The organism is Actinokineospora spheciospongiae (assembly GCF_003182415.1).
In the GTDB taxonomy this organism is placed as follows: domain Bacteria; phylum Actinomycetota; class Actinomycetes; order Mycobacteriales; family Pseudonocardiaceae; genus Actinokineospora; species Actinokineospora spheciospongiae.
On record NZ_QHCP01000005.1, the window covers coordinates 570,947 to 626,967 of the forward strand.

Annotated in this window: 58 protein-coding genes (2 of these 58 running past the window's edge); 37 read left to right on the plus strand and 21 right to left on the minus strand. The window is 73.9% G+C overall.

The genetic code is table 11. The features are described from left to right. Positions 1-2,508: the 5' portion of a SpoIIE family protein phosphatase gene (locus tag DFQ13_RS16800; protein WP_110080437.1), read on the minus strand. The gene continues 1,242 nt to the left of window position 1, outside the view; only the first 2,508 of its 3,750 coding nucleotides appear in the window; the start codon lies at positions 2,506-2,508; its stop codon lies off the left edge, out of view. 141 nt (positions 2,509-2,649) lie between these two features. Between DFQ13_RS16800 and DFQ13_RS16805 the strand changes: the two genes are divergently transcribed. The 3 genes from DFQ13_RS16805 to DFQ13_RS16815 all read left to right on the plus strand — a co-directional run bounded on the left by DFQ13_RS16805 (position 2,650) and on the right by DFQ13_RS16815 (position 4,575). Continuing rightward, positions 2,650-3,603: a sensor histidine kinase gene (locus DFQ13_RS16805; protein WP_233438444.1), complete on the plus strand. Its 954-nt coding sequence runs from the start codon at positions 2,650-2,652 to the stop codon at positions 3,601-3,603. Positions 3,604-3,674: 71 nt separating this feature from the next. Further along, entirely contained in the window at positions 3,675-4,142 is a 468-nt protein-coding gene (locus DFQ13_RS16810) for a hypothetical protein (RefSeq protein ID WP_110080438.1), read from the plus strand. A gap of 28 nt (positions 4,143-4,170) precedes the next feature. Next, positions 4,171-4,575 (plus strand): SRPBCC family protein, encoded by a 405-nt coding sequence (locus DFQ13_RS16815; protein WP_110080439.1) that lies wholly within the window; start codon positions 4,171-4,173, stop codon positions 4,573-4,575. A gap of 100 nt (positions 4,576-4,675) precedes the next feature. Here DFQ13_RS16815 and DFQ13_RS16820 read toward each other — a convergent pair whose 3' ends face one another. The 6 genes from DFQ13_RS16820 to ligD form a co-directional block, all read right to left on the minus strand. Beyond that, a complete protein-coding gene (locus DFQ13_RS16820) occupies positions 4,676-5,065 on the minus strand; it encodes a VOC family protein (RefSeq protein WP_035285872.1) in 390 nt (129 codons plus the stop codon). After that, on the minus strand, positions 5,062-5,358 hold the full coding sequence (locus DFQ13_RS16825) for an ArsR/SmtB family transcription factor (RefSeq protein WP_035285945.1): 297 nt from the start codon (positions 5,356-5,358) through the stop codon (positions 5,062-5,064). The genes DFQ13_RS16820 and DFQ13_RS16825 overlap by 4 nt, the downstream gene beginning before the upstream one ends. Before the next feature lie 85 nt (positions 5,359-5,443). Then, positions 5,444-6,181 carry a MerR family transcriptional regulator gene (locus tag DFQ13_RS16830; protein ID WP_110080570.1) on the minus strand — a complete coding sequence of 246 codons (738 nt, stop codon included), beginning with the start codon at positions 6,179-6,181 and terminating at the stop codon, positions 5,444-5,446. 91 nt (positions 6,182-6,272) lie between these two features. Next, complete coding sequence (gene recQ / locus DFQ13_RS16835; RefSeq protein ID WP_035285947.1) at positions 6,273-8,114, minus strand: DNA helicase RecQ; 1,842 nt, start codon at positions 8,112-8,114, stop codon at positions 6,273-6,275. Between the two features lie 292 nt (positions 8,115-8,406). Beyond that, the gene (locus DFQ13_RS16840; RefSeq protein WP_407643173.1) at positions 8,407-9,666 is read right to left on the minus strand and encodes a family 16 glycosylhydrolase; all 1,260 of its coding nucleotides are present in this window, start codon (positions 9,664-9,666) and stop codon (positions 8,407-8,409) included. A 173-nt stretch (positions 9,667-9,839) separates the two neighbouring features. Then, positions 9,840-10,820 (minus strand): non-homologous end-joining DNA ligase, encoded by a 981-nt coding sequence (gene ligD / locus DFQ13_RS16845; protein ID WP_110080440.1) that lies wholly within the window; start codon positions 10,818-10,820, stop codon positions 9,840-9,842. A 362-nt stretch (positions 10,821-11,182) separates the two neighbouring features. On the opposite strand from ligD, the gene DFQ13_RS16850 reads away from it, so the two are divergent. After that, a complete protein-coding gene (locus DFQ13_RS16850; protein ID WP_233427792.1) occupies positions 11,183-12,088 on the plus strand; it encodes an alpha/beta hydrolase family protein in 906 nt (301 codons plus the stop codon). Here the strand turns inward: DFQ13_RS16850 and DFQ13_RS16855 are convergent. After that, the gene (locus DFQ13_RS16855; RefSeq protein ID WP_146241253.1) at positions 12,085-12,594 is read right to left on the minus strand and encodes a hypothetical protein; all 510 of its coding nucleotides are present in this window, start codon (positions 12,592-12,594) and stop codon (positions 12,085-12,087) included. The genes DFQ13_RS16850 and DFQ13_RS16855 overlap by 4 nt on opposite strands. 327 nt (positions 12,595-12,921) lie before the next feature. Between DFQ13_RS16855 and DFQ13_RS33885 the strand changes: the two genes are divergently transcribed. After that, positions 12,922-13,326, plus strand: a complete 405-nt coding sequence (locus DFQ13_RS33885; protein ID WP_181400008.1) for a helix-turn-helix domain-containing protein — start codon at positions 12,922-12,924, stop codon at positions 13,324-13,326. 12 nt (positions 13,327-13,338) lie between these two features. Here the strand turns inward: DFQ13_RS33885 and DFQ13_RS16865 are convergent, their stop codons facing one another. Genes DFQ13_RS16865 through DFQ13_RS16880 form a run of 4 tightly spaced genes read right to left on the minus strand, consistent with a single transcriptional unit; the run spans position 13,339 to position 18,164 of the window. Beyond that, a complete protein-coding gene (locus tag DFQ13_RS16865; protein WP_110080444.1) occupies positions 13,339-14,271 on the minus strand; it encodes an anti-sigma factor RsbA family regulatory protein in 933 nt (310 codons plus the stop codon). After that, on the minus strand, positions 14,268-15,119 hold the full coding sequence (locus DFQ13_RS16870; protein ID WP_110080445.1) for an MEDS domain-containing protein: 852 nt from the start codon (positions 15,117-15,119) through the stop codon (positions 14,268-14,270). The genes DFQ13_RS16865 and DFQ13_RS16870 overlap by 4 nt, the downstream gene beginning before the upstream one ends. A gap of 49 nt (positions 15,120-15,168) precedes the next feature. Then, positions 15,169-16,410: a helix-turn-helix domain-containing protein gene (locus DFQ13_RS16875; protein WP_110080446.1), complete on the minus strand. Its 1,242-nt coding sequence runs from the start codon at positions 16,408-16,410 to the stop codon at positions 15,169-15,171. A gap of 59 nt (positions 16,411-16,469) precedes the next feature. Then, positions 16,470-18,164: a fatty acyl-AMP ligase gene (locus DFQ13_RS16880; RefSeq protein WP_110080447.1), complete on the minus strand. Its 1,695-nt coding sequence runs from the start codon at positions 18,162-18,164 to the stop codon at positions 16,470-16,472. A 194-nt stretch (positions 18,165-18,358) separates the two neighbouring features. Here DFQ13_RS16880 and DFQ13_RS16885 point away from each other — a divergent pair, with 194 nt between their 5' ends. The 5 genes from DFQ13_RS16885 to DFQ13_RS16905 all read left to right on the plus strand — a co-directional run bounded on the left by DFQ13_RS16885 (position 18,359) and on the right by DFQ13_RS16905 (position 22,476). Next, positions 18,359-18,739, plus strand: a complete 381-nt coding sequence (locus tag DFQ13_RS16885; RefSeq protein WP_035285952.1) for a YchJ family protein — start codon at positions 18,359-18,361, stop codon at positions 18,737-18,739. A gap of 126 nt (positions 18,740-18,865) precedes the next feature. Continuing rightward, positions 18,866-20,236: an MFS transporter gene (locus DFQ13_RS16890; protein ID WP_110080448.1), complete on the plus strand. Its 1,371-nt coding sequence runs from the start codon at positions 18,866-18,868 to the stop codon at positions 20,234-20,236. Between the two features lie 13 nt (positions 20,237-20,249). Next, complete coding sequence (gene rpmE, locus DFQ13_RS16895) at positions 20,250-20,462, plus strand: 50S ribosomal protein L31 (protein WP_035285903.1); 213 nt, start codon at positions 20,250-20,252, stop codon at positions 20,460-20,462. Positions 20,463-20,596: 134 nt separating this feature from the next. Then, the gene (locus DFQ13_RS16900) at positions 20,597-21,217 is read left to right on the plus strand and encodes a TetR/AcrR family transcriptional regulator (protein ID WP_146241255.1); all 621 of its coding nucleotides are present in this window, start codon (positions 20,597-20,599) and stop codon (positions 21,215-21,217) included. Between the two features lie 146 nt (positions 21,218-21,363). Continuing rightward, positions 21,364-22,476, plus strand: coding sequence for a DNA alkylation repair protein (locus DFQ13_RS16905; RefSeq protein ID WP_110080449.1), 1,113 nt, complete (start codon positions 21,364-21,366; stop codon positions 22,474-22,476). 10 nt (positions 22,477-22,486) lie between these two features. Here DFQ13_RS16905 and DFQ13_RS16910 read toward each other — a convergent pair whose 3' ends face one another. Next, positions 22,487-23,095 (minus strand): DUF4291 domain-containing protein, encoded by a 609-nt coding sequence (locus tag DFQ13_RS16910; protein ID WP_035285911.1) that lies wholly within the window; start codon positions 23,093-23,095, stop codon positions 22,487-22,489. Positions 23,096-23,218: 123 nt separating this feature from the next. Between DFQ13_RS16910 and DFQ13_RS16915 the strand changes: the two genes are divergently transcribed. The 9 genes from DFQ13_RS16915 to DFQ13_RS33145 all read left to right on the plus strand — a co-directional run bounded on the left by DFQ13_RS16915 (position 23,219) and on the right by DFQ13_RS33145 (position 31,936). After that, on the plus strand, positions 23,219-24,235 hold the full coding sequence (locus tag DFQ13_RS16915; protein ID WP_181400009.1) for an isopenicillin N synthase family dioxygenase: 1,017 nt from the start codon (positions 23,219-23,221) through the stop codon (positions 24,233-24,235). Then, positions 24,205-25,506, plus strand: a complete 1,302-nt coding sequence (locus DFQ13_RS16920) for an O-acetylhomoserine aminocarboxypropyltransferase/cysteine synthase family protein (protein ID WP_084176109.1) — start codon at positions 24,205-24,207, stop codon at positions 25,504-25,506. The genes DFQ13_RS16915 and DFQ13_RS16920 overlap by 31 nt, the downstream gene beginning before the upstream one ends. 14 nt (positions 25,507-25,520) lie before the next feature. Beyond that, positions 25,521-27,068 (plus strand): ABC transporter substrate-binding protein, encoded by a 1,548-nt coding sequence (locus tag DFQ13_RS16925; RefSeq protein WP_110080450.1) that lies wholly within the window; start codon positions 25,521-25,523, stop codon positions 27,066-27,068. Beyond that, positions 27,065-28,015, plus strand: a complete 951-nt coding sequence (locus DFQ13_RS16930; protein ID WP_035285920.1) for an ABC transporter permease — start codon at positions 27,065-27,067, stop codon at positions 28,013-28,015. The genes DFQ13_RS16925 and DFQ13_RS16930 overlap by 4 nt, the downstream gene beginning before the upstream one ends. Then, the gene (locus DFQ13_RS16935; protein WP_233438445.1) at positions 28,012-28,857 is read left to right on the plus strand and encodes an ABC transporter permease; all 846 of its coding nucleotides are present in this window, start codon (positions 28,012-28,014) and stop codon (positions 28,855-28,857) included. Before DFQ13_RS16930 ends, DFQ13_RS16935 begins: the two co-directional genes overlap by 4 nt. Beyond that, positions 28,854-29,639: an ATP-binding cassette domain-containing protein gene (locus DFQ13_RS16940; RefSeq protein ID WP_110080451.1), complete on the plus strand. Its 786-nt coding sequence runs from the start codon at positions 28,854-28,856 to the stop codon at positions 29,637-29,639. The genes DFQ13_RS16935 and DFQ13_RS16940 overlap by 4 nt, the downstream gene beginning before the upstream one ends. Next, entirely contained in the window at positions 29,639-30,412 is a 774-nt protein-coding gene (locus tag DFQ13_RS16945; protein ID WP_110080452.1) for an ABC transporter ATP-binding protein, read from the plus strand. Before DFQ13_RS16940 ends, DFQ13_RS16945 begins: the two co-directional genes overlap by 1 nt. Positions 30,413-30,416: 4 nt before the next feature. Then, positions 30,417-31,406 carry a P1 family peptidase gene (locus DFQ13_RS16950; RefSeq protein ID WP_110080453.1) on the plus strand — a complete coding sequence of 330 codons (990 nt, stop codon included), beginning with the start codon at positions 30,417-30,419 and terminating at the stop codon, positions 31,404-31,406. Positions 31,407-31,756: 350 nt separating this feature from the next. Beyond that, a complete protein-coding gene (locus DFQ13_RS33145) occupies positions 31,757-31,936 on the plus strand; it encodes a DUF5302 family protein (RefSeq protein ID WP_146241256.1) in 180 nt (59 codons plus the stop codon). A 55-nt stretch (positions 31,937-31,991) separates the two neighbouring features. Here the strand turns inward: DFQ13_RS33145 and yidC are convergent, their stop codons facing one another. Together yidC and DFQ13_RS16960 are read right to left on the minus strand one after the other, a co-directional pair. Then, on the minus strand, positions 31,992-32,843 hold the full coding sequence (gene yidC, locus DFQ13_RS16955; RefSeq protein ID WP_110080454.1) for a membrane protein insertase YidC: 852 nt from the start codon (positions 32,841-32,843) through the stop codon (positions 31,992-31,994). Positions 32,844-32,913: 70 nt separating this feature from the next. Beyond that, positions 32,914-33,219 (minus strand): DUF6412 domain-containing protein, encoded by a 306-nt coding sequence (locus DFQ13_RS16960; RefSeq protein ID WP_035285961.1) that lies wholly within the window; start codon positions 33,217-33,219, stop codon positions 32,914-32,916. Between the two features lie 372 nt (positions 33,220-33,591). On the opposite strand from DFQ13_RS16960, the gene DFQ13_RS16965 reads away from it, so the two are divergent. The 8 genes from DFQ13_RS16965 to DFQ13_RS17000 all read left to right on the plus strand — a co-directional run bounded on the left by DFQ13_RS16965 (position 33,592) and on the right by DFQ13_RS17000 (position 41,560). Then, a complete protein-coding gene (locus tag DFQ13_RS16965) occupies positions 33,592-33,915 on the plus strand; it encodes a putative quinol monooxygenase (protein WP_035285935.1) in 324 nt (107 codons plus the stop codon). Positions 33,916-34,119: 204 nt separating this feature from the next. Beyond that, on the plus strand, positions 34,120-34,776 hold the full coding sequence (locus tag DFQ13_RS16970) for a response regulator transcription factor (RefSeq protein WP_110080455.1): 657 nt from the start codon (positions 34,120-34,122) through the stop codon (positions 34,774-34,776). A gap of 776 nt (positions 34,777-35,552) precedes the next feature. Further along, the gene (locus DFQ13_RS16975) at positions 35,553-36,884 is read left to right on the plus strand and encodes an Nramp family divalent metal transporter (RefSeq protein WP_110080456.1); all 1,332 of its coding nucleotides are present in this window, start codon (positions 35,553-35,555) and stop codon (positions 36,882-36,884) included. A 75-nt stretch (positions 36,885-36,959) separates the two neighbouring features. After that, positions 36,960-38,357, plus strand: coding sequence for a sensor histidine kinase (locus DFQ13_RS16980; RefSeq protein ID WP_110080457.1), 1,398 nt, complete (start codon positions 36,960-36,962; stop codon positions 38,355-38,357). Further along, the gene (locus DFQ13_RS16985) at positions 38,354-39,316 is read left to right on the plus strand and encodes a TAXI family TRAP transporter solute-binding subunit (RefSeq protein WP_110080458.1); all 963 of its coding nucleotides are present in this window, start codon (positions 38,354-38,356) and stop codon (positions 39,314-39,316) included. The genes DFQ13_RS16980 and DFQ13_RS16985 overlap by 4 nt, the downstream gene beginning before the upstream one ends. Positions 39,317-39,427: 111 nt before the next feature. Beyond that, the gene (locus tag DFQ13_RS16990; RefSeq protein ID WP_110080459.1) at positions 39,428-40,312 is read left to right on the plus strand and encodes an alpha/beta fold hydrolase; all 885 of its coding nucleotides are present in this window, start codon (positions 39,428-39,430) and stop codon (positions 40,310-40,312) included. Between the two features lie 592 nt (positions 40,313-40,904). Beyond that, on the plus strand, positions 40,905-41,249 hold the full coding sequence (locus tag DFQ13_RS16995; protein WP_035278266.1) for a MerR family transcriptional regulator: 345 nt from the start codon (positions 40,905-40,907) through the stop codon (positions 41,247-41,249). Positions 41,250-41,377: 128 nt separating this feature from the next. Beyond that, positions 41,378-41,560 (plus strand): hypothetical protein, encoded by a 183-nt coding sequence (locus DFQ13_RS17000; RefSeq protein WP_110080460.1) that lies wholly within the window; start codon positions 41,378-41,380, stop codon positions 41,558-41,560. Between the two features lie 51 nt (positions 41,561-41,611). Here DFQ13_RS17000 and DFQ13_RS17005 read toward each other — a convergent pair whose 3' ends face one another. Continuing rightward, a complete protein-coding gene (locus DFQ13_RS17005) occupies positions 41,612-42,220 on the minus strand; it encodes an HSP18 transcriptional regulator (RefSeq protein ID WP_110080461.1) in 609 nt (202 codons plus the stop codon). Positions 42,221-42,562: 342 nt separating this feature from the next. Between DFQ13_RS17005 and DFQ13_RS17010 the strand changes: the two genes are divergently transcribed. After that, positions 42,563-44,659, plus strand: a complete 2,097-nt coding sequence (locus tag DFQ13_RS17010; protein ID WP_110080462.1) for a catalase — start codon at positions 42,563-42,565, stop codon at positions 44,657-44,659. Between the two features lie 263 nt (positions 44,660-44,922). Here DFQ13_RS17010 and DFQ13_RS17015 read toward each other — a convergent pair whose 3' ends face one another. The 4 genes from DFQ13_RS17015 to DFQ13_RS17030 all read right to left on the minus strand — a co-directional run bounded on the left by DFQ13_RS17015 (position 44,923) and on the right by DFQ13_RS17030 (position 46,985). After that, positions 44,923-45,336 carry a hypothetical protein gene (locus DFQ13_RS17015; RefSeq protein WP_181400011.1) on the minus strand — a complete coding sequence of 138 codons (414 nt, stop codon included), beginning with the start codon at positions 45,334-45,336 and terminating at the stop codon, positions 44,923-44,925. 4 nt (positions 45,337-45,340) lie between these two features. Further along, on the minus strand, positions 45,341-45,646 hold the full coding sequence (locus tag DFQ13_RS17020) for a GNAT family N-acetyltransferase (protein WP_110080463.1): 306 nt from the start codon (positions 45,644-45,646) through the stop codon (positions 45,341-45,343). Continuing rightward, the gene (locus DFQ13_RS17025; RefSeq protein ID WP_219994475.1) at positions 45,639-45,833 is read right to left on the minus strand and encodes an MFS transporter; all 195 of its coding nucleotides are present in this window, start codon (positions 45,831-45,833) and stop codon (positions 45,639-45,641) included. Before DFQ13_RS17025 ends, DFQ13_RS17020 begins: the two co-directional genes overlap by 8 nt. Before the next feature lie 264 nt (positions 45,834-46,097). After that, positions 46,098-46,985, minus strand: a complete 888-nt coding sequence (locus tag DFQ13_RS17030; protein WP_110080464.1) for a helix-turn-helix domain-containing protein — start codon at positions 46,983-46,985, stop codon at positions 46,098-46,100. Between the two features lie 157 nt (positions 46,986-47,142). Between DFQ13_RS17030 and DFQ13_RS17035 the strand changes: the two genes are divergently transcribed. After that, positions 47,143-47,766 (plus strand): short chain dehydrogenase, encoded by a 624-nt coding sequence (locus tag DFQ13_RS17035; protein WP_110080465.1) that lies wholly within the window; start codon positions 47,143-47,145, stop codon positions 47,764-47,766. Between the two features lie 123 nt (positions 47,767-47,889). Next, complete coding sequence (locus DFQ13_RS17040; RefSeq protein WP_110080466.1) at positions 47,890-48,630, plus strand: dienelactone hydrolase family protein; 741 nt, start codon at positions 47,890-47,892, stop codon at positions 48,628-48,630. Between the two features lie 17 nt (positions 48,631-48,647). Here DFQ13_RS17040 and DFQ13_RS17045 read toward each other — a convergent pair whose 3' ends face one another. Then, on the minus strand, positions 48,648-49,547 hold the full coding sequence (locus DFQ13_RS17045) for a dienelactone hydrolase family protein (RefSeq protein ID WP_233438446.1): 900 nt from the start codon (positions 49,545-49,547) through the stop codon (positions 48,648-48,650). Positions 49,548-49,730: 183 nt separating this feature from the next. Here DFQ13_RS17045 and DFQ13_RS17050 point away from each other — a divergent pair, with 183 nt between their 5' ends. The 7 genes from DFQ13_RS17050 to DFQ13_RS17080 form a co-directional block, all read left to right on the plus strand. Beyond that, positions 49,731-51,956 (plus strand): helix-turn-helix domain-containing protein, encoded by a 2,226-nt coding sequence (locus DFQ13_RS17050; protein WP_110080468.1) that lies wholly within the window; start codon positions 49,731-49,733, stop codon positions 51,954-51,956. An 81-nt stretch (positions 51,957-52,037) separates the two neighbouring features. Beyond that, positions 52,038-53,174 carry a WXG100 family type VII secretion target gene (locus DFQ13_RS17055; RefSeq protein ID WP_181400012.1) on the plus strand — a complete coding sequence of 379 codons (1,137 nt, stop codon included), beginning with the start codon at positions 52,038-52,040 and terminating at the stop codon, positions 53,172-53,174. Then, positions 53,164-53,508, plus strand: a complete 345-nt coding sequence (locus DFQ13_RS17060) for a hypothetical protein (protein ID WP_035278284.1) — start codon at positions 53,164-53,166, stop codon at positions 53,506-53,508. The genes DFQ13_RS17055 and DFQ13_RS17060 overlap by 11 nt, the downstream gene beginning before the upstream one ends. Then, positions 53,505-54,251, plus strand: coding sequence for an ESX secretion-associated protein EspG (locus DFQ13_RS17065; RefSeq protein ID WP_181400013.1), 747 nt, complete (start codon positions 53,505-53,507; stop codon positions 54,249-54,251). The genes DFQ13_RS17060 and DFQ13_RS17065 overlap by 4 nt, the downstream gene beginning before the upstream one ends. Continuing rightward, a complete protein-coding gene (locus DFQ13_RS17070; protein ID WP_110080470.1) occupies positions 54,241-54,642 on the plus strand; it encodes a YbaB/EbfC family nucleoid-associated protein in 402 nt (133 codons plus the stop codon). Before DFQ13_RS17065 ends, DFQ13_RS17070 begins: the two co-directional genes overlap by 11 nt. After that, complete coding sequence (locus DFQ13_RS17075; protein ID WP_110080471.1) at positions 54,639-54,956, plus strand: type VII secretion target; 318 nt, start codon at positions 54,639-54,641, stop codon at positions 54,954-54,956. Before DFQ13_RS17070 ends, DFQ13_RS17075 begins: the two co-directional genes overlap by 4 nt. Continuing rightward, positions 54,956-56,021: the 5' portion of a WXG100 family type VII secretion target gene (locus DFQ13_RS17080; protein ID WP_110080472.1), read on the plus strand. 356 nt of this gene lie beyond the right edge of the window; the window shows 1,066 of its 1,422 coding nt (coding positions 1-1,066); its start codon is at positions 54,956-54,958; its stop codon lies beyond the right edge, outside the window. Before DFQ13_RS17075 ends, DFQ13_RS17080 begins: the two co-directional genes overlap by 1 nt.

The window sequence follows — 56,021 nt, forward strand, 5'->3', positions numbered from 1 at the left end:
CAGCGGCGGCACCTCGTTGACGCTCACCGCCAGCCACACCCGGCGCCCGGTGTCGCGCCGGGCGGGCACCTCGAACCGGCCGCCGCCCCCGGCCAGCGCCTGGTCCAGGGCCTCCTCCAGCCGCTGCGCGGCGCGCGGGTCGACCTCGCTGACCGGCCACCACGGGTAGGGGCGCGGGTAGGGCAGGCCGCGGGCGTCGAAGCCGAGGATCTGCCCGCAGGCGGCGTTCATCTCCAGGATCGTGCCCGCCGCGTCCATCATGAAGAACCCGTCGTCCAGCGACTCCACCAGCGCCGCCCGCCAGGCCGCCTGGTGGCTGCGCAGCCGGGCCAGCTCCAGGTTCGACCGCACCCTGGCCACCAGCTCTTGGGCGGAGAACGGCTTCGACAGGTAGTCGTCCGCGCCCGCGGCCAAGCCCTCGATCGCGGCCTCCTCACCCGCCCGCGCCGACAGCAGGATCACCGGGATGTGCTCGGTGCTGGGGTTGCCGCGCAGCGCGGCCAGCAGCCCGTACCCGTCCAGGCCGGGCATCAGCACGTCGGTCAGCACCAGGTCCGGCCTGCCCCGGCGGACCGCGGTCAGGGCCTCGTCGCCGTTCGCCGCGACCGCCACCTCCCAGTGCCTGCTCAGCAGCCGCACCAGGAACCCGCGCAGGTCGGCGTTGTCCTCCACCACCAGCACCCGGGAGCCGCCGGTGGCGCGCGGGTCGGCCCGCGGCAGCGCCTCCACCCAGGACGTGCCCCCGCTCCAACCCAGCGCCTCGTCCAGGTACGCCTCGGCGACCGCGCCGCGCGCCGGGGTGGCGGTGCCCGGGGAAGCCTCGCCGTAGGGCAGGGTCACGGTGAACGTGGTGCCCACCCCCAGCTCGCTCGCCGCGTGGATGTCGCCGGAGTGCAGGTGCACCAGCTCCGCTGCCAGGGCCAGCCCGATGCCGGTGCCCTCGCGGGAGCGGGCGGCGGGCTCGCGGACCCGGTGGAACCGGTCGAACAGCCGGGGCAGCTCGTGGGCCGGGATGCCCAGGCCGGTGTCGGTCACGGTCAGCACGGCCCGGCCGCCGCGGTCGGCGACGGCCACCTCGATCGAGCCGGTGAGGGTGAACTTCAGCGCGTTCGACAGCAGGTTCAGCACCACCCGCTGCCACATGTCGCGGTCGACCGCCACCTCCCTGGGCAGCGGCGGGGCGTCCACCCGCAGCTCCAGGCCCGCCCGCTCGACCGCCGGGCGGAACGAGTCGGCGATCGCGGCGGTGAACACCGACAGGTCGGTGGCGCCGGGCTCGGCCCGCAGCGAACCGCTCTCGATCCGGGTGAAGTCGAGGATGTTCTCCACCATCCGCACCAGCCGGGCGGCGTTGCGGCGGATCACCTCCACCCGCTCGCGCTGCGCGGGCGGCAGCGGCTCGACCACGTCGACCAGCGCGTCCTCGGCGGGACCGGCGATGAGCGTCAGCGGGGTGCGCAGCTCGTGGCTGACGTTGGCGAACAGCTCGGTCTTGGCCCGGTCCAGCTCGGCCAACGACTCGATCCGCCCGCGCTCGGCGTCGTGCGTGGCCGCGTTCGCCAGGGCAGCGGACACCGCCGCTGCCACCAGGTCGAGGAATTCGCGGTACCCCGACGACAGGTCCAGCATCGGGTTCGGCACCGCGACGAGCACCCCGCCCACCCCCGTCAGCGAGGTCAGCGGCAGCGCCAGCGCGCGCGCCCCGCCGCCGGGCGGTTCCGGCAGCCACGCCGCCTCCCCGTCGGCGAACACCGTGCGCAGCACCTCGACCACCGGGTCGGGCCCCACCAGGTTGATCGTCAGCGGCGCGGACTCGCGGTGGACCGCGCCCGCCAGGACGAGCTGCTCGCCGTCGAGCAGGTAGAGCAGCGCCCGGGGCACGTCCTCGGGGTCGTCGGCGAGCGCGGTGGCGGTGACCCGGCCGATCCGCTCGGTGTCCGACAACCCGGTCAGCAGCGTGCCGAGCCTGCCCAGCGCGCGCATCCGCCGCTCGCCCAGCACCCGGCCGGTGGTCTCGGTGACCAGGCACAGCACCCCGCCGACGTACACCGCGCCGTCCCCGCCCCCGGGGTCGTCGACGAACACCGGGTCGTAGGAGACGTCGAAGTAGGTCTGCTCCAGGAAGCCGTGGCGCTCGATCGAGAACGGGTGGTCCTGCGCCCAGAACGGGGTGCCGGTGCGGTGGACGCGGTCCAGCAGCGGCGCCAGCACCTCCCACAGCTCGCCCCAGTTCTCCTCGGCGGGCCGCCCCAGCGCGCGGGGGTGCTTGTCGCCGATGGTCGGGGCATAGGCGTCGTTGTAGACGGCGATCCGCTCCGGCCCCCAGAACAGCACCATCTGCTGGCGGGAGGAGATCATGGTGCGCACCACCGACCGAAGCTGCGGGTGCCAGCCCTCGGCGGGCCCGAGCGGGGTGCGCGCCCAGTCGACCGCGGCCAGCAGTCCGGTCACCGGGTCCGACCCGGTGAACGGCGGGCCGGACCGCCCGCTCTCGTGCTCGACCGCCAACCCAGCCGCCTTCCCGTCGTCGCCGGGGACAGTATCCGGGCAGAACCCGGGTGCCCGCACGACGCGGTGTCCGGCCGGGGTGGGCGGGGCGGGCTAGATTGAGCGCACTCAACCCGTGATGGCCGAGAGGGGCGTGGAAGGTTGACGGCACCACTGGCCCGCGCGCACCCGGTGCCCACCGCGCGCGACCACACCGCGCTGTTCTACCGGGACCACGACGAGTACCTCGACTGCGTCGCCGCCTTCGTGCGCGAGGGCGTCCTCGGCGGCGAGTCGGTGACCGTGGCCGTGCCCGCCCCGAACCTCGGACCGCTGCGCGACCGCTGCGCCGACGACGGCGTCGGCGACCGGGTGCGCTGGCTCGACATCGCCGACGTCGGCGGCAATCCCGGCAGGCTCGTCCCCGCCGTGCTGCACCCGGTGCTGCACCTGGGCGCCCGGGTCGTCACCGAGGTGGTCTGGCCGGGGCGCGCGCCGATGGCCTACCCGTCCTGCGTGCGGTACGAGGCGCTGACGAACTCCCTGCTCGACGGTCGGGCCGTGCGGGTGCTCTGCCCCTACGACGCCCGGCGGCTGCACCCGAGGGAGCTGGCCGACGCGCTGGCGACCCACCCCGGGGTGCTGGAGCACGGCGCCCGGCGACCCAGCCCCGGTTACGCCCCGCAGGTCGCGCTGGAGACCTACAACCAGCCCTTCCCCGACACGACCGAGGCCGCGGTCGAGCTGGAGGTCGACAGCGGACGGTTGGCGAACGCGCGCGGCCTCGCGGGCGAGCGCGCCCGCGCCGTGGGCCTCGACGAGGAGCAGGCGGGTGACGTGGCGCTGGTGGTCACCGAACTGCTCACCAACAGCGTCGAGCACGGCGGCGGCGCGGCCGTGCTGCGGCTGTGGGCCGACGCGGGCGGCCTGGTGTGCGAGGTGCGCGACCGGGGCAGGCTGGTCGACCAGCTCGCGGGCCTGCGCCCGGCCCCGCACGACCAGCCCAACGGCCGCGGTCTGCTGCTGGTGAACACCCTCGCCGACCTCGTCGCGGTGCACACCGGTGCGGGCGGGACGACGATCCGCGCGCACTTCGCCCGCAGAACGGGTGCTTGACCCGGCGGAAGACCGGGTACGTCCCCAGGCAGTGACAGTCAGATCCTGATTGCGACCTGGAGGACGAGGAGATGACCGAGCACCCCCGCGGCATGGCCCGCAGGCTCGTCGCCGTCACCCGCGGTGGCGGTGCCGACCCGCGTGGCACCGACGGTGCGCTCGACGTGCTGACCGGTCCCGACCGCCACGAGCGCCTGACCGCCGTGCTGCACGAACTGGTGGTCGCCACCGCCGACATGATGCTGCTGCGCGCCGACACCCCGGTGGCGGAGAAGGCCTTCGTGCTCGACCTGCGCGACGAGGACGGTCAGCCCGTCGTCGTCGACCAACTCGACCCGCCGGTCCGCGCGCTGGTGCGCGCCCTGCTCGCCGAGCTGAACGGCAGGCCGGAGGACACCGACTTCCAGCTTTCCCTGGCGCTGCGCGAGGACGAGCGCTACGACCCGGTCGACGTGCTGGTCCTGGCTCTGCTGTGGACGGTCGGCTCCATCGAGTGGTGCGAGGAGAACGACGCACCCACCCCGGGCTGGCTCGTGTAACCGGTGTGGACGTGGGTACTCGGTCCCCATGTGCCACTACAGCCACACCGCCACCGCGGCCGTTCCAGCGGACGAGGTCTTCGCCTACCTCGCCGACGTCCGCCACCTGCCCGAGTTCTTCCCCAGAATGGTCAGCGCGGAACCCGTGGGGGAACAACCATCCGGGAACCGGGAGGTGGCGATCGAGACCGATGTGGACGGTGAACGGGTCGCCGCCAAGGCCTGGGTGCTGGTCGACCCGGAGACCCGCTCCCTGCGCTGGGGCGCGGACGGCCCCAACGACTACCACGGCTGCCTCCAGGTGACCGACATCGGTGCCGGGGAGTGCTCGATCGAGGTCTCCCTGCACACCGCGCGCACCGACGACCCGGACATCCAGTCGGGGATCGAGATGACCGTGGCCCAGCTCACCCAGGCCGTCGCCGCCGCCTGACCCCCCTCGAAGGCCCCGTCGTGGAACGTGTTCGGCCCGAACCGGGCACGCGGAACCGCCAGGTGTCGGTGAGCGGGTGGCATGAGCGGGTGGCAGTGGACTACTTCATGGCGGCGAGCTGGATCAGGTTGCCGCAGGTGTCGTCGAAGACGGCGACGACCACCGGCCCCAGGTCCGTCGCGTCCTGGGTGAACCGCACACCCAGCCCCTTGAGGCGCTCGACCTCGGCGGGCACGTCGTCCACGGCGAACTGGGTGAACGGGATGCCGTCGGCGACCAGCGCCTCCTTGAACGGGCCCGCCGCCGGGTGGCCGTCCGGCTCCAGCAGCAGTTCGACACCGTCCGGGTCGGCGGGGGAGACCACGGTGAGCCAGCGGGCCTCACCGGTGGGCACGTCGGTCTTCTTGGTGAATCCCAGCTTCTCGGTGTAGAAGGCCAGCGCTTTGGCCTGGTCGTCGACGAACACGCTGGTGATGTTGACGCGGATCACGGGTTCGGTTCTCCTGGGGTGGGGGGCCACCGCTCCACTATGGAGCGCAGCGGGCCCGTGTCGATGTGGTGGAACTTGTACCGGCCTTCCCGCCGGGTGCGCACCAGGCCCGCCTGTTCGAGCACCGCGAGGTGTTGCGAGATGGCCTGGCGCGAGGAGCCCAGGCCGTGCTTCATCGTCAACCTGCCGCAGATCTCGAACAGCGTCTGACCGTCCTTGTCGGTCAACTCGTCCAGGATGGTGCGCCGCGTCGCGTCGCCGAGGGCCTTGAACAGCTCGGGGTCCGCGTCCACGAGCACAGTTATACGCAAGCCGTCACTTGCCTGTCAAGGCGGGGCGGGCCGGGGGAGCGCCCCCCGACCCACCCGGGGTCGCACCTCAGCCGGTCGTGTTGGCGCGGGTGATGAAGTCGATCAGCTCCTGGTCGGGGCCGCAGAACTCCTGCTCGATCCGCGCCGCGTTCTCCTCGTACATCCGGTACAGGGAGTCGCGCAGCCCGCTGTCGCCGCCGTGGAACTGCTCCAGCAGGCCCATCCACTCGCGGGCCAGCTCGCGGGCCTCCGGCGTGCCGGGGTCCATGCCCGCCGCGACCGCCGCCCGAACGCGGGGGATGAGCACCTGCCAGGCCTGCTCGGCACCCGCGATGGTGTCCTCGCCCAATCGTTCCCGGCGCTCGGCCAGTTCGGCGAGCTGGGTCTGGTCGAAGTACCTCTGCATCGTCTCGTCCACTGTGGTCACCTTCCGGATCAGGTCCAGGAAGTCGGTGACGTCGGCGCGCCGGTCCCCCCGGACCGCCGTCAGCACGGTGCCCAGTTGCGCGCGCAGTGTGCGCAGGGCCGTGATCCGGTCGTCGAGGTGTTCGCGGTGCCGGGCGAGCAGCGGCTCCAGGGGAGCGTCGCCCGCCAGGACCCGACCGATGGCCTCCAGGGACAGTCCGATCTGGCGCAGGGCCAGGACCCGGTAGAGGCGGACCACGTCCGCCTCCCCGTACAGGCGGTGGCCCGCCTCGGTCCGCGCCGACGGGCTGACCAGGCCCAGGCGGTCGTAGTGGTGCAGGGTGCGCACCGTGAGACCCGCCGCCTCGGCGAGCTGCCCGATCTTGTGGAGTTGCCCCATCGCGCCGTTCACCTCCTCCCACCGGCCCGTTCGCGCCGGCACGGACGACGCTAAGTCCTGACGTCGCGTCAGGTGCAAGGCCGATTTCCGGTCAGCCCTCCGCGAGGGTGTCGAGGATCTGCTGACCGTACTTGGCCAGCTTGTTCTCCCCGACGCCGCTGATGGTGCCCAGCGCCGCCAGGTCGGCGGGGTGCTGCGCGGCTATGGTGCGCAGGGTGGCGTCGTGGAAGATCACGTAGGCGGGGACGCCCTGCTCCTTGGCGGTGGCGGCCCGCCAGGCGCGCAGGCGCTCGAAGACCGGGGCGGCCTCGGTGGACAGCGCCACGGCCGGGGTGGCGGCCCGCTTCGACCGGGTGCCGCCGCCGCTGCCCGCCGGGCGCTCGGGTTCGCGGCGGAGCATGACCTGGCGGGACCGGCCCAGGACCTCGGTGCTGGCCCCGGTCAGGTGCAGCGTGCCGTAGTCGCCCTGCACCGCGAGCAGTCCCTGGGCCAGGAGCTGGCGGACGACCCCGCGCCACTCCTGGTCCCTGAGCTCGGTGCCCTTGCCGAAGGTGGCGAGCTGGTCGTGCCGGTGCTGGGTGATCTTGTCGGTCTGCTTGCCCAGCAGGATGTCGATGATCTGACCCGCGCCGAAGTGCTGGTTGCGCTCCTTGTCCAGGCGCCAGACCGCGGACAGCAGCTTCTGCGCGGCGACCGTGCCGTCCCAGGACTCCGGCGGGGTCAGGCAGGTGTCGCAGTTGTCGCACTTGCCCTCGGCGGTCTGGCCGAAGTAGTTCAGGAGCTGGCCGCGGCGGCACTCGACCGTCTCGCACAGGGCCAGCATCGCGTCGAGGTGCGCGCTGAGCCTGCGGCGGTGGGCCAGGTCGCCCTCGGACTGGTCGATCATCTTGCGCTGCTGCACCACGTCGGCGAGGCCGTAGGCCAGCCAGGCGGTGGACGGCAGCCCGTCGCGGCCCGCGCGACCGGTCTCCTGGTAGTAGCCCTCGACCGACTTGGGCAGGTCGAGGTGCGCCACGAACCGGACGTCCGGCTTGTCGATGCCCATGCCGAAGGCGATGGTCGCGACCACGACCAGCCCGTCCTCGCGCAGGAACCGCGACTGGTTGCGCGCCCGCGTCCCGGCGTCGAGGCCCGCGTGGTACGGCACAGCCGGAACCCCGTTCTGCGACAGGAATTCCGCGGTCTTCTCCACCGTGGCGCGCGAGAGGCAGTAGACGATGCCCGCGTCGCCCGCGTGCTCGGTGCGGATGAGGTCGAGGACCTGCTTCTGCGGGCCGGCCTTGGGCACGATCCGGTACTGGATGTTCGGCCGGTCGAAGCTGGCCACGAAGTGCCGGGCCTGACCCAGGTCGAGGCGTTCGGCGATCTCGGTGTGCGTGGCCTCGGTGGCGGTCGCGGTCAGCGCGATGCGCGGCACGTCCGGCCACCGCTGGTGCAGCTCCGACAGCGCCAGGTAGTCCGGGCGGAAGTCGTGGCCCCACTGCGACACGCAGTGCGCCTCGTCGATGGCGAACAGCGCCACCTTCCCCCGGCCCAGCAGGTCCACGGTGGAATCCAGCCGCAGCCGTTCCGGCGCCAGGTAGAGCATGTCCAGCTCACCGGAGAGGAAGTCGCGCTCGACCTCGCGGCGCTGGTTGTGGTCCTGGGTCGAGTTGAGGAACCCGGCGCGCACACCGACGTTGCGCAGCGCGTCGACCTGGTCCTGCATCAGCGCGATCAGCGGGGAGATCACCACGCCCACGCCGTCGCGGACCAGCGACGGGATCTGGTAGCACAGCGACTTGCCGCCGCCGGTGGGCATCAGCACCAGCGCGTCGCCGCCGCCGACCACGGTGTCGATGATCTCGGCCTGCTCGCCGCGGAAGGCCTCGTAGCCGAAGACCCGCCGCAGCACCTCCAGCGGCGACTCCGGTTCGCGCGGGCGCGCGGGCACCGCGACCTCGGCCGCGAACTCGGCGGCCTCGGCGGTCGTCGCGGGCCGGGTGGTCCCCGCGGTCGGGGCCGGGTCGAAGTACTCGGGCTCGTCGAACTCGTCGGGCTCCGGTGGCAGCGGGAGGTCCGCGTAGTCGGTGGCGAAGTCGGCGACGCTGTACTCGGTGTGGTGGGCGGACACGCGGCGATACTACGGCGATCGGCCGACACGGCGGCGACCGCCGCGTCCCGCCTGTGGACAACTCGGGGTCGCCCCAGGTCAGGATGCGGCGGTCAGCTCGGGACGGGTCGGCTCAGGGAGTGGTCCACTTCTGCTGCGCGGCGCCGGTGCACGCCCAGATCTGGGTCCGGGCACCGTCGTTCGAGCTGCCGTCGACCACGTCCAGGCACTTGTTCGCGGTGACGTTGACGATGTCGCGCGCCCCGCTGACCGCCCACCTCTGCGCGCCGGTGCCGTTGCACGTCCACAACTGGACCCGGGCGCCGTTCGCGGTGGACCCCGAGGTGACGTCGAGGCACTTGCCGAACGCCCTGATCGTGCCGTCGGTGCCGAAGGTCCAGCTCTGCGCGGGGTTCGACGAGCAGTTCGCGATCTGCACCGGGGTGCCGTCCGCGGTGGCGGCCCCGGCCACGTCCAGGCACTTGCCCGCGATGCCGGTGACCCGGCCGGTGCGCGGGGCGGTGCCGCCGTCCCCGCTGGTCACGTGCACGTAGTCGACCACGAGCTGGTTCGGGAACGGGGTCGAGCCGTTGGGGTCGCCCGGCCAGTAGCCGCCGACGGCGAGGTTGAGGATCATGTAGAAGGGGTGGTCGAAGACCCAGCGGTTGCCGCCGACGTCGGCGGTGGTCTTGGTGCTGTAGGCGTTGCCGTCCACCGACCAGACGATCCGGCCGGGGGTCCAGTCGACGGCGAAGGTGTGGAAGCCGTCGGCGAAGGTGGGGCCGCTGTAGCCCGCGCCGATGCCGCCGGAGCCGGAGTAGCCGGGGCCGTGGATGGTGCCGTGCACGGTGTTGGGCTCGAAGCCGACGTTCTCCATGATGTCGATCTCGCCGGAGTTGGGCCAGCCGACGCTGCCGATGTCGCTGCCCAGCATCCAGAACGCGGGCCACATGCCCTGCCCGCGCGACATCTTGATCCTGGCCTCGTAGTGGCCGTAGGTCTGGGTGAAGGTCTGCGCGGTGGACAGCCGCGCCGAGGTGTACTCGCAGCGGCCGTACCAGCACTGGTGGTTGCCGGGGTTCTCCCGCTTGGCGGTGATGACCAGGTTGCCGTTGCCGTCGAGGGCGGCGTTGTTGGTGCCGCTGGTGTACCACTGGCGCTCGTGGTTGTTGACGTTGTCGCCGGTCTCGAAGCGCCACTTCGAGCCGTCGACCGGCGCCCCGGCGGGGCCGTTGAAGTCGTCGGTGAAGGTGGCCGCCGCGGCGCTGACGTCGGCGGCGGGCGCCGCCTGGGCGTCGGTGCCGGGGGAGAGCGGGACCACCAGGGCGGCCACGGCCACGGCGGCCAGGGAGAACGCGCCGCGGAGACGGGATCTGGTCGACTGCACTGTCACCGGTGTCACCTCTTTTGCGGACGCCACGGAGCACGCCTGCCCGGTCGGGGCCGGTGGGGCGCGTCGTGGGTGTTTGTGCGGGGTGACAACAAACTATGCCTGGTCCAGACCACTGCGAGCAAGGGGAACTTTTTCCCGAACGTCCCGGTGGTGCGGGATCGGTGCACGGGTGCTCACTTCGCGGGGGCGTCGCCACCGGCCCGCTCGGCCGCCCGCTTGCGGCGCTTGCCCTCGTGCATGGCCTGCACCCTGGCCACCGGGATGGTGTGCCCCTCGGCGACGAGGTCCCCGGGCAGCGCCACCGGCCGGGGCATCAGGTCGGCCCACGGGTCCCGGCCGCCGAGCAGCGCGGGCGCGGTGGTGATGGTGAAGTCGCCGGGGCGCGCGTCGTCGAGGTCGGACCAGGGCAGGGGGAAGGAGACCGGGAGGCCGGGGCGCCTGCGCGGGCTGTAGGCGGCGGCGACGGTCGCGCCGTGCGCGCGGGTGGAGTCCAGGAACACCCTGCCGTGCCGGTCGTCGCGGATGAACGCCGTCGTCGCCAGGTCGGGGTCGAGCCGCTCGGCGCGGGCGGCCAGCGCGCGCATCGCCGCGGCCATGTCGTCGGCGCTCTCCTCCTCCGTCACCGGGACGAAGATGTGCAACCCCTTGGCGCCGCTGGTCTTCACCACGCCCGCCAACCCGCAGTCCTCCAGCGCCCGGCGCACCAGGTGCGCCGCGCGGACGGCAACGGCGAAGTCGCCGCCCTCGGGCGGGTCGATGTCGAGGACCAGGTGCGTCGGCCTGCCCGGCCGGGCGGCGGTGGCCAGCGTCGGGTGGTACTCGATCGCCCGCTGGTTGCCGAACCACAGCAGCGTGCGGCGGTCGTCGCACAGCGCGTAGGAGATCTCCCGCTTCGACGACTCCGCCCACACCGGCACCGTCCTGACGAACGACGGGGTGTACTTGGGGACGTTCTTCTGCATGAACGCGTCCTGCCCGCGCAGCACCCGCACCACGGACAGCGGCCTGCCCGACAGCACGGGCAGGAACCGGTCGGCCACGGCGTCGAGGTAGTCGACCAGGTCGCGCTTCGTCGCGCCCGCGCCGTCGAACAACTCCTGGTCCAGGTTGGTGAGGCTCACGCCGTCCCTGGTCTCGCCCTTGTCGCCGCTCATCGCCCCACCCTGCCCACCCCGGGCACCCCCGGCAACCTCGCCACCGGCGCGGGAACGCGCGGGGCCGGTCCGCCGCGGGGTTTGTGCGGGATGCGCAATGCAGTGGCGGAAAGGGATGGTTGTCCGCTGGTGACAATGTCGGAAGAAATTGTGCGCACACCCGGACGTTCACCGTTTGGGTGCCTTCCACCAGGGGTAATCGACACAGGCGGGGATTGCCGCGCAAGACACTCACGTCTATGAGTGGTCGGGTCGGCAATCCACGGACATTTGTGCACTCTTTGCCCGCACCCGTTTTCCTCGCCGTAATGCTGCCTTAGCGTACGAACTCCGGAACCGCCCAAACGTCGAGGAGTTCGATCGTGCGTCGTAACATCGTGAAGAGGTCGGCGGTGCTGGCCGCCGCCGCGGCGGTGGGCGCCGCGGCATTCCTCGGCCCCCAGGCGTTCGCCGGGCAGCCCGACACCACCACCTCGGCGGCGCTCCAGGTCAGCGCCTTCGCCAAGGGACCGGACCCGACCGACCAGTCCATCCGGGCGCAGAAGGGCCCGTTCGCCGTCCAGCAGCAGTCCGTCGCCGCCCAGTCCGGCCGCGCGTTCAACCGGGGCACGGTCTACTACCCGACCGACACCTCCCAGGGCACCTACGGCGCCGTCGCGGTGATCCCCGGGTTCCTGGAGCCGGAGTTCACCACCTCCTGGTACGGCCCCACCCTGGCCTCCTACGGGTTCGTGGTCATCACCCTGGAGCCCAACTCCATCACCGACTTCCCGGAGCCGCGCAGCAACCAGCTCCTGGCCGCGGTGGACTGGCTGGCCAACGAGTCCCCGGTCAAGGACCGGGTCGACCCGAACCGCCTCGCGGTCATGGGCCACTCCATGGGCGGCGGCGGCACCCTGCTCGCCGCGAGCAAGAACCCGGCGCTGAAGGCCGCGATCCCGCTGGCCCCGTGGAACATGTCCTCCAACTTCAGCGACGTCACCGTCCCCACCCTGATCATCGGCGCGGACAACGACGTGATCGCCCCGACGTTCATGCACGCGGACCCGTTCTACGAGTCGCTGAAGGGCAACCAGAACCAGGGCTACCTCAAGCTCAAGGGCGCGGACCACTTCACCACCAACGGCTACACGGCCACGGTGACGAAGTTCGCCGTGTCGTGGCTCAAGCGCTTCGTCGACGACGACACCCGCTACTCGCAGTTCCTCTGCCCGGCCCCCAGCCCGGACGCCTCCTTCGTCAGCTTCAAGGTCGGCTGCCCGGTCTAGTCCGAACCGGCGGGGGGTGGGGCGGACAACGGTGTCCACCCCGCCCCCCGTCCTCGTTCCCGTCCTGCACCGACGACAGCGGGGGGCACCGGCATGACCGCGGCGCGCACGACCCGCACCACCCCGCCCGCCGAGGACCTGCGCCTGGCCGTCGCCGCCCGCGCCCGCCGCTCGGACCTGGTCCGCACCGCGGTCGAGGCGATCACCCGGTCCGCGGGCCCGCGCGATCCCGCGGACCTGGCCGCCCTCACCGCCACCGTCACCGCCGCCGTCGACGTGGGCCTGGACGCGGTGTTCGACGGCCGCTGCGCCCCACCGGCGTGGCGGCTGCTGCTGGGCGAGGTGGGCGCGGCGGAGCGGCGGGCGGGCCGCGGCCTGGAGGTGGTCGAGTCCGCCACCCGGGTCGCCGCCAGGGCGGTCTGGCACCACCTGGTCGTGCTCGCCCGCAGGCTGCGGGTGTCCCCCACGGCCACGGTCGCCGCGGTGGACGCCCTCTTCGCCTTCACCGACACCGTGTGCGAGGCCGCCCGCGACGGCCACCGGGCCGCGGCGGGGAGCACCGACCCCGGCCGGGCCGAACTGCTGGCCCTGCTCCTGGCCCCCGCGCCCGTCCCCGACCTGACCGCCCGGGCGGCCGAGGCGGGCTGGCCGCTGCCGGACCGCGTCACCGCGCTCGTCGCCGACACCCCGTTCCGCGTCGACCCCGCCCGCCTTCCCCCGGCGCCCTCACCGACCCGGACCGGGCGGGCACCTGCCTGCTCGTCCCCGCCGACCAGCCGATCCCCGAGGCCCCCAGCACCCGCCGGGGCATCCGCTTCGCCGCGGGCCCCCCGGTGCCCACGGCCGACGCCCACCGCTCGGCCCACTACGCCAGGACCCTCCTCGACCTCGTCGACCGGGGCACCCTGCCCACGCGGCGCCTCACCCGGGCCGACGACCACCTGCTCACCCTCCTGGTCGCGGCGGACGACGGCCTGCTGCCCTGGGTTCGCTCGGCCACCCTCGCCCCGCTCGCCGCGCTGTCCCCGGGCCGCCGCGCCAAGCTGCTCACCACCCTCGCCCTGTGGCTGCGCCACGACGGGGACGTGCGCGAGGTGGCGCAGCGGGTGGGGCTGCACCCGCAGACGGTGCGCTACCGCCTCCAGCAGCTCAGGGACCTGCTCGGCGACTCGGCGCTGGAGGGCGAGCAGCGCTTCCTGCTGCGGCTGGCCCTGGTCACCGCCCCCCGGGCGCGCTGAGCGCGCCCGGGTTCAGGGCAGCCGGAAGTACGCGCGGATCGTGGTGCCCGCGTCCCCGGTGTGGACGCGGACCAGGTCGGCGATGCTGTGCACCAACCACAACCCGCGCCCGGACGGCTGGCCCACGGTCAGCGGGCGGGTCCCGGCGAGCGGGTCGGTGAAGCTGCCGGTGTCGCTGACCGAGCAGACGAGCCGGTGCCCCTCCCGCCACACGGCGAGGGTGCACCGCCCGCCGCCGTGGGTGAGGCTGTTGGCGGCGAGTTCGGAGAAGACCAGTTCGAGGTCGGGCACCCGGTCCCCGGGGAGGCCGAGGTCGGTCGCCAGGAGGGTGATCACCCCGCGCAGGGGGCGGATCTCCGCGGCGGTGGCGATCGCGTGGACGGTGGCGTGCGGCACGTGGGGCAGCGGGTGGTTGTGGTTGACCAGCACGTCGTGGGGTGCGTAGCGATCGCTGGCGCCGCGCGCGCCCCCGGCCCAGACCTCCGGGTGGGTGGCGCGCGCCTCGGCCAGGACGTGCGGGTCGAGGGCCGCGGCGTCGTAGGGGCAGAGGATGGTGGCGGCGCGGTCGGCGAACGCCAGGTTGATCAGCGCCTCGTGCCGGGCGCAGGCCGGGTACTCGGTGGCGTCGCGGCCCGGCCAGACCGGTTCGCCGACGATGCGCACGCGCCTGCCGGGGTGCCGGTCGGCGAAGTGGCCGAGCACGGTGGCCAGGATGCGGCCCGGGTTGCCGCCCGCCACCACCATGTCCCGCGCCCACACCCGCTCCGCGTGCCCGCCCAGGGCGTCGCGCAGCAGCTCCAGCCGCCGGGTCGGCACGGCGACGGCGACCGGCTCGCCCGCCTCCACGCCCTCGACGACGAAGGGCACCAGGGTGCCGAGGTAGTCCGCGTCGTCGTCGTAGAAGAAGGCGGGGTGGGTGAACGCGGGGGAGGCGGGTCGGGTCATGCGGGCAGCTCCACGCGCACGCCGTCGAGCCCCAGCAGGTCGGTGATCCGCGCGGCCCCGCGGTGGGCGGTGCGCAGGACGAGCGTCGCCCCGCGCGACCCGGCGTGTTCGGCGAGGGTGATCAGGCTGCGGTGGTCGACGAACTCCAGGCCGGTGGCGTCGAGGGTGATGGTGGCGTCGTGGACCGGCAGGTCCGCCCGGTCGAGCGCGGACCCCAGGTGCTCGGCGCCGAGCAGGTCCAGCTGCCCGCCCAGGGCCGCGGCGCAGCCCGGCAGCGGGGAACCGTGCAGGCGGAAGCCCGCGGTGTCGGAGTTGGCGTGCGGGTGCATGACCGCCAGCCGGGTGATGGTGTCCTCCCCGAGGACCCGCTGGTCGTAGCCGCAGAGCGCGGAGAACGGCCGGGCCGTCATGTACCGGTCGACGAGGTGCTCGTACCGGGTGAACGCCGCCGCCTGCGGGGCGGTCCGCACCAGGGGGGTCACCTCCGCGGCGACCCGCAGGCCCGCGAACCCGGCGGCGACCGCCTCGTCGGTGGCCGCGGCGTACCGGTCGACCTGCTCGCCCGGCTCGATCACCGCGTCGTCCGCGTAGGCGGAGTCGAGAGGGGTGATGCGCAGGTCGCCCTCGTCCAGGGCGCGGTCGAGCCGGGCCGACCGGCGCAGCTCCCCGACCGCCGGTGCCGCGTCGTCGGCGGCGACCACGTACATCGGGCGCAGCCCGAGCCGCAGGCCGTCGGCGAGGAAGTCGCGGGCGTGCGTGCGGAACTCGACCGGATCGCGGTACCGCCAGCAGGCGTGCGCCTGCGGTCCCAGTCCCCGGGTGTCGTGGACCACCCCGGCTGATCTCATGCGACCATCGTAGGCCACCCCGCCGCCGCCCCGGCCCGTTCGCGCCCGGTCAGGGGACCCGCGTCGGCACGTCCCGGTCCACCGGCTCACCCGCCGTGCGCAGCAGCGCCCGCAGCCGCAGGACCACCTGCGCCTCCAACCGGAACGACGGGTCGCTGAGCCGGTCACCGAGCAGCGACTCCAGTTGCCGCATCCGGTTCCTGGCCGTCTGCGGGTGCACGCCCAGCGCCTCCGCGACCTCCGGCGCCGTCCGGCCCCACGACGACAGCAGGGCGTCCAGCGTCTCCTCCAACCGGGTCGCCTTGCCCCGGCTCAGGTCCGTCAGGCAGGACACGGTGCGCTGCGCCAACAACCGCCCCAGCGGCTCGTTGCCGGTCAGCATCACCTCGCTCAGGTGGTCCGCCGCGCTGACCATCCCGTCTCCCGACGCCTGCACCATCTTGCGCTGCACCAACCGGTTCACCGACCGCGCGCAGTGCAGCGACAGCCACGCCTCGGCCAGCGGGACGGTCGGCCCCAGCACCGCCTGCCGCTCCCGCAGCCGGGCGCGGACCGCGGCCAGGCTGTCGTCGATCGCCGTGTCCGGCAGCACCAGCACCAGTTCCGGGCCGCGCGGCAGCACCAGCACGTCCCGGTCGAACGCGTCCTGCTCGGCCGGGGTCGTCAGCACGCACGCCACCGCGGCGGGCAGCGGCCACTGCGCCCGCGCGGCCAGGACGGACAGGGGGGCGCCGCCGGTGGGGCGGCGCTCCAGCAGGCGCTCGGCGAGGGCGCGGCGGTCCTGGCCCAGGCGGTTGTCGTCGTTGTGCTCGCGGGCGGCGGCGTAGCCCTTCACCGATTCGTTGGCCAGGGCGTTGATGTGGATCAGCACCGCCTCGCTCAGCACCAGGACCGTCTCGGTGGACAGGCCCGCGTCCCGGGCGAGCTGGATGTAGCAGCGGCAGCCGACCCGCGCCCCGATGCGGTAGGCGGCCTGGAGCAGGTCGAGGCTGCGGCCGTTGCGGTACTCGGTCTCGCCCAGCCCGCGGAAGAACAGCGCGTTGTCCGCCCGCGGGCTGCGCGGGTCCTCGACCAGGTCGGCGAAGTCGTGCAGGGCGCGCTTGACCGCGCTGGTGAAGTCGTGGCCGAACGGGGAGTCCGCGGGCTTGCGGTAGTCGGGCAGTTCGCGGGCGATGGTCTCGATCATCTCGCGGCCGATCACGTCGATGCGCGGGCGGAGCACCGCCGCGAACTGCCGGGGTATCCTCGGCCACGCGTTCGCCGACCGCTCCGCCGGACCGCCTGGCTGCATGTTCCCACTCCTCGCGCCCACCGGCGACCGGTCGAGGTTATCGGCCCGCCCGAACGCGGTCAATCGTGCCCCGCCCGCCCCGCCAGGTACCGCTCCCTGCTCGCTGACCTGCGGATCTTCCCGCTCGACGTGCGCGGTACCTGCCCCGGTTCGAGCAGCACCACCTCGTGCACCCGCACCCCGTGCGCGGCGGCGACCGCGGGTCGGATGGCCGAGGCGACGTCGGCGCGGGTGGCGATCCCGGCGCCCGCGGTCCGGGACCGCTCGGCCACCACGACCAGCCTGCCGCCGTCCGGGCCGGGCACCCCGAACGCGGCGACCGCGTGCGGGCGGACCGCGGGGTGCGCCCGCTGCACCGTGCGCTCGATGTCCTGCGGGTGGTGCTCGCGCCCGCCCGCGGTGATGACCTGCGTGCGCGGGCCGAGCACGAACAGCGCGCCGTCGACGACCACGCCGAGGTCGCCGGTGCGCAGCCAGCCCGCCCCGTCGACGACCGGCCCGCCGTCGCGCCAGCGGCCCCGGGCGACGTTGGGGCCGCGCACCCGGATCTCGCCGACCCGGCCGTCCGGCACCGGGACCGCCGTCTCCGGGTCCACGATGGACAGTTCCTGGCCGACCGCCGCGCCGCACCCGACGAGCGTGCTCACCCGCCGCCCCCGACCAGCGGGCACCGCCTCCCCGAGCCCGAGGCGCCGGGCGTCGAACGAGCGCACCACCGGCGCCCCCGCCGGGCTCGCGGCCACCAGCACCGTCGCCTCGGCCAGGCCGTAGGCGGGGCGGTGCGCGTCGGCGCGCAGCCCGCACTCGGCGAAGACCCGGTGGAACAGCTCGACGTCGTGGTGGTGCACCGATTCACCGCCGTTGACCAGGGCCACCACGTGCTCCAGCCGCAGCCCCGCCCGCTCGGCGGCGGTGCTGCGCTCGGCGGCGTGGGCGTAGGCGGAGCTGGGGGCGCCGGTCACCGCGCCCGGGTTGTCCGACAGCGCCCGCAGCCAGCGCCCCGGCCGGTGCAGGAAGGCCTTGGGGGCCATCAGCACGGTCCGCTTGCCCAGCAGCAGCGGCACGGTCAGCCCGATCGCCAACCCCATCTCGTGGAACAGCGGCAGCCAGTTCACCGCCACCTCCGCGCCCGCCCCGAAGCACGCCCCGGCCTGCGCCGCGCCCGCGTGCAGGTTGCGGTGGGTCAGCGCCACGCCCACCGGGTCGCGGGTGGTGCCGGAGGTGTACTGCAGGTACGCCACGTCGTCGAGGTCCGGCTCGGCCGGACCGGTTCCCCGGCCCTCGGCCGGGGGCAGCGCGTCCACCGGCACCACCCGCGCGGGCGCGCACCCGGCCACGAACGCGGCCACCGCCTCCAGCCCGGTCCACGTGGTCAGCACCAGTTCCGGCGCGCAGTCGACCAGCGCGGCCACCAGGGTGTCGTCGTGGCGGGAGGCGGGCGGGAACAGCGGCACCGCGATCCGCCCGGCGCGCAGCACCGCCAGGAACGCCGCCACGTAGGACGGCGACTGCTCCAGCAGGATCGCCACCCGCGCCCCCGGCGCGCAGCGCGGGCGCACCCAGGCCGCGATCGAGTCGACCAGGTCGTCGAGGCCGCGCCAGGTCAGCGTCTCCTCGGCGTCGCGGTCGTGGTCGAGGAAGGTCAGCGCGGGCAGGTCGGGGGTCCGGTCGGCCCACCGCCGCAGCAGCGCGGGCAGCGCGACCGCGTCCGCCACCGCGGTCGTGGTCCGCTGCGCGGCGGGAACGGTCGTCACGGCTCCTCGAATCCTGCGACAGCGTCGTCGTCCCGTCGACCCTACGGCCGCCCGACCAGGGCGGACAGGTCCTCGACCCGGTCGCCCCGGAAACGCTCACCGGGATCAGCGCGCGGGGCGCCACCGTGCTCAACGGGGTGCGCGTTCCGCCGGTGGCGCACCCCGTGCCGCACCCTCTGACGCACAATGGCGCCGTGCCCCCCATCCCTTGCCCCTGCGGAACCGGCCTGCCCCTCGTGGACTGCTGCGGTCGTGCCCTCTCCGGCACCGCCCCCGCGGCCACCGCCGAAGCCCTCATGCGCTCCCGCTTCACCGCCTTCGCCGAGGGCGACGCCGACTACCTGCTGCGCAGTTGGCACCCCGACACCCGCCCGCGCCGGGTCGAGCTCGACCCCGACCAGCGCTGGGTCCGGCTGGAGGTCCTCGGGCGCACCGGCGGCGGCCTGCTGCACGCCGAGGGCACCGTGGAGTTCCGCGCGCACTACCTCGAGGGCGCGGGCCAGGGCGTCCTGCACGAGAACAGCCGCTTCACCCGCAGCGACGGGAATTGGGTCTACTGGGGAACCGTGCGCTGATACGGTCCCGGGCGTGGCACGTGAACGCCGTCCTTCCGCCAAGTACGCGGTGTAGCTCCGCGGACCCAGCCCGCCGGTGACAACCGGCGGGCCGGTTCGCCCTGCTCACCCACCGGAAGGAAATCCGTGCTCCGCCAACGTCCGACGGCCGTGCTGGCCGTCGTCCTGCTCTCCACCGTCGTCTTCCCCCTCACCATCACCGGCTCCTCCGCCGCGCTGCCCGACATCGCGACCTCGCTGTCGGCGGGGCCGGGCGCCACGCGCTGGGTGGTGACCGGCTACAACGCCGCGTTCGCCGCGTTCCTGGTGTTCACCGGCTCCCTCGCCGACGTCCTCGGCAGGCGCCGCTGCCACCTGGCGGGGGTCGCCCTGTTCGCCGCCGCGGGCCTGGCCTGCGCCCTCGCCACCGACGTCGTCGTGCTCGACGTCCTGCGCTTCGCTGCCGGGATCGGCGCCGCGGCGGCCGTCACCGGCGGCGGCTCGATCCTCGCCGAGACCTTCTCCGGGGCCGCCAGGGCCAGGGCCTTCGGGCTGCTCGGGACCGTCCTCGGCGCCGGTCTCGCCTTCGGCCCCACGATCGGCGGCCTGCTCGTCGACCACCTGGGCTGGCGGGCGGTGTTCGCCGTGCCCGCGGCGCTGGCTGCCCTCGTGCTCGTCTGCGCCCCGTTGCTCCCGGTCCTGCCCGGGAACCCCCACCGCCGCGTCGACTGGGCCGGGGCGGCGCTGTCGACCGCGGCGCTGCTGGTGGTGATCACCGCGGTGTCCGAGGCGGCCTACTGGTGGCTGCTGCTGGTGCCGCTGCTCGGCGCCGCGTTCGCCCGGGTCGAGCGGCACCGGCCCGACCCGCTGTTCGACCTGGGGTTGCTGCGCAACCGCCGGTTCACCGCGCTGTCGGCGGCGGCCGGGTCGTTCATGGCCGTGCTGGTGCCGCTGCTGGTCTACCTGCCGTCGTACCTGATCTCCGTGGTGGGGATGGGCGCGGGCGAGGCCGGGCTGTGGCTGCTGCTGCTCACCCTGCCCACGGTGGTGCTGCCCCCGCTCGGGGCGCTGCTGGTGCGGGCCGTGCCCGTGCCCGTCGTCGTGGTGGGGTCGCTGCTGGGAACCGGCGCGGGCGCGCTGCTGCTGGTCACCGCGACCCCGCGCCCGGGGCCGTGGATGGGCGCGTTCGTGCTGGTCGGCGCCGGTGTGGGGCTGACGACGGGCCTGCTGGACGGGTTGGCGCTGGGTGCCGTCCCCGGCGAGCAGGCGGGCGCGGCGTCGGGCATGTTCAACGCCGCGCGGCTCGGCACGGAGACGGTGGCGCTGGCCGCGGTGGGCCCGCTGCTGGCCGCGCTCGGCGGCGGGTCGCTGATCGGCACCGACGGGCTGCAGGTGGTCGGCACCCTGCTGGGCTGCTTCGCGGCGGTCGCCGCCGGGGTCGTCGGGTGGACCTGGCACAATGGTCGGTCGAACACCGGTTTCGGTTCACCCCGTGACGGGGACCCGACGACCACCTGACGAGGAGAGAACCATGAAGAGCGGCATCCACCCGGAGTACGCGCCCATCGAGGTCACCTGCAGCTGCGGCGTCAAGTTCACCACCCGCAGCACCAACACCTCGGGCTCGCTCTACGTCGACATGTGCTCGAACTGCCACCCGTTCTACACCGGCAAGCAGCGCATCATGGACACCGGCGGCCGGGTCGCGCGCTTCGAGAAGCGCTACGGCAAGCGCCAGAAGTAAGCGCTTCCGCCAGACTCACCGAACGGCGCCCGCCTCGCACCGAGGCCGGGCGCCGTTCGCCGTCCGGTGGGTCCGACCGGGAACCGGGACGCCCGCGAATCCGACCACTGGACAGGTGTGAGGGGGTGCCGGGCATGACGTGGGCGGAACCGTCCCAGCTCGACCGGTTGCTCGACGCGGTGCTGGTCGTGGTGGCGGACAAGGGCTACCCGGCGGCGACGGTCGGGGACGTGGTCGGGTTGGCCGCGGTGTCGAAGCGGACCTTCTACCAGCACTTCGACGGCAAGGAGTCGTGCTTCGTGGCCGCGCACGACCGGGCGGTGGCCCGGGTGCGGGCCCGGCTGCGGGCCGCCGTCGCGCCGCTGCCCGCCGACGACTGGTCGGGCCGGGTGCGGTTGGCCTGGCAGGTCTTCCTGGGCACCCTGTCGGTCCGCCACGCGGTCGCGTGGTCGCTCTACGTCGAGGGGCCCAGGGCGGGCGAGGCCACCGCGCGGCGGGGGATGGCGGCCAACCTGGTCTTCGCCGAGGCGTTCGCCGAACTGCACCGCCGAGCCCGCCTGCGCGACCCGGCGATCCGGCGGCTGCCCCCCGACGTGTTCGAGCTGTACGTCGGCGGCGCCGTCGAACGCATCCGCCGAACCCTCTACACCGACGGCGTCCGCGCCCTGCCCCAGCTCGTGGAGCCACTGGTGCAGACGGCCCTGATCTTCTTCGAACCCGCCCCGGTCCCCGGCGTCGACTGCCTCGCGGGCTGACCGCCCCGTTCACCCCGGCGCGGTGGGGGAGGCGGGACCGGTCAGCGGCGCCACCGAGGTCGTCCGGACCCGCGCGGTGGCCCAGGGAACCGCCGGTTCTGTCGGTCCCCCGCGGCACACTCCTCCCGATCCCTCCGGAGGCCCCCATGCCCTTCGCCGACGAACTCATCGGCACACCGACCGCCCGCGCCCTGACCACGGCCATCCGCGCCGCCGCCCCCGCCGCCCGGCTCACCGCCCTGCGCGCCGCACCGGGGCGGTTCGACGCGCTGGGCCTGCGCGAGCGCAGCGACCTGCTGCGCGACGCGCTGCTGGCGGACCTGCCCGGCGACTACGCCACCTTCGCCGCCACCATCCGCGCCGCCCGGGACGGGGACCGGCCGTTCGCGGGCTGGCTGATCTGGCCGGTCACCTCCGCCGTGGCGGCGAAGGCCATCGCCGAGCGGACCGACACCGCGTTCGACGACGCGCTGGCGCTGCTGGCGGAGCTGACCCCGCGGCTCACCTCCGAGTTCGCCCTGCGCCCCCTGCTCGACCACGACCCCGACCGCGCCCTGGCCACCATCACCACCTGGACGACCTCCCCCGACCCCCACGTGCGCAGGCTGGCGTCGGAGGGCACCCGGCCGTTCCTGCCGTGGGCCACCCGGGTTCCCGGCCTGCTCACCCGGCCCGGGATCACCCTGCCGATCCTGCACGCACTCCACCGCGACGACAGCGAGTACGTCCGCCGCTCGGTGGCCAACCACCTCAACGACCTCAGCCGGGACCACCCGGACCTCGTCGTCGACACCGCCGCGGGGTGGCTGTCGGAACCGGGCGGCAACACCCCCGCCCTCGTCCGCCACGCGCTGCGCACCCTGGTCAAGCGAGGCCACCCGGGAGCGTTGCGGCTCCTGGGGTTCGCCCCGGTCGACGTCGACACCACCGGCCCGGAGCTGTCCGCGTCCTCGGTGCCCTTCGGCGGCACGATCACCTTCCGCGCCTCCATCGTCAACACCGAACTCGACCCGGTCCGCATCGCCGTGGACTACACGGTCCACCACCGCAAGGCGAACGGCGGCCAGACCGGCAAGACGTTCAAGCTCACCACCCGCACCCTCGCCCCCGGCGAACGCCTGGACATCACCCGCGACCACTCCTTCCGCCCCATCACCACCCGCCGCTACCACCCGGGTGAACACGGCCTGGAACTCCACGTCAACGGCGCCTCCACCGGCCGAGCCGACTTCACCCTCCTGCCGCCGCGGGAAACCTGAGCGCGGTGCGTCAGCGGCTCGCCGCCAAGGCGCTGATGTCCTGTTCCTCCAGGGGGTACACCCGCTCCCGGGGCAGGAGTTCCCGCGCCCGCGCGGTCTCCCCGGCCCGCACCAACCGCCCCACCTCCCGCATCAGCGGTGTGACGTCGGTGAGCCCCACGACCCACTCGTCGACGTACCGGCGGACCGCCTCGCCGCGCAACCCGAGTTGCAGCGACCGGTGGCCCAGCGCCTCGTGCCGCAGGCCCCGCTCCGGGTCCCACTGCACCCGCACCGGCGACCCGGCCACCCGCGCCGACCAGGTCGCGTGGTCGCCGTGCACCGCCGCGTCGAAGTGGCTGAGCACCGCCCGCCCGATCGCCCAGTGGAAGCCCTCGCGGCTGATGTCCACGGCCAGCACCCGCTCCTGCCCCGCCTTGTCCGCGTACCCGCACCGGTAGGCCATCCACAGGAACGACGGCTTGACCCAGGTCATCCGGTCCCGCTTGAACGGCGGCGCGAACGTCCCCGCCGCCAACGCGGCGTCGGCGATCTCGGCGGGGTACGCCTGGTAGACCCTGATCGTGCTGTCGGTGTGGACCGCTCGCACCTCTCGGTACGCCTCGCCTTGCTCTCTCACCCGGTGATGGTCGCAACCGGCCGGGGGGTGGCGCACCCGGATATCCGCTGGACCGGGTGGTCTGCGCGTCCGGATCGTGGGAGTCGGTGCTGGCGGTCTGGACGGGGGTCCTAGGGTCGGGGCATGAGCAGCGTGGAGCGGGTGGAGGCCCTTCCGCTGATCGACATCTCGCGGTTCCGGGGTGCCGGTCGGGAGGGGTTCCTCGACGAGTTGCGGTGGGCCGCGCACGAGGTCGGGTTCTTCTACGTCGTCGGGCACGGGGTGCCCGAGGCGGTGACGGACGGGATCTTCCGGGTGGCGCGGGAGTTCTTCGCGCTGCCGCAGGAGCGGCGGCTGGCCATCGAGAACATCCACTCGCCACAGTTCCGGGGGTACACCCGGACCGGGTACGAGTTCACCGGCGGCACCCGGGACTGGCGCGAGCAGGTCGACATCGGTCCCGAGCGGGTCCCCGTCGAGGCGCCGGAGCACGACTGGCAGCGGTTGGTCGGGCCCAACCAGTGGCCGGAGGACCTGCCCGGGTTCAAGCGGACCGTGCTGGCCTGGCAGGACGAGGCGCTGCGGGTGAGCCGGGAGGTGCTGCGGGCGCTGGCCGCCGCGCTGGGCGCCGACGAGGGCCACTTCGACCGGTGGTTCGACGAGGAGGCCTCGACCCACGTCAAGGTCGTGCGCTACCCCGGCCGCCCGGCCGACGACGCCGAGCAGGGCGTCGGCGCGCACAAGGACTACGGCTACCTGGCCCTGTTGCAGCAGGACGACGTGGGCGGGTTGCAGGTGCAGCTCTCCGACGGGTCGTGGATCGACGCCACCCCGGTGCCGGGCAGCTTCGTGTTCAACATCGGCGAGATGCTGGAGATCGCCACCGGCGGCTACCTGACCGCCACCCGCCACCGCGTGCTCAGCCCGCCCGCGGGCGTCGAGCGCTTCTCCGTGCCGTTTTTCCTCGGCCCGCGCCTCAACGCCGTGGTGGAGCCCCTCGACCTGCCCGCCGACCTCGCCGCGCAGGCGCGCGGGGTCAGCGCGGACGCCGACAACCCGCTGCACGCCGCGTTCGGGGAGAACGCCCTGGTGGGGTGGCTGCGGTCGCACCCGAAGGTGGCGCGGCGCTGGTGGTCCGACGTGCTGGCGGCCCGCGCGTGACCCACCGGTTCGAGACCCGCCAGGTCCACGCGGGCGCCCAGCCCGACCCCACGACGGGCGCGCGGGCGACCCCGGTGCACCTGTCCACGTCCTTCGTCTTCCGCGACGCCGAGCACGCCGCCGCCGCGTTCGCGCTGCGAGACCTGGAGACGCACGCCTACTCCCGGCTGTCCAACCCGACGACCGCCGTGGCCGAGGCCCGCCTGGCCGACCTGGAGGGCGGGGTGGCGGCGGTCGCGGTGGCCAGCGGGCAGTCGGCGACCGCGCTGGCGGTGCTGAACCTGGCGCGGGCGGGCGAGCACGTCGTGGCCGCCTCCTCCCTCTACGGCGGCACGCACACCCTGCTCGCGCACACCCTCGACGACCTGGGGATCACCACCACCTTCGTCGACGACCAGGACGACCCGGCCGCCTGGCGGGCCGCGACCCGCCCGAACACCCGCGCCTACTACGCCGAGACCGTGGGCAACCCGCGCGGCAACGTCCTCGACATCGCCGCCGTCGCCGACACCGCGCACGCGGCCGGGGTGCCGCTGATCGTCGACAACACCGTGCCCACGCCGTACCTGTGCAGGCCGATCGAGCACGGCGCCGACGTGGTGGTGCACTCGACCACCAAGTTCCTCGCCGGGCACGGCACGGTCATCGGCGGCGCGGTCGTCGACAGCGGGCGGTTCCCGTTCGCCGCCGACCCCGACCGCTGGCCGCAGTTCTCCCGGCCCGACCCGACCTACCACGGCCTGGCCTTCGGCGACTCCGGCGAGCTGGCCTACTGCCTGCGGCTGCGCACCCGCCTCGTTCGCGACCTGGGCCCCGCGGTGTCGCCGCTCAACTCGTTCCTGCTGCTCAACGGCATCGAGACGCTGTCGCTGCGGTTGGAGCGGCACGTGGCCAACGCGACCGCCGTGGCCCGGTGGCTGCGCGAGCGGCCCGAAGTGCGGGCGGTGCACTACGCGGGCCTGCCCGACAGCCCGTGGCACGCCGCGGCGCGGCGGTACCTGCCGCTGGGCGTGGGCGGCGTGCTGGCCTTCGAGCTGCCCGACTTCGACGCGGGCCGCCGGTTCGTCGACCGGCTGACCCTGTTCAGCCACCTGGCCAACATCGGCGACCTGCGCAGCCTGGTGATCCACCCGGCGTCGACCACGCACGCCCAGCTCGACGAGGAGCAGCAGCGCGCCGCCGGGGTCACCCCCGGGCTGGTGCGGTTGTCCGTCGGGATCGAGGGCACCCAGGACCTGCTGGCCGACCTGAACCAAGCCCTGTCCCGGTGACGAGGAGTACCACCATGCGCCCCCTGCTCTGGATTCCCGCCGCCGTCGTCGCGCTCGCCGCGACCACGGTCGCCTGCGGCACCGGTGGTGACCCCGGCGCCCCGGCCACGACCGCCACCCAGGCCGCCACCCCGCCCGACGACCAGCTCGACCTCGGCGCCACCGTCGACGTGCGGCTGATCCTCGAACCGGTCAGCCTCAACCCGTTCGCCACCTCCGGTGTCGCGGTCGACCAGCTCCTGCTCGACAACGTCTACGAGGGACTGGTCAGCGCCGACACCGCCGACGGCGACAAGATCGTCCCCCGGCTGGCCACCTCCCACGAGGTCTCTCCCGACGGCCTGTCCTACACCTTCACCCTCACCCCGGACGCCAAGTTCCACGACGGCTCCGCGCTGACGTCGGCCGACGTGGTCTGGTCGCTGCAACAGCAGATCGCCCCCGGCTCCAAGGGGCTGCGCGCGGCCGAGTTCGCCTCCGTCGCCGCGGTGTCCGCACCGGACCCGACCACGGTCAAGGTCGACCTCAAGCAGCGCGACACCTTCCTGCTGTGGAACCTCACCCAGCGCGGCGGGATCGTGTACAAGAAGGACACCGACTTCGCCACCCTCGACGCCGAGGAAAACGGCTCCGGCCCGTACACCATCGCGAACTGGAACCGCGGCGCCGACATCACCCTGGCCCGCAACGACGCCTACTGGGGCGCGAAGCCGAAGAACGCCAAGGTGGTGCTGCACTACATCCCCGAGCCCAGCGCGGCGAACAACGCGCAGACCACCGGGCAGACCGACGTGCAGACCGCGGCCGACGCGACGCTGCTGCAACCGTTCACCGCCAACCCCGGCTTCACCGTCCTCAGGGGAACGACGACCGACAAGTTCACCCTGGCGCTGAACAACAAGCGGGCACCGTTCGACAACCCCGACGTCCGGCACGCGTTCCGCCAGGCGATCAACAAGGAGGACGTCATCGCCGCCTACGGCGCGGGCATCCCCATCGGCGGCCCGGTCCCGCCGCAGGACCCGTGGTACACCGACCTCACCGGCACCGACGCGCACAACCCCGAGGGCGCCAAGGCCCTGCTGGCCAAGGCGGGCCACGCGGGCGGCCTGGCGGTGACCCTGGACATCCCCAACGTCTACCCGCGCGCCATCGCCGACGTGCTGGTGTCGAACCTCAAGCAGGTCGGCGTCACCCTCACCGTCCGCCAGGTCGAGTTCCCCACCTGGCTGACCCGGGTGTTCACCAACCACGACTACGAGCTGAGCATCGTCGACCACGCCGAGGCCCGCGACATCGGCAACTACGCCAAGCCCGACTACTACTTCGGCTACGACAACAAGCAGGTCCAGGCCGACTACGCCGCCGCCCGCGCCGCCGCGTCCGACGGCGAGCGCGACGAACTGCTGCGCAAGGTCGCCAAGCAGGCCTCCGACGACGCCGCCACCGACTGGCTGTTCGTCAACCAGACCCACACCGTCGTGCGCACCGGCGTCTACGGCGTGCCGTCGGCGGAGACCACCAACCGGTTCCCGCTCAGCGGCATCGCGGTCGGCAAGTGACCTTCTGGCTGCTGCGCCGGGTCGCGCTGTTCGCCGTCTCGCTGCTGGTGGCGAGCGTGCTGGTGTTCGCCCTGCTGCGGCTGCTGCCCGGCGACGTGGCGGCCACCATCGCGGGCACCGACGCGACCCCGCAGCGGCTGGCGGCCATCCGCGCCGAACTGGGCCTGGACCGGTCGCTGCCCGCCCAGTACGGCTCGTGGCTGGCGGGGGTGCTGCGCGGCGACTTCGGCACCTCGCAGCTCAACGGCGCCTCGGTGAGCGCGGAGCTGGGGCGCAAGCTGTCGGTGACCGCGCCGCTCGTGCTCGGCGGCGCGCTGCTGGCGGTGCTGGTCGCGCTGCCGTTCGGGGTGCTCGCCGCGGTGCGCAACCGGACGTTCGTGGGCACCGGGATCAGCGCGGTGTCGCAGGTCGGGATCGCGGTGCCGACGCTGTGGCTGGGCCTGGTCCTGGTGCTGGTGTTCTCGGTGCAGCTCGGCGCGCTGCCCGCGCAGGGCTTCCCCGTCGACGGCTGGGCGGACCCGGGGTCGGCCGTGCGGAGCCTGGTGCTGCCGTGGGTGGCGCTGGGGCTGACCGAGGGGGCGGTGCTGCTGCGGTTCGTGCGCTCGGCGGTGCTCGGCGTGCTGCACTCGGACTTCCTGCGCACCGCCAGGGCCAAGGGGTTGACCAGGGGGCAGGCGTTGCGCGCGCACGGGTTCCGCAACGCCGCGCTGCCGGTGGTGTCGGTGCTGGGCGTGCAGTTGGCGACGCTGATCGTGGGCGCGGTCGTGGTGGAGCGGGTGTTCACGCTGCCGGGGGTGGGCAGCATGCTGGTGGTCGACGTGGGCAACCGCGACCTGGTGAAGGTGCAGGGGGAGGTGTTCCTGGTGGTGGCCGCCGTACTGGTGATCAGCCTGCTGGTGGACGTCGCGCACCGGTTGATCGACCCGCGGTTGCGGGAGGTCCGGTGACCGCCCTGCGGGTCCTGCGGCTGGTCGCGCGCCGCCCGACCGGGGCGTTCGGGCTGGTCTGGCTGGGGCTGCTCACCATCGGCGCGGTCGTGTCGCTGTTCTGGACGCCGTTCGACCCGCAGCGGACCGACCCGGGCAGCGCGTGGCTGCTGCCGTTCACCGACGGGCACGTGCTGGGCACCGACCGGATCGGGCACGACCAGTTCAGCCAACTGCTGGTCGGTGCGCGGGAGACGCTGGTCGTGGCGGTCTGCTCGGCGCTGGTGGCCGCCGTCGTGGGGCTGGCGCTGGGGTTGGTCGCCGCCCTGGGGCCGCGTTGGGTCGGGTTCTCGGCCGTGGCGCTGATCGACATCCTGGTGGCGTTCCCGACGCTGCTGCTGGCCATGGTGCTCGCCGCGGTCTACGGCAGCTCGCTGGGCACGGTCGTCGTCGCCATCGGCATCGGGTTCGGCGTGGCGGTGGCCAGGGTCGCCCGCGCGGAGATCACCGCCGTGCGGGGCACCGACTACGTGCTCGCCGCCCGCGTCGGCGGCGCCGGGACCGGGCGGATCATCCGCCGCCACCTGCTGCCCAACATCGCCCCCACGCTGATCGTGCAGCTCTCGCTGGTCATGGCGCTGGCGGTGCTGGTGGAGGCCGCGCTGACCTACCTCGGCTACGGCAGCGCGCCGTCGTCGCCGTCCTGGGGCGGGATGCTGCACGAGCAGCAGGCGCACATCGCCGCCCGGCCGCTGCTGGTCATCTGGCCCGGCCTGGCGGTGGCGCTGACCGTGCTGGCGTTCAACCTGCTCGGCGACGCGCTGCGCGAGGCCACCGACCCGAGGCTGGTGCGGACCCGATGAGCCTGCTGACCGTGCGCGGCCTGACCGTGCGCCTGGGCGGCAAGACCCTGCTCGACGGCATCGACCTGGACCTGGGGGCGGGGGAGCGGCTGGGGCTCATCGGCGAGTCCGGTTCCGGCAAGTCGCTCACCGCGCTGGCGGTCCTGGGGCTGCTGCCCGACGGCGCCGAGGTCGAGGGCAGCGTCCGGCTCGACGGCACCGAACTGCTCGGCCTCGACGACCGGCGGATGTCGCGGGTGCGCGGCGAGCGGATCGCCATGGTCTTCCAGGAGCCGCGCACCGCGCTGAACCCGCTGATGCGCGTGGGCAGGCAGGTGGCCGAGCCGCTGCGCCGCCACCGCGGCCTGTCCACCCGCGCCGCCGCCGCCCGCGCGGTCGAGCTGATCGACAGCGTCGGCCTGCCCGACCCCGAGCGCGCCGCCCGCGCCTACCCGCACCAGCTCTCCGGCGGCCAGCTCCAGCGCGTCGGCATCGCCACCGCCCTGGCCTGCGACCCGGCCCTGCTGCTCGCCGACGAACCCACCACCGCCCTCGACGTCACCGTGCAGGCCGACGTCCTCGCCCTGCTCGACCGGCTCGTCGACGAGCACGGCACCGCCCTGCTGTTCATCACCCACGACCTCGCCGTCCTGGCCAGGGTCGCCCGCCGGGTGCTGGTGCTCGGCGGCGGGCGGGTGCTGGAGGAGGGCACCCTGACCGACGTCCTGCGCGCCCCAGCCCACGACTACACCCGCACGCTGCTCGCCGCCGCCCGCGCCACCTCGTTCACCCGGGAGACCTGATGCTCACCGCCGAGGGGCTGAACCGCACCTACCGCCTGCCGCGGCGGTCGCTGTTCGGGGCGCCGGGGGAGCGGCACGCCGTGCGCGACGTCAGCCTGGCGCTGGCGCCGGGGGAGCGGCTGGGCGTGGTGGGGGAGTCCGGCTCGGGCAAGTCGACGCTGCTACGGCTGCTGCTGGCCCTGGACCGGCCGGACTCCGGCGCGGTCACCTTCCGCGGCCGGGCCGTGCGCCCCACCGGGGACCTGAGCTGGTTCCGCCGCGAGGTGCAGATGGTGCCGCAGGACCCGTACGGCTCGCTGGACCCGAGGATGCGGATCGGCGACAGCGTCCGCGAGCCGCTGGAGTGCCTGCGGGTGCCCGGTGACCACCGGGCCCGCGTCGCCGAACTGCTCGCCGCCGTGGGCCTCGACGCCGACGCCGCCGGGCGGTACCCGCACGAGTTCTCCGGCGGGCAGCGCCAGCGCATTGCCATCGCCCGCGCGCTCGGCCCGGAACCCGCGGTGCTGCTCGCCGACGAACCGTTCTCCGCCCTCGACGTGGCGGTCCGCGTCCAGGTCACCGCGCTGGTGCAGGACCTGGTGGACCGGCTCGGGCTGGCGCTGGTCCTGGTCTCGCACGACATCGGGGTGGTCCAACAGCTCTGCGACCGGCTGCTGGTGCTCAAGAACGGCGTGGCGGTGGAGTCCGGGGCCACCGCGGACGTCCTGCGCGCGCCGTCGCACCCGTACACCCGGGCCCTGCTCGACGCCGTGCCCCGGCTGCCGGAGGTCTGAACCCATGCGCGCCGGACCGCACAACGCCCTCACCGACGTCCCCGGGGTCCTCCTCGGCCACGCCACCCGCATCGGCGGCGGCGCCCTCACCGGCACCACCGCCGTCCTGCTCCCGGAGGGCACCGTCACCGCCGTCGACGTGCGCGGCGGCGGCCCCAGCACCCGCGACACCCTCGCCCTCGACCCGCGCGAGGACCGCCGCGCCGTCGCCGCCCTGGTGCTCACCGGCGGCAGCTCCTACGGCCTGGGCACCGCCCACGGCGTCCTCGACTGGGTCACCCGGCACCGCCCCTGGGCCGACCCGGTCGTCCCCACCGCCGCCCTGTTCGACCTGGGCCGCGGCGGCGACTTCACCGCCCACCCGCGCCCCGAGGTCGGCCACGAGGCGGCGTCGGCCGCCGCGGGCGGGCCGGTCGCGCAGGGCAACGTCGGCGCCGGGACCGGGGCGCTGACCGCGCAGATGAAGGGCGGCCTCGGCACCGCCAGCGCCACCTTCCCCGACGGCACCACCGTCGCCGCCGTGGTCGGCATGAACTCCCACCACCCCGCGGTCGACCCGGCCACCGGGCTCCCGCTCGGCGTCGCGTTCGGCCTGCCCGGCGAGTTCCCGCTCGTCCCCGTCGCCCCGGAGGTGATCGCCGCGGGCCGGGAGCGGTTGCGGGCCACGTTCGAGGCCCGGCGGTTCCGCGCGCCGCTCAACACCGTCATCGGCGTCGTGGCCACCACCGCCCCGCTCACCCCCGGCCAGGCCCACCGCCTCGCCGACGCCGGGCACAACGGCCTGTCCCTGGCCATCCGCCCGTCGCACGGCCTGGCCGACGGCGACACGATCTTCGCCGCCGCCACCGGGTCCTCCGGCACCGCCGCGACCGCGCTCTCCGCCGCTCCCGGTGTGTTCGCCCGCGCCATCGCCCACGCCGTCCTCGCCGCCACGTCGATCACCACCGACTGGGGCGAACTGCTCGCCCACCGGGACCTCTACCCGCAACCCTGAACGGGTGTTCTCCGCTCCACAGAGGACTCGCGAAACTTTCCCCTTGACCCCGTGGCCGGACGACTGGCACCATCTACCCATGCGCCTTTGAGATTCCGGGACCTGATCCCCGCTGACGGACCACCTGCCGCAGGCTGAACCAGCCCGGTCGAGTGGGTTCCGGGGACTCCCGTCGACACCCCGCCCAGGCAGGTTCCCTGCCGCACAGTTGGCGATCACGCATGTCCACTGACCGGTCCGCACCCGCTCGTCGGACCGGGTACCCGCCACGCCCACGGTCCGGCACCGCCGCGACCGCGGTCGGCGACCCCTCCGAGCGACTTCGCACCACCCCTTTCCAGGAGGCCACCTTGGCTGCCAAGAAGTCCCGCACCCCGTCGATGGACGACATCAAGAACCGCTTCTCGCAGGCCCTGGCCCAGAAGGGCACCGGCCCGCACCCGCACGAGTCGCACCGCGCGCAGAGCACCCGCGGCGGCACCAACATCCCGGTACCGCGCAAGCACACGCTGCGCCGCAAGACCGGGTGACCCGGTGGACCGCTTGCCCCGCAACGAAACCGTTGCGGGGCAAGCGGTCTGTCCACTACCGACCGCGCCGCGGCTTCTGCCCCGGTCGCGGTGTGGTCATCCGCGGCTTGACCACCGCGGGCGCCCCACCGCCGGGTGATTGGCTGTCCACTTTGGTCGAAAGGATGTGCTGCTGCCCGAACGTCCACACGTTGTTCGCGAGGAAGTACAGCAGCACGCCGATCGGCACCGGGAACAGCAACCCCGACACCAGCATCCCCGCGGGCGCGAGGAACGCCATCACCTTGCCGATGGTCGCGAACTGCGGGTTGTCCGCGGGCTGCTGCTTCTGGCCCGCCCGCAGCGACAGGAACGTCGCCGCCCCCGCCAACAACATCAGCGGCACCCCCACGGCGAGCATGTGCGCCCGGTCGGTGGCGAACGCGGCCAGGTCGGCGGCGGACTGGCTCACCCAGTTGCCCAACCGCGCGCCGAACAGGTCGGCCCGCAGGAACGACTCCACCCCGGCCCGGTCGAACACGTGGTTCGACTGCGCGGTCGGGGTGAAGTCGCGCAGCACCCAGTACAGGCTCAGGAACACCGGGACCTGCAGCAGCGCGGGCAGGATCGCGCCGAACGGGCTGGTCCCGTTCTCGGCGTGGAGCTTCTGCACCTCCTGCCCCATCCGCACCCGGTCGCCGCGGTGCTTCTCCCGGATGCGCGCCAGGGCGGGGGCCAACTCCCGGGCGCGCCGCGCCGCGCGCAGTTGACCGAGCGCGGGCCGGATCAGCAGCACCCGCACGGTGAAGACCAGGAACACGATCGCCAGCACCCAGGCGGCCCCGCTGCCGGGGCCGAAGAGGGCGCCGAAGAGCCGGTGCCAGAACCAGAGCACGCCGGAAACGGGGTAGAGGAAGACGTCGAACATCGGGGATTCACTCCGTCGGAAGAGTCGGGAAGCGGACACCGACCGCCCACGTCCGACCTCGACGCACTGCTCAGGCGGTCGCGCCACCCCGTGACGGAGCCCTGGGCCGAGTCCGCCCCCGCGCGTCCGGGTCCCGCAACCGCACCGCGGAGACCAGCCGCGCCCGTTCGCGCAGGCTGATCGCCCGCACCCCGGCGGGCGCCACCGCCACCACGAGCCCCACCACGACCACGGCGCACACCACCGCGGCGGCCATCACCCCGAGGCCCACGGCGGAGGCCGCCGCCCCGGAACCCCCGGTCGTCGGCAGCACCACGAAAAGGGCAGGCAGGAACAGCGCGAGCAGCAACCGCAGGCGCATCCCCACCGAGACCATGCCGCGAGCGTACACGCGCCTGCGCGGCACGCGGCCGACTCGCGGTGGTCCCGGAGCGGCCCCGGTCCGCCTCCTGTCACCGGAAATCGACTGTTCACACACGCGACCAGGGCGGCGACACGGTCAGCGAGGGGCAGGCGTACGCGCTCCTGCTCGCCACCACCCTCCTCGCCCCGTGCGGCTGACCCGCTCCGAACCGTGATCCCACCCAGGAACGCCATGGAACCCCACGCTTTCGCCGCCTGATCACCTGCGGCGGCGGCTGACGGTTCCGGCCCACCACTCCTGGCGCCCGGGGCTGCTGGTGCCGTCCGACGGGTGAGCGCCGGAAATGGCATCCTGGAGTCGATTCCCGAGTGGAGGTTGCTTGAAATGATCTTCATCACCGCCAAGTTCGCGATCAAGCCCGAGCACGCCGACCGGTGGCCCGAACTCTCCCGCGAGTTCACCGAGGCCACCCGCGCCGAACCCGGCTGCCTCTGGTTCGACTGGTCCCGCTCCCTGGACGACCCCACCGAGTACGTCCTCGTCGAAGCCTTCCGCGACGGTGGGGCAGGCGGTGCCCACGTCAATTCCGCGCACTTCAAGGCCGCCCAGGAGACCCTCCCGCCCTACCTGGCCGCCACCCCGCGCATCGTCAACGTCGAAGCCCCCGGCACCGAGTGGTCCCTCCTCGGCGAGATGGCCGTCGACTGAGCCGCCGGGGGACGTCCACCTCGACCGTCCCCAGGGTGCGCGGCTGATCGCGGTCAACAGGCAGTCGACACCGCCCTCCGGGTCGACCGGTCCCGGCGCCGGTTGTCGTCCCACTGGTCCATCCGCGCGTCCCACGCCCGACACGTCACGGGGAACCGCCTCCGGCGGCGGCCGGGCTGGGGCATCCTGTGCCCCGGAGGTTCGATGCGCATCCTGGTGGTGGAGGACGACGACGGTGTCGCGGCGGCGGTGGTCGACGCGCTGGTGGCCCGCGGGCACGGGGTGGTGCGCGCGGCCAGGGCGGCGGAGGTGCCCGGACTGCGCCCCGGCGCGGAACTGGTGCTGCTCGACCTGACCCTCCCCGACGGGGACGGCCTGGAGGTGCTGCGGGACCTGCGCCGCGCCTCCGACGTCCCGGTGCTGGTGCTGACCGCGCGCTCGACGGAGCGGGACGTGGTGCGCGGCCTGCGCTCGGGCGCGGACGACTACCTGGTCAAACCGATCCGCCTGGCCGAACTGCTGGCCCGGATCGACGCGGTGACCCGCCGAGCCGCCGCCCGGGGCGGTGTCCCGGAGGTGGTCGAGGTGGAGGACCTGCGGGTCGACCTGGCGGCCCGGCGGGTCAGCGTCGCCGGTGCGGAACTGACGCTGACCGGCAAGGAGTACGACATCCTCGCCGCCCTGGCCCGGCGGTCGGGGGTCGCGGTGAGCAGGCAACAGGTACTGGACGAGGTCTGGGGAGACGCGACCGTGGCGGTGTCGCGGGCACTGGACGTCCACCTGGCCTCGCTGCGCACCAAGCTCGCCCGGCCCGGACTGCTGTCCACCGTCCGGGGCTTCGGCTACCGGCTCGGCCGCTGACCCACCGCAGCCCCGACCCACCGCAACTCCAGGGCCGCCACCCCACCGGCCGCAGCCCCGCCTGTCTGCCATCCCGAACCCACAGGCGCAGCCGCCGACCACCCATCACACCGCCGGCCCGTCCACCAGTCACAGGCCCGACAACCGGCCACCCCGAACCCCACCGGCGCAGCAGCCGACCACCCCACCAGCCGCAGGCTCGACTGCCAGCCACCCCGAACCCCACCGGCGCAGCAGCCCAGCCGATCACCCCCGAAAACCGCCGGCCCGACTACGGACATGCCCGGTGGGTGGAGGTCCTGCACGCAGGCCGACCACCCCCGCAACCGCCAGCCCGGCTACGCAGAGGCCCGGGTGGGTGGATGTGTTTGGCCGGGGGTGGCGATCATGTGACAGCCTGCCTGGGCGGTGGGGCATCTTTTCAGCCCCACCTGACGCACTGGAGCACATGATCGCCATAGGGGCCCCGGCCAAACACATCCACCCAGCCGGGCACCCCCACCAAGACCGGGCCTGAGCCGAAGCGCGCGGCGAAGCACATCCACCCAGCCGGGCACCCCCACCAAGACCGGGCCTGAGCCGAAGCGCGCGGCGAAACACATCCACCCCGGGCACACCCACCAAACCCCGGGCTCGAAGCACAGGCACAGGCACAGGCCGCCCGGAACAGCCGCAGCGCGAGAGTCCTAAGAAACTGTGAAGATCGGCCTGGCGCCCCCGGCCCCCCGCCTACGGTCGTCGGCACGGCAACTCCGGCGCAACGAGGAGCAGGAGCCATGGAAACGTCACCGCAGGTCGCCCCGCCCACCGGAAGGGCCAGGTTCCGCGGCCTCGGCCCGGGGCTGCTCGCCGCGGCCACCGGCGTCGGCGCCGGGGACCTGATCGCCACCATGGTCGCCGGTGCCGAGTACGGCACCCTGCTGCTGTGGGCCGCCGTCCTGGGCACCGGGCTCAAGCTCGCCCTCGGTGAGGGCGTGGGCCGTTGGCACCTGGCCTCCGGGTCCACCCTGCTCGACGGTTGGCGCAGGCTGGGCCGCTGGGCCACCGGGTTCTTCGCCGCCTACATCGTGATCTGGGGGTTCGTCTACGGCGCCACCGCCATGTCGGCGGTCGGGTTGCCGTTGAACGCGTTGTTCGGCGGTCTGCCGGTGCGCGGCTGGGCGATGATCGCGGGCGTGGTGGGGCTGGTGCTGGTGTGGTTGCAGCGCTACCACGTGTTCGAGAAGTTCATGACCGTGCTGGTGCTGTTCAAGTTCGTGTCCGTGGTGTCCATCGCGGTCCTGGTCGCCCCGGACCTGGGGAACCTGGCGAACGGGTTGGTGCCGCGGTTGCCCGAGGGCTCGACGGTGTACGTGCTGGGGCTCATCGGCGGGGTCGGCGGCACCATCACCATGGCCGCCTACGGGTACTGGATGTTCGCCAAGGGTTGGCGCGGCACCGGTTGGCTGTCGATGATGCGGCTGGACAACGCGGTCGGGTACGTCATGACCGGCATCTTCGTGGTGGCCATGCTGATCGTCGGCTCGACCGTCCTGTTCGGGCAGAACCTGACCCAGTCCGACAGCGGGCTGCTGGTGCTGGGCACGGCGCTGGGGGAGCGCTACGGCGACTGGGCGCGGCTGCTGTTCCTCATCGGGTTCCTGGCGGTGACCTCGTCGTCGCTGCTGGGGGTGTGGAACGGCGTGAGCCTGCTGTTCGCCGACCTGACGCGCACGATCCGGCTGCCGCACGGGCGCAAGGCCGACGTCGGCGCCGCCGCCGTGGTCGCCGGTGAGGAGGCCGTCGTGGAGGTGGAGCCGGAGCGGGCCGCCGGGTACCGGGCGTCGGCGGTCGAGCGGTCGCTGCCCTTCCGCGGCTACCTGCTGTGGCTGACGTTCCCGCCGATGGTGCTGCTGTTCCTGGACAAGCCGTTCGGGTTGACCCTCGTCTACGGCCTGCTCGGGTCGGTGTTCATGCCGTTCCTGGCGATCACCCTGATGCTGCTGCTGAACTCCGAGCGGATCGAGCGCGACGGCCGCTCCGGCTGGTTGTCGAACCTGCTGCTCGGCGCGTCGTCGGCGCTGTTCCTGGTGCTGCTGGTGTCGGACCTGGTGGAGCGCTTCGGCTGAGCCGGGCCCTGCCATGCTGGTGCCCGAACCGGTCCGGACAGGGGAGCCTGGTGTGCCCGACGTGGCTGACGGCTGATGCGGCGGCGACTGCTGCTGGTGCTGCTGGCGTTCTCGGTGCTCGCGGTGGCCGGGTTCGCGGTGCCGCTGCTGGGCAGCACCGCGGCGAACCGGACCGGCGAGTTCGCCCGCTCCCGGACCGCGGACCTGGCCCGCTTCGCCACCCTCGCCCAGCAGGCCGTCGTCGAGGGGTCGACGGACGTGCTGCGCGCGGCGGAGGCGGAGGACCGGCTCCGCGCGGAGGTGCTCGCGCACACCGCGGTGTTCGGTGACGGTGTGGTGGTGGTCGACGCCCGCAGGCAGGTGGTCGTGGAGGCGGGGATGGGTGCGACCGAGCCGGGGGTGGTGGCCGCGGTGGACGCCGCGCTGCGCAACCAGCCCCGGCCCGCGCCGGACGACCTGCGGCCGTGGTCGGGCGGGGACCTGCTGTTCGGCCAGGCCGTCGGCACCGGCAACCGGGTCTCCGGTGCGGTGGTGCTGCGCTCGTCGGTGGGTCCGGCGGTCGCGGACATCACCGCGCGGTGGGCGGTGGTGCTCGGGGCCGCGCTGGCGGCGGCGGCCGCGTGCGCGCTGCTGGCGGTGCGGCTGGCGCGCTGGGTGCTGCGACCGGTGGCGCAGCTCGCCGACGGCGTGCACGCGGTCACCGCGGGCCGGGAGCGCGCGCACGTCGACGTCGTGGCGGGCCCACCGGAGCTGCGCGGGCTGGCGGAGGGGTTCAACCGGATGTCCGACGCGCTGGCCGAGTCCGCCGCCCGGCAGCGCGCCCTGGTCGCCGACACCTCCCACCAGCTCCGCAACCCGATGACCGCGCTGCGGCTGCGCCTGGACGCGCTCACCGACACCGACCCGGGTGGCGCGCACGCGTCGGTGGTGGCCGAGGTGGACCGGCTCCAGGCCCTGCTGGACGGGCTGCTCGCGCTCGCCTCGGCGGACAGCGCCGCCACCGACCTCGCCGCGGCGGCCACCGACGCCCGCTGCGACGCCGCCCTGGTGTTCGCCGACCGCCTGGAGGCCTGGCACGCCGCGGCGGCCGACGCGGGGATCACCCTCGCCGGGCCCGCCGGGCCGGTCGCGGCGCTGCCGGTCCGCTGCGCGGAATCCGAACTGGCGCAGGTGCTCGACGTGCTGCTGGACAACGGGATCAAGTACGCGGGCGCGGGTGCGGCGGTCCGCTGGACGGGCTCGGTGGACGCGGACCGGGTCCGGCTGCGGGTCGCCGACGACGGCCCCGGGGTGGCCGGGGCCGACCTGCCCAGGCTCACCGACCGCTTCTGGCGCTCGGGTTCCGGCTCCGGGTCCGGCCTGGGCCTGGCCATCGCCGAGCGCCTGGTGACCGCCCGCGGCGGCCGGATGACCATCCACCCTGGACACCCCGGTCTCGTGGTGCTGCTCGACCTCCCGGCGGTGACCGGGTGAACCGGCGTTCGGCCCTGCGGCTGGGCCTGGCCGCCCTGGGGCTCGGCGCGGTCGGCGCGGGCGCGGCCGGGCTCACCGGTCGCGCGGTGGGCGGCCACCGCGGTCCGGCCCGGTCGCTCGTGGTCGCCGCGGGTGAGCCCGGCGGCTTCTACGTGGAGTTCGCCTCGCTGCTGGCCGCCCGGCTCGACGCCGACCTCGGCGCGTCCGTGCGGCCGACCGACGGCTCCCGGAGCAACCTCGAACTCGTCCACGACCGCCGCGCCGACCTGGGCCTGGTCCTCGCCGACAGCGCGGCCACGGCGACCGGGGGAGGGCCGCCGTTCCCCGCGCCCCTGCCGCTGCGCGCGATCGGCCGGGTGTACGAGAACTACATGCAGCTCGTGGTGGCCGAGGAGGACCCGGCCGGGGCGGTGGCGGACCTGGCCGGTCGGCGGATCTCCCTGGGCGCCCCCGGTTCCGGCGCCGCCCTGTTCGGCGAGCGGCTGCTCGCCGCGAGCGGCGTCACCGCCGCGGTCGACCACCGCTCGCTCACCGAGGCCGCCGCCGACCTCGCCGCGGGCAGGCTGGACGCCCTGCTGTGGTCCGGTGGCGTGCCCACCCCGGCCCTGGTCGCCCTCGCCGCCGCCCGCCCGATCCGGCTGCTCGACCTGACCGCCGCGCTGGCACCGCTGCGCTTGGCGCACGGGCCGGTGTACCAGCGGGTGGTGGTGCCGCCGGGCACCTACGGCCACCGCGCCGCCGTCGCCACCATCGGCGTCGCGAACCTCCTGCTCACCTCCCCGGCCCTGCCCGACGACGTGGCCGCGGCGGTCGCCCGGGTCCTGGTGCGCGCCGCCCCGGACCTCATCCCGCCGTCGGCGGTCGGCACGCAGTACCTCGACCTGCGCTCGCTCATCACCACCGCCCCCGTCCCCCTGCACCCGGGCGCGGCGGCGGCCTACCGCGACCTGCACGGCTGAGCGGGCCGGGACGGCGACCACCCGGCTCCGGGCGCCGTCCCGCCGCCGCGGGCGCCACGCGTTCCACCGCGGCCCTGGCCCCGCGCTGACCGGTGGGCCACACTCGGCGGTGTGTTCGACGGGTTCGCGCTGGAGCGCATCGATGTCGGCGGGGTCGTGTTGCGCGTGCGGCACGGCGGCCACGGGCCGCCCGTGGTGCTGCTGCACGGGCACCCCCGCACCCACACGACCTGGCACCGCGTAGCCCCGCTGCTCGCCGAGCGGCACACCGTCGTCTGCCCAGACCTGCGCGGCTACGGCGAGTCCGACAAGCCGCCGACCACCGCCGACCACGCGCCGTACAGCAAGCGCGCCATGGCGGCCGACGTGCGGGCGCTGATGTCGGTGCTGGGGCACGAGCGGTTCGCGGTCGTCGGCCACGACCGGGGGTCGTACGTGGCGTTCCGGCTCGCCATGGACCACCCGGCGGCCGTCACGGCCCTGGCCGTCCTCGACAGCGTCCCCATCGGGGAGGCCCTGGCCCGCTGCGACGCGAAGTTCGCCCACGACTGGTACCACTGGTTCTTCTTCGCCCAGCCGGAAATCCCGGAGCGGGCGATCCTGGCCGACCCCGACCGCTGGTACGGCGTCGGCGACCGGGCGACCCCGGAGGCGCTGGGGGCGGAGAACTTCGCCGACTTCCGCCGCGCCGTCCACGACCCCGCCACGGTCCGGGCGATGCTGGAGGACTACCGCGCGGGCCTGGGCGTCGACCGCGCCGCCGACGACGCCGACCGGGCGGTGGGTCGCGTCGTCGCCTGCCCGGTGCTGGTCGCCTGGTCCACCCGCGACGACATGGTCGACCTCTACGGCGACGTGGTGCGGGTGTGGCGGCCGTGGGCGCCGGACGTGCGCGGGGTGGGCATCGAGTCCGGGCACCACGTGGCGGAGGAGGCGCCCGAGCAGTTGGCCCGCGCCCTGCTGGGCTTCCTGGGCCCGGACCACTCCGACGGGTGACCTGGGTCGGGCGTCATGCCTGGTCAGCGTGCATCTGCCGGTCGTGCCACAAAATCTGTGCTGGCTGAGGTAGACATTGCTGGCGGTCCGGTGTAGTGTTCTTCTCGTAGCCAGAGAGACAAGGTCTGACCGGCACGGGAGATGACGGAACTGCCCGTGAAGTGAGACAAGCAGTGCAGAAGTGGGAACACCGGAAGTCGCAATATCGACAGTTGCAGTGCGAAAGTGCAGTTGAACACCGCAAGATGCAGTATCGAAGTTGCAATACCAGGCAGTTGTAGTACCGCAGTTTCAGTAATGCTGGTGAAAGTGCAGTTGCAGTACCGGCAAGTGATGTCCAGGTAATGTGAGAGAAAGGAAGGGTGGCATCATTGGATCGCCCGCGACGGTTGTCCCACGCCGTGCGGGTACCGCAGTCCCATCAGATTGGCAGGTGGTTCTCGGTTATCAACAAGCGATCCCCGGAAACGCCGTCCTCTGGACGGGCACGGGTACTTCAGTCCGGTTGCGAGACCGGTTGTCAATGGTGAAACCTGATTCCTTGCGGGCCCCGGCGCACAGCGCCGGGGCCCTTTACCCGTGCGGAGGCTCGATGATCCCAGACCAGCGAGACTCGGCCGCCCCCGGTGCGGCCGACAGGTTCGACGACGAGCACTACCCCGCCTACACCATGGGCCGGGCGGCGGAGATGATCGGGGCGACCCCCGGTTTCCTGCGCAGCCTGGGCGAGGCGGGCCTGATCGAACCGCAGCGGTCCACCGGCGGCCACCGGCGGTTCTCCCGGCACCAACTGCGGGTGGCGGCCCGCGTCCGGGAACTCGTCGACCAGGGCACCGGCCTCGACGCCGCCTGCCGCATCATCGCACTGGAAGACCAGTTGCACGAGGCGCAGCGCCTCAACGAAACCCTGCGCGAACAGCGCCCCGAGTCCCCCTGAAAGCCGCAGGTGGCGGTATTCACGAAGCTGTGGATTCCGCCACCTGACATCGGAGCGCGGGAACATGTGATCCTGCCGATTCCGCGCAAGCCTGGTCTGCGCGGGGTGGCGGTGTCAAAATACCCGGCGTGCTCAGGAAACGCCCCTCGCCCCGGGAGATCGCCCGCGATCAGTTGTGCGCCCTCTACGAGGAGATCGGATACGACTCGCCGGTCGAGCAGCGCTTGGGCCTGGGTCTGCTCGCAGCCCTCGTTGACCTCACCGATCGGTTGGAAATCATCGGCACACCGATCGAAGACTCCCCCCGCTGAGCACCGCCACCGAATTCGCCGCACCTCCCGAATGCGTGGCGTTCCTCGGTGTCAGGGCCGCGTGCCGCCGCGTCGTGCCGCGGCGGCCTCCCGGCGCAGCCGCGCGGTCTGCTCGGTGATCGAGTCCAGCCGGTCGGTCAGCTCCGGGTGGTCCCCGAGGTGCGTGCGGGCATCGCTGAGCGGGGCCAGCAGCCGCTCCGGGTCGTTGTCCCCCAGGGCCGTGCCGAGGCGGTCGGCGTGCTCCCTGGCGGTGCCGCCCAGGTCGTCGAGGCCGTGGATGTGCGCGGCCAGCGCGCGCAGCACCCCGGCGTTGTCCTGCGCCCACCGCGACACCGCCCGGTCGCCCGCCCGCTGGTCCCGGCGGGCGTGGACCCGCTGCTCACCGGTGGTCTCCTCGCCCTCGGTCGGCTGCAACCGCAGGTAGCGCCGCTCGGCGGCCTGCCTGCTGGTCACGCCCAGCGCGGGCGCCAGCTCCGCCCAGCTCGTCCCCGCCGCCCGCGCGGCCCCGATCAGCTCGGGCTCCCACCCGGCCATCCGCTCGCGCAGGTTCCGCAGCGCGGTCAACGCCCCCAGCAGCGACTCGGCGTCGGCCGTGCCCGCCCTGGCGTCGTCGAGGTCGCGCAGCAGCGCCCGGAGCACCGCGTCCGCACCCTGTGCCATGTTCGTCATCCTTTCGATGACTCTTCTGTTGTCGTCACGATGACGACAGTGTAAGTGGTGTGGTGCGGCTCGCCAACCCGCGTGGCACCGTCCCGACCGGGTGACCCCCGAGCGGTCCCGATGGCGCCGTTTGCCGTACTCGATCACGGGTACCCGGCAGGCACGGAACGTCGGGCCGACAGGCAGGCGCCCCGAGGACGTCCCACCGCCAGCCCACGACCTTCCGCGCCCGCACCGACCGCAATCCCGGGTGGTGCCGCCGGTCCGCCCGGGGAGCACGAACCCCCGACGGCCACGGGGCCACCCGCATCCCGAACCGAACACCGATGTTGGAGTGCAACTGTGCCCCCGAAGCGCCAGCGTGACCAAGCGGCTCCCAAGCCCACCAGCCCCACCGGGAAGACCGAACTCCTCGGCACGATCGGCGAGGACAACCGCGCCCAGGCGGGGGAATTCCTCACCACCGCGCAGGGCGTGCGGCTCCCGGACACCGACCACTCGTTGAAGGCCGGGCGCCGCGGACCCACCCTGCTGGAGGACTTCCACCTGCGGGAGAAGATCACCCACTTCGACCACGAGCGCATCCCGGAGCGGGTCGTGCACGCCCGCGGCGCCGCCGCGCACGGCACGTTCGTCGCCAACGGGCGGGCCGCGTCGGTCACCAAGGCCCCGTTCCTGGCGGAGAAGGGCCGCGAGACCCCGGTCTTCACCCGGTTCTCCACGGTCCTGGGGTCGCGCGGCTCGGCCGACACGGTGCGCGACACGCGCGGGTTCGCGGTGAAGTTCTACACCGCCGAGGGCAACGTCGACCTGGTCGGCAACAACATCCCGGTGTTCTTCATCCAGGACGGCATCAAGTTCCCCGACATCATCCACGCCGGGAAGCCGCACCCGGACCGGGAGATCCCGCAGGCGCAGACCGCGCACGACACCTTCTGGGACTTCGTCACCCTGCACACCGAGGCCACCCACCACGTGCTGTGGGCGATGTCGGACCGCGCCATCCCGCGCTCCTACCGGACCATGGAGGGCTTCGGCGTCCACACCTTCCGCCTGGTCAACGCCGACGGCGAGACCGCGCTGGTGAAGTTCCACTGGAAGCCGGTCGCCGGGGTGCACTCGCTGGTGTGGGAGGAGGCGCAGATCACCGCGGGCGCCGACCCCGACTTCCACCGCCGCGACATGGCCGACGGCATCGAGGCCGGGGCGCCGCTGGAGTACGACCTGGGCATCCAGGTCATGCCCGACACCGAGGACGAGACCTTCGAGGGCATCGATCTGCTCGACCCCACCAAGATCGTCCCGGAGGAGCTGGCGCCGGTCCAGATCATCGGGCGGCTGACCCTCGACCGCAACCCCACCAACTACTTCGCCGAGACCGAGCAGGTCGCCTTCCACACCGGCAACCTCGTCCCCGGCATCGACGTCACGAACGACCCGCTGATGCAGGCGCGGCTGTTCTCCTACCTGGACACGCAGCTCACCCGCCTCGGCGGACCGAACTTCACCCAGCTCCCGGTCAACCGCCCGCACGCCCCGGTCAACGACATGCTGCGCGACGGCATGCACCAGACCGCGATCCACCAGGGCCAGGCCCCCTACCTGCCCAACAGCGTCGACCAGGGCCTGCCGCGCGTGGCGGCGGAGGAGGAGGGCGCCTACGTCCACCGCCCCCGCCACATCGAGGGCGAGGCGGTCCGCGCCAACCCGGTGTCGTTCGACGACCACTTCTCCCAGGCCACCCTGTTCTACCGGAGCCTGTCGAAGGTCGAGCAGGTCCACGTCGTCGAGGCGTTCACCTTCGAGCTGGGCAAGTGCTACGAGCAGGCGATCAAGGAACGCGCCCTCTCCGTGCTGGCCAACGTCGACGAGGACCTGTGCGTCGCGGTCGCCGCGGGCCTCGGCCTGCCCGCCCCGAAGGGCAAGCCCGCCGCCGAGGTCGTGCCCTCCCCGGCCCTGTCGCAGATCCCGCCCGGCCCGGGCCCGATCACCGGTCGGGTCATCGGCATCTTCGCCGGACCCGGCGCCGACCTGGGCGGTGTCGAGAAGCTGGCCAACGCCATCGAGGCCGCAGGTGCCATCGCCAGGGTGATCGCCCCCACCGGCGGCGTCATCGCCAAGGGCAAGACCACCCGGATCGTCGAGCGCACCCTGCTCACCACCCGCTCCGTCGAGTTCGACGCGGTGGTGGTCGCCGCGGGCCTGGGCGCCTTCCGCGACATCAAGCTCACCATCCTGCTCCAGGAAGCCTTCCGCCACTGCAAGACCATCGCCGCCTGGGGCGACGGCGACCAGGTGCTGACCGCGGCGGGCATCGACACCACCGCACCCGGCATCGTGCTCGGGGACAAGCCGGTGAAGACGTTCACCGCGGACCTGATCAAGTCGGTGGGCCTGCACCGCGTGTGGGAGCGCGCCGAACTGGTGATGTCCTCCTGAGACCACCGGTGCTCGCCCGGACCCCCGGATCGGGCGAGCACCGGTGCGTCCCACCCCTTGCCCGCGACGGCGGGTTCGTCACCCGCCCACACGCCCTTCATCGCGCTCAGCACGGCGACCGCCGTCATCCCCACCGTGGCCACCACACCCTCGCGAAGGGAGTCGATGACGCGGTGGTCGGCGTCGAGCACAGGTCGTGTAAGGCGGGGTGCATGTTGCCGTTGAGCGGGCCCCGGCCTCGCCCAGGACGGGTCCGCCACCGGTCACGATGACCTCGGAGTGGGCAGGTCCGTTGTGGACACCGTGGGCCGCGAGCACGTCCTCCGCGTAGGCGATGAGCGGATCGCACACCGGGTCGTCGGGGGCGAGCAGCACGTCCCGGTCGTGGATCGGCCTGCCGTCGGGCAGTAGGTGCTTGTCGTGGCGCCGTGGGCGCGGCCGTCGACGCTCACGGTGTCCACGATGTACTCGGTGCCCGCGAGGTGGCTCTGCACCAGCACCTCGCGGACTTGGTCCGCGGCGGCCGGGCCTGCCGCGCGGACGGTGTCGACCATCTTGTGCTTGTCGCGCTGCGCAAGCGATTGCGCGGACCCGTCGGTGCGCAGCCCCAGCGCCTCGCTCATCCGGTCGGTCGGCGTGCCCCTCGTCCCCCGGGTGACCGGCGCGGAGCCGGTCACGGCGTCAGTCGCTGACCGAACTCCGGTTCTGGTAGGCCAGCTCCAGGTACTCCGGGTGCCGCCGCATCCACCCGGCGATGAACGGGCACGTCGCCAGCACCGCCGCCCCGCGCCCCCTGGCGTCGTCGAGCGCGGCCCGCGCCAACGCGCTGCCCACCCCCCGCCCCTCGAAGGCGGTGTCGACCTCGGTGTGCGGGAACACGACCAACCCCTCGCCGCGGATGTACTCCGCGAACCCGGCCACCCGCCCGTCCACCACGGCCTCGAACCGCCTCGACTCCACCACGTCCCGAACCTCTACATCAGCCATCCCGCGAACATACCCCGACCCGGACCGCCACCGCGGTCAGGGCGTTGGCCAGCGCGAAACCGGTCAGACCGGCGACCAGCACCCCGCGCCTGCCGACCCGGTCGGCCACGGCACCGCCCAGCGGCGCGCCGACCAGGTAGGCCAGTGAGAACGCGGTCACCGACATCCCCACCACCCCGGTCGACACGCCGTACTCCACCGCGATCGCGGGCAGCAGGGGGACACCACGAACAGGTCCGTCCCGATCACGAGCAGCGTCACGAACGCGACGGCGAGCGCGCCCACTCCGCCGCGACCGCCGAACTCGTCGACCGGATCGGCCCACGATCCCGCGACCGGCTCTCCGCCCTGCTGCGCGACCTGTTCCTCACCATCGACCCCGCCCCGCGCGCCGCCTCCGCCGAACCGGCAACGGCCGCCGGTCACGGGTGACCGTCTCGACGGGCGGTCGTCAACACCCACCCGCGAGCAGCGCCACCGCCTGCTGACCACCTTGTCCTTGCGTGTTCTCGGCCAGCAGGGCCAGTGCCGCCGCGGATGGGGAGCGCGGGTCCGCGCTGAACACGACCAGCCGCTGGCCGTCGTCGTCCGGCAGGGTCAGGAGTTCGTCGGACAGGGTCAGGTCGCCGACGACCGGGTGGTGGTACTCGCGGTTGTGGGAGGTGCAGCGCCGGACGGGGTGCTCGGACCACAGTGTGCGGAACTCGGTGCTCCTCCCCAGGAGTTCGCCCACGAGTTCGGCGAGGCTGCTGTCACCGGGGTGCGCGCCCAGTGCCAGCCGGACGTCCGCCACGGTGTCCTTCGCCTTCTCCGGCCAGTCGGAGAACAGCTCGCGGGTGCGCGGGTCGAGGAAGAACAACCTCGTCCAATTGGGACGGTTGTCGACGCGTTCCGGTGCTTCGCGGGGGAGGTGTCCGGCGAGGAGGGCGTGTGCGAGGCGGTTCCAGGTCAGCACGTCACCGGACCGGCCGAGCACGAGCGCCGGGAGGTGGCCGAGGGAATCGACCAGCAGTCGCACGCTGTCGCGCACGTGCTCGGGTGCGGCGCGGATGGGCGACTTGCGCCCGGGGCGGGTCAGGCTGCGGAGGTGGGTCCGCTCGTCCGGGGCCAGCCGCAGTGCGCCCGCGAGTGAATCCAGGACCGAGTCGGACACGTTGGCGCCGTGACCCTGTTCCAACCTGGTGTAGTAGCCGACGCTGATGCCCGTCAGCCGGGCCACTTCCTCGCGCCGCAGGCCGGGGACCCGCCTGCGTTCGTACGCGGGGAGGCCGACGTCCTCGGGCCTGGTCCGGGCTCTCCTCGACCGCAGGAATCCGCCGAGTTCCGATCGCTGGTCCACGCTTCGATCATGCCCTCGCCCGCGGGACTTCGCCTGCACCTGCCAGGTGCACCCACGGCGGGACCACCCCTGACCGGGTCTGGGCAGCGCCTCCGCCGCACTGCGAAGGTGGTGGTCGTCGGGCGGGTGGTCCGACTCGTCGAGGAGGGGTGGGCGGATGCGGGTGGTGGTGATCGGTGCGTCGGGCACGATCGGTGCGGCGGTGGTCGAGGCGCTGGAACCCCGGCACGAGGTGGTGCGCGCGTCCCGGGAGAGCGGCGTCCCGGTGGACATCGGGGATTCCACTTCCGTCGACCGGATGTTCGACGTCGTCGGCGGGGTGGACGCGGTGGTGTGCGTGGCGGCGCACGCGCGCTCGGTGGCGCTCGGGGAGCTGACCGGTGATCACCTCGGGGAAGCGCTGCGGGGCAAGCTGATCGGTCAGGCGATGCTGGTGTCGCGGTCCATCGCGCACCTGCGGGACGGCGGTTCCATCACGCTGACCGCGGGTGACTTCGGTCGGCAGGCGCCGGGCAGTGCGGTCGGCGTGCTGGTGAACGAGGGGTTGCAGGGGTTCGTCCGCGCGGCCGCGCCGGACTTGCCGAGGGGCCTCCGCGTCAACGTGGTCAGCCCGGGCTGGGTGCGGGAGACCCAGGTCGCTCTGGGGATGGCCGAGCTGACGGGTGTGCCCGCGCGCGTCGTGGCCCGGTCCTACGTCGAGTGCGTGGAAGGCGGGTTCACCGGCCGGAACCTCTTCCCGGCGTCGAACCGCACGCCCCCCGCGCGCGGGGGGCGGCGCTGACGCCCGCGCGACAGTCCACTTGGATCGGTCCGCCGCGCTTCGGCGAGCGGGTGCGGTCCCGGCTGCGCCAGAATGGACCCGGCCCCCGGATGGGGGAGCCGATGCCCCCAGGGAGACAGCAGAATGCGACAGGACGTCCAGATCGACACCCCCGACGGCACCGCCGAGGCCACCCTGCACCTGCCCGAGGGCGACGGCCCCTGGCCCGGTGTGATCGTGTTCCCGGACGCCGGTGGCCCCCGGGAGACGTTCCGCGACATGGCCGACCGCCTCGCCGAGACCGGCTTCGCGGTCCTGCTGCCGGACGTGTACCACCGGGCGGGCCACTGGGAGCCGTTCGACATGGACACCGCCTTCAGCGACCCGGACGAGCGCGCCCGCCTCTTCGGCCTCATGGGTGAGCTGACCAACGAACGGATCATCGCCGACGCGGGCGCCTACGCCGACTTCCTGCTGGCCCGGCCGGAGGTCGTCGGCCCCGGGGTGGGCACCACCGGCTACTGCATGGGCGGCCGGATGTCGCTGCTGGCCGCCACCGCCCTCGGTGGGAAGGTCGCCGCCGCGGCCTCCTTCCACGGGGGTCGGCTCGCCGTCGAGGACGACCCCGACAGCCCGCACCTGGCCGCGGACGGCATCGAGGCCACCGTCTACGTCGCGGGTGCCGCCGACGACAGCTCCTTCACCGCCGACCAGGCCCAGTTGCTCGACAACGCCCTGACCATGGCCGACGTCGCGCACACCGTCGAGTTCTACCCCGCCCACCACGGTTTCGCCGTCCCCGACAACTCCACCCACGACGTCGACGCCGAGAACCGCCACTGGGAAGCCCTGGCCACGCTCTACTCGACCCTGCCGCGCGGCTGAGCCGTGCGGGGCGCGGCTCAGACCGGGCAGCGGAGTTCGAAGCTGACGAGGGTCGCGTCCGGGGCGGGCAGCGGGCAGAGGAACCGGGAGTAGCGGGTGTCCTCGTCCACGTAGCGCTTGAGCCAGGGGACGATGAACCGGGTGGCCGCGGCGGTGTAGCGGATGGGGGTGAAGTGGTCGCCCCTGAGCTTGACGTAGCCCTCGTCGGGCTTGTCGCGCAGGGAGGCGTACATCGGGTCGGCGTGGCGGGCGACGGGGGCGACGGTGTCGTTGTCGGTGCCGAGGACCAGGGTGGGGACGGTGACGGTGCTGAAGTCCGGGGAGGTGTTCCACGGCGTCAGGGGGATGGCGGCCTTCAGCGCCGGGTTCCTGCTCGCGGCGATGAGGGTGCCGCCGCCGCCCATGGAGTGGCCCATGACCGCGAGGCGGTTCGGGTCGACGCGGTCCTTGACCGGGGACCGCGCGGCCAGCCAGTCCAGGCCCGCCAGGAGTTGGGTGGCGCGGGCGTCGGGCTGGTCGAACAGGAAGTTGGTCTCCAGGGTCAGCACGACGAAGCCGTGCGAGGCCAGCGTGGAGCCGTACCAGGCCACGCTGAACTCCGGGCCGAAGAAGCCGGGGCTGACGACCACCGCGCCGTAGGTGCCGTGGGAGGTGTCGGTGGGGTAGTGGACGGTGCCCCGGTTGAACGCCCGGCCTGCCTCCGACGGCACCGTCCGCTGCGCGGTGGCGAACGGGCCCCGCTGCGCCTGGATCGACTGCTCGGTCGGGTCCGGCCCCTTGGCGAACGCGCTGGTGCCCGCCACGGCCACCGGCACCGCGGCCTGCCCGGCGAACGCCTGGGGGCCGAGGAAGGCCGACGCGCCCACGGCCAGTGCCGCGGTCAGCACCGTCGACCTCTTCACGATCTCACGACGCACTGGGGCTCCCGACGGCATCAGGTGTGGTTGTGGGGTGAACCGTAGGCACTGCGGGGGCGCGCGGGAAGGTGTGCGCCGGTTCTTCGCCGAAGGTGAGTGGGAACGACGGCCGATCGGCGCTTTCCCGCCCGAAAATCACCAACCCGGCCGGGGTGACTGTCCGCGCCGGCTAGGGTGCGACCCGTGACGAGCCAGTTCAGCGCGCTGCTCCGGCAGTTGCGGTTGCAGGCGGGGTTGACGCAGGAGGACCTGGCCCGGAACTCCGGTTTGTCGGTGCGGACCGTGCGCCGGTTGGAGACCGGTGAGCGGGCGAACCCGCAGGTGGGCACGGTGCGGTTGCTCGCAGACGCGCTGCGCCTCGAACCGGACCAGCGGGCCGGGATGCTGGCCGTCGCCGATGGTCGGGTGCCGGTGGGGGACGCCCCGCCGGAGCAGGTGCGGCCGTCCGAGCCGCCCGTGGTCGTGGGTTCCCCGCCGGAGTCGGCGTTCGAGCGCCTCCTGGCGGAGGCGGCCGACGACCTCGCGCACGCGGTCGGTGCGCGCCTGGGGCGGGAGGAGGAACTGCGGCGCATCCACGACCCGTTCCCGCTGCCGGTCCGCTGGCAGGCCGCACCCGAGGGCGTGATGGACCACTGGGAGAACATCCGCCGGGCCTCGCCAGGTGCCTCGGCCGGGCCGCTGGACCTGGCCGGGCGCCTGCCGGAGATCACCGAGGTGTACCGGCGCGTCCCGTCCGGGCGGCTGGTGGTGCTGGGTCGGGCGGGGTCGGGCAAGTCGGTGCTGGCCGCGCGGTTCGTCCTCGACGTGCTGGGCACCCGCGAGCGCGGGGAGGCCGTGCCGGTCGTGTTCGGTCTCGGGTCCTGGAACCCGACCACCACCGGTTTCCGCGACTGGCTCGCCGGGCAGCTCCTGCGCGACCACCCGGGGCTGGCTGCGGCCGGTCGCGACGAGGCCGACCTGGCGACCACGCTGGTCGAGGCCGGGCGCGTCCTGCCGGTGCTCGACGGGTTCGACGAACTCGCCGCTGGCCTGCACCGGGCCGCGCTCGACGCGCTCAACGCCACGACGCTGCCGCTGCTGGTGACCAGCCGCCCCGGTGAGTACGCGGCCGTGGCCGGGGCCGACGCGCTGACCGCCGCCGCGGCGGTCCGGCTGACCGACCTCACCGTGACCGACCTGATCGACTACCTGCCGCGCACCACGCGCAAGGACGGCGACGCGACCGCGTGGGACCCGGTCCTGGCCGAGCTGCGCGACCACCCCGGCCGCCCGGCCAGCGCGAACCTGCGCACCGTCCTGACCACCCCGCTGATGGTGGGCCTCGCCCGCGCCACCCACAGCGCCCCGGCCGGGCCCGACCCGTCGGTGCTGCTGGACACCGAGCGGTTCGGCAGCCAGCACGCGCTGGAGGACCACCTGCTCGGCAGCTTCATCCCCACGGTCTACCGCGACCCGGACACCCGGTGGGACCCGGAGCGGGTGCGCCACTGGCTCGGCCACCTCGCCCGGCACCTCGACCGGCTCGGCACCCACGACCTCGCCTGGTGGGAATTGGGCGCCGGCACCCGCCGCGGCCTGCGGATGGTGATCCTGGGCGCGCTGTCCGGCCTGGTCGTCGGGCTGGTCAGCGGGCTGTTGCTCTGGCTGGTCGGCTCGCCCGCTGCCGGGCGGGAGCCGGTGAACCCGCTGCTGATCGCGGTGGAGAACTGGGTCGGCTTCGGGTTGGCCTTCGCGCTCGGCCACGGCGTCGGGCTGGCGATCGAGGGCGGCCCGTTCGCGCCCGCGCGCATCCGGCTGCGCACCCGGGGCGGGTTCCGGCGGCTGCGGGCCCGGTTCGCGCCCAGGCTCCTGGCCGGGCTGGCGGGCGGTGTCGGCGCCGGGCTGGTCCTGGGGCTGGGGAACGCGGCCGGGCACAACCCGCTGGGCATCGTCGGGTCCGGGTTCCCCGGCGGCCTCGCGACCGGCCTGGGCATGGGGGCGCTGACCGGCCTCGGCTGGGGCCTGCTGGCCGGGCTGGAGGCGCCGATGGACATCAGGTCCGCGGTGGGCCCCACCGACCTGCTGCGCACCAACCGCAGGATGGTGGTGGCCGGGTTCCTCGGGTGGGGGCTCGTCCTCGGGGTCGCGCACGTGCTGATGGTCGCCCTCGCGGTCGGGCACCTCGACCCGGCCGCGCTGCCGTTCGACCTCATGATCGGTCCGCTGATCGGGCTCGCGATCAGCACCTGCGTCACCGCGTGGGGGCAGTGGCTGGTGTTCGCCAGGGTGTGGCTGCCGCTGACCGGGCGGCTGCCGTGGTCGGTGGCGGCCTTCCTCGACGACGCGTGCAGGCGCGGGGTGCTGCGCCAGGTCGGCGCGGTCCACCAGTTCCGGCACGCCCGCCTCCAAGCCCACCTGAGCAACACCTGACCTGCGGTTTCCCGCCTGCGGACATGGATGGCCGGTCGATGTCCTGGTGGGCGGGCCCGGGTTCGCGGCACCGTTGCGCCCGTGTTCGAAACTGTCGAGGACCTGGCGGGCGCGGTCACCTCGGTGCTGAGCCCGGGCGGACCGCTCGGGACGTTGGCCCGGACCCTGACCGACGCGCTGGACAGCGTGTGGGCGGAGTTCTTCGGGACCCCGGTCCCCCCGGGCGGCACCAACTGGAACGCCTACAGCCACGAGCAACTGCACCGGATGCTCTGGGAGGGCGCCGACGTCGGTGACGTCGGGGCGGTGGCCGCCGAGTGGGGGCGCCACGGCAGCGCGCTGACCGGGTTCGCCGACGCGCTGCGCCGCGAGGCGGACGCGCTGCGCGCCAACTGGCAGGGCCCGGCCGCCGGGCAGGCCGCCGACCGGCTCGCCGAGCTGTCGGACCGGGTGTGGAACGCGGGCGCCCGGGCGAGCACGGTCCAGAAGGCGGCCGACGACGCGGGCGCCGCGCTGGCCACCGCGCGCAACACCATGCCACCGCCGCCGCCCGACCCGATGACCCTGGTGACCAGCTCGGTCGGCGCCGGACCGCTGAACCCGCTGCACGCGGTGCTGATCGGCGGCGCCCGCATCTTCACCGCCGACGCCGTTGCCGGGGTCGCCAAGGCCCAGGCGGTGGGGGTCATGCGCAATTACGAGGCGAGCCTGAACCACAGCGGCACCCAGGTCGTGCCCGCGGGCTCCGGCGCCACCACGCCCAGGTCGTACGAGGTGAGCGGGGTGGCGGAGACGGGCGCGGAGGAGCCGGTGGGGTCCCCGGGCGCGACGAGCGCCGCGTCGGCCATCGGCGCCGGGTCGTCGGTGGGCCGGGGCGGCACCGGTGGCGTGCCGTGGTCCCGGCTGGTCGGCGGCACCCCGCCCGGCTCCGGTGCGGGCGGGCTGCCCGACCCGGGCCGGACGGCCGGTGTCGGCCCGGTGCAGGGCCTGCTGGCCGCCGAGCGCGCGGCGCCGGCCGACGCCGCCGCCAAGCGCGCGGCGGGCATGGGCGGCCTCATGGCCCCGCCCGTGGGCGCCCGGCCCGCCAACGGCGACCAGGAGAAGGACCACCGCACCCGCCTGCCGAACGTGGACACCGGGCTGTTCGCGCTGGACCAGCGCGCCAGTGGTCCCGTGATCGGCGGCGCCGCAGACAAGGAGCAGGACAGTGGTTTCTAGGAAGCCGACCCAACCCGGCATCGAGGTCCTGACCGACACGCTGATCGGGCAGGTCAGGTCGCTGGTCGACATCGGCGACCAGACCGGCGGGCTGGTGGCCTCGGCCGGGCGGCTGGCCGAGCGCAGGCCGCTGCTGGGCACCTCGCCGCCCGCGCTGCACCTGGCGGCGCGGCTGCGCGAGGCGGCCGGGCCCACCGGGCTGACCGGCGAGGTCAGCGCCGCCGACGGCGAACTGGCCGGCTACCACCGGGCACTGAACGACACCGTGGGCCGCTACCAGGACGACGAGCGGGAGATCGCCTGGCGGTTCACCAGCCGGGAGACGGACAGGTGAGCGCCGCGCCCGCGACCCGCGCGGCCGCCGGGGTGGACTTCGGGCTGGTGGAGCTGGACCTGCTCGCCACCCACGCCGGTGCGCGGTTCCCGTTCCCGCTGCGGGTGCCGGAGTTCGGCCGGATCGCCGGGGAGCGGGAGGTGCTGCTGGCCGCCGCGGGGGTGACCCTGCGCTCGCGCGGGCTGGCGGGCGAGCGCGGGCCGCTCGGCATCGCGGCCGAGGTGGTCACCGCGCTGCGCCGGTACCGGGGCACGGTCGACCTGGTGCTGGCGGGCCCGGATGGGGCGGTCGGCGTCGTCGGCGTGGTCTACCGGTCCTGGGCGCTGATCTGCGCCCAGCGGTTCACCGGCGACCCGGCGACGAACGGGGTGCGCGTCCGACGGGTCGCGCAGAACACCCTGGCCGAGGAGCTGCTGCGGCTCGTGCCCGAGGTGGAGGCCGCCGTGACCATGCCGATCACGGTCCCGCCGGACGGCTCCGACCCCGCCGCGCTCGACGAACTCGGCCTGCTGCTGCCCGAGCTGACCGGTGCGGGCCAGCTCGGCGCGAACCGCCGCGCACCGCTGCCCGCCACCGCCAGGGCAGGCACCGAACTGTCCTGGTTGGACGGACCACGCGGCCGGGTGCGGGTCGACCGCGCCGAGGACGGGTGGAGCAGCGTCAACTCGTTGCGGCACAGCGACCTGGGCCTCGCGCTCACCGCCTGTGCCACGATCGCCGGAAGGGAAGACGATGGGTCCTGAAGAGTGGCTCGCGCAGTACGACAAGCGCCTGACCGAGGTGGCCGCGCGCGCCGAGGAGGCCGACGCGCGCCTGCGCAGGGTCGGCGCCACGGCGGCCTCGCCGCGCGGTGAGGTCCGGGTGAGGGTCGGCGCAGGCGGCGTCCTGGAGGACCTCACCCTCACGCCCTCGGCCCGCACGCTCGAATCCGACGAGCTGGCGCGGCTGATCCTCGACACCACGCGCAAGGCCCGGCACGCGGCGAGCGCGCAGATCGCCCGGATCTCCGAGGAGTGCTTCGGCGAGGGCCCCGCGCTGGAGGTCATCAAGCAGCACCTGCCCGCGGGCGCGCGCCCGACCGGCGACCGCGACGACGACGACTACTTCGCCAACCCGCCGGAGATCACCCGATGACCGAGAACCCGATGACCCGGTTCGACGTCCACGCCGACCAGTTGCACGGGCACGCCCGCAGCGTCGACGACGTCGCCGACCGCCTCTCGGCCATCGGCGGCGGGCTGCCCAGCGGCCTGGCCGACCTCGCCCTCGGCCTGTTCGCCCAGTTCCTCGCCACCGGCCTGCAAGGCGCCATGACCCGGACCGCCAACACCATCACCAGCGCGTCGTCCTCGGCCGCCGAGGTGGGCGCCGGGATCACCCGCACCGCGGCCGACTACCAGCACACCGACGAGGACAACTCCTCCGCGCTGACCCGGGAGTACCCCTGATGCCCGACACCGACACCGCCCGGATGGTCACCGAACTCCAGGCGACCGACGCCGCCGTGCGCGCCAAGGGGTGGGTCGCCCCCGGCCTCGGCGTGCCGGGCGCCCCACTGGGCCTGCTGGAGACGGCGTTCAACCCGCTCGGCGGCCTCGCCGCGGCGGGCCTGGGCTGGTTCATGCCGCTCGTGTCGTTCCTCGGCGAGGGCCTGACCCAGCTCCAGGGCGGCAACGGCAGCTCGGTCTCCGCAGGCTCCCGGGACTTCGGCGACGCCGGGCAGAGCATCGGCGGGGTGGCCGAGGAGTACCGGCAGTCGGCCACCACCCAGACCGCGGGCTGGACCGGGGCGGCCGCCGACGAGTACCGGCAGGCCGCGAACCAGCACGCCGACGGCATCGCGGGCCTGGGCGAGGCGAGCACCGGGGTGGGCAGCGCGATCATCGGCGCGGGCCAGGTCGTGGCCCAGGCCATCGCCGAGGTCACCGAGCTGATCGCCGAGGCCGTCGCACAGATCGTCCCCATCCTGACCCAGGCCATCGCCAGGGCCGGGGAGACCTTCGGCCAGAGCGTCGTGGAGGCCATCCCGCCGTGCGTGGGGATCGCGGTGGAGTACGCGCTGCGCATCGCCGCGAAGCTGGCGGCGCTGGTGGCCAGCGGGGAGAACCTGATGAAGCTGGTGCAGGGCGGCATGGCCGTCGTGGAGCTGATCGAGCAGGCGCTGTCGGGCATCAGCGGGCAGAGCGTCAGCGCCGAGAACCAGGCGGCGGTCGGCGGCGGTCAGCAGGGGGGAAGCGGAGCCGCGAGCACCGCCGACGCCGTGGAGGAGGCAGCCGGGACCGGGAACACCGCGGGCAGCAACGCATCCGCGGCCCAGAAGTCTTCGCCCGGTGGCGGTGCGCCCTCGTTCGAGGGCGCGACCGCGCCGAGCGGGGCACCCGCGCCGGGTGGCCCGTTCGCCCCGATCGACGCGCCCGCGCCGAGCCGGGTGTCCATGCCGAGCGCCCTGGGCGCCTCGCCGGACTCCACCACCCGGCTGTCGGGCCTGGTCCCGCCGCCCCACAGCGGCGTCC

Coding starts and splice junctions, on each gene's coding strand:
- DFQ13_RS16810 (WP_110080438.1), top strand. CDS start 3,675: ATGACCGAGCACCCCCGCGGCATGGCCCGCAGGCTCGTCGCCGTCACC.
- DFQ13_RS16815 (WP_110080439.1), top strand. CDS start 4,171: ATGTGCCACTACAGCCACACCGCCACCGCGGCCGTTCCAGCGGACGAG.
- DFQ13_RS16830 (WP_110080570.1), bottom strand. CDS start 6,181: ATGGGGCAACTCCACAAGATCGGGCAGCTCGCCGAGGCGGCGGGTCTC.
- ligD (WP_110080440.1), bottom strand. CDS start 10,820: ATGAGCGGCGACAAGGGCGAGACCAGGGACGGCGTGAGCCTCACCAAC.
- DFQ13_RS16865 (WP_110080444.1), bottom strand. CDS start 14,271: ATGACCCGACCCGCCTCCCCCGCGTTCACCCACCCCGCCTTCTTCTAC.
- DFQ13_RS16870 (WP_110080445.1), bottom strand. CDS start 15,119: ATGAGATCAGCCGGGGTGGTCCACGACACCCGGGGACTGGGACCGCAG.
- DFQ13_RS16875 (WP_110080446.1), bottom strand. CDS start 16,410: ATGCAGCCAGGCGGTCCGGCGGAGCGGTCGGCGAACGCGTGGCCGAGG.
- rpmE (WP_035285903.1), top strand. CDS start 20,250: ATGAAGAGCGGCATCCACCCGGAGTACGCGCCCATCGAGGTCACCTGC.
- DFQ13_RS16900 (WP_146241255.1), top strand. CDS start 20,597: ATGACGTGGGCGGAACCGTCCCAGCTCGACCGGTTGCTCGACGCGGTG.
- DFQ13_RS16905 (WP_110080449.1), top strand. CDS start 21,364: ATGCCCTTCGCCGACGAACTCATCGGCACACCGACCGCCCGCGCCCTG.
- DFQ13_RS16915 (WP_181400009.1), top strand. CDS start 23,219: ATGAGCAGCGTGGAGCGGGTGGAGGCCCTTCCGCTGATCGACATCTCG.
- DFQ13_RS16925 (WP_110080450.1), top strand. CDS start 25,521: ATGCGCCCCCTGCTCTGGATTCCCGCCGCCGTCGTCGCGCTCGCCGCG.
- DFQ13_RS16940 (WP_110080451.1), top strand. CDS start 28,854: ATGAGCCTGCTGACCGTGCGCGGCCTGACCGTGCGCCTGGGCGGCAAG.
- DFQ13_RS16945 (WP_110080452.1), top strand. CDS start 29,639: ATGCTCACCGCCGAGGGGCTGAACCGCACCTACCGCCTGCCGCGGCGG.
- DFQ13_RS16950 (WP_110080453.1), top strand. CDS start 30,417: ATGCGCGCCGGACCGCACAACGCCCTCACCGACGTCCCCGGGGTCCTC.
- yidC (WP_110080454.1), bottom strand. CDS start 32,843: ATGTTCGACGTCTTCCTCTACCCCGTTTCCGGCGTGCTCTGGTTCTGG.
- DFQ13_RS16960 (WP_035285961.1), bottom strand. CDS start 33,219: ATGGTCTCGGTGGGGATGCGCCTGCGGTTGCTGCTCGCGCTGTTCCTG.
- DFQ13_RS16965 (WP_035285935.1), top strand. CDS start 33,592: ATGATCTTCATCACCGCCAAGTTCGCGATCAAGCCCGAGCACGCCGAC.
- DFQ13_RS16970 (WP_110080455.1), top strand. CDS start 34,120: ATGCGCATCCTGGTGGTGGAGGACGACGACGGTGTCGCGGCGGCGGTG.
- DFQ13_RS16975 (WP_110080456.1), top strand. CDS start 35,553: ATGGAAACGTCACCGCAGGTCGCCCCGCCCACCGGAAGGGCCAGGTTC.
- DFQ13_RS16980 (WP_110080457.1), top strand. CDS start 36,960: ATGCGGCGGCGACTGCTGCTGGTGCTGCTGGCGTTCTCGGTGCTCGCG.
- DFQ13_RS16995 (WP_035278266.1), top strand. CDS start 40,905: ATGATCCCAGACCAGCGAGACTCGGCCGCCCCCGGTGCGGCCGACAGG.
- DFQ13_RS17005 (WP_110080461.1), bottom strand. CDS start 42,220: ATGGCACAGGGTGCGGACGCGGTGCTCCGGGCGCTGCTGCGCGACCTC.
- DFQ13_RS17020 (WP_110080463.1), bottom strand. CDS start 45,646: ATGGCTGATGTAGAGGTTCGGGACGTGGTGGAGTCGAGGCGGTTCGAG.
- DFQ13_RS17035 (WP_110080465.1), top strand. CDS start 47,143: ATGCGGGTGGTGGTGATCGGTGCGTCGGGCACGATCGGTGCGGCGGTG.
- DFQ13_RS17040 (WP_110080466.1), top strand. CDS start 47,890: ATGCGACAGGACGTCCAGATCGACACCCCCGACGGCACCGCCGAGGCC.
- DFQ13_RS17070 (WP_110080470.1), top strand. CDS start 54,241: ATGGGTCCTGAAGAGTGGCTCGCGCAGTACGACAAGCGCCTGACCGAG.
- DFQ13_RS17075 (WP_110080471.1), top strand. CDS start 54,639: ATGACCGAGAACCCGATGACCCGGTTCGACGTCCACGCCGACCAGTTG.